This is a genomic window from Sphingorhabdus sp. (assembly GCF_044239665.1).
Taxonomy (GTDB): Bacteria; Pseudomonadota; Alphaproteobacteria; order Sphingomonadales; family Sphingomonadaceae; genus Sphingorhabdus_B.
This window is the reverse complement of record NZ_JBIIBA010000011.1, coordinates 1-56,240: the sequence shown is the minus strand read 5'-3', so window position 1 is coordinate 56,240 and position 56,240 is coordinate 1. Positions and strand designations below refer to the sequence as shown.

58 protein-coding genes and 2 tRNA genes (1 of these 60 running past the window's edge) are annotated in these 56,240 nt (G+C 54.9%); 33 read left to right on the top strand and 27 right to left on the bottom strand.

Annotated features, from left to right (window positions below):
- Together ACILP3_RS05385 and ACILP3_RS05380 are read left to right on the top strand one after the other, a co-directional pair.
- Positions 1-316, top strand: partial view of a class II aldolase/adducin family protein gene (locus ACILP3_RS05385; RefSeq protein WP_395615630.1) — the 3' end only. 449 nt of this gene lie to the left of the window's left edge; the window shows 316 of its 765 coding nt (coding positions 450-765); its start codon lies off the left edge, out of view; it ends in the stop codon at positions 314-316.
- A gap of 111 nt (positions 317-427) precedes the next feature.
- Positions 428-967, top strand: a complete 540-nt coding sequence (locus ACILP3_RS05380; RefSeq protein WP_395615629.1) for a (2Fe-2S)-binding protein — start codon at positions 428-430, stop codon at positions 965-967.
- Positions 968-971: 4 nt separating this feature from the next.
- Here the strand turns inward: ACILP3_RS05380 and ACILP3_RS05375 are convergent, their stop codons facing one another.
- Positions 972-1,556 (bottom strand): HNH endonuclease, encoded by a 585-nt coding sequence (locus ACILP3_RS05375; RefSeq protein ID WP_395615628.1) that lies wholly within the window; start codon positions 1,554-1,556, stop codon positions 972-974.
- Positions 1,557-1,727: 171 nt separating this feature from the next.
- On the opposite strand from ACILP3_RS05375, the gene gluQRS reads away from it, so the two are divergent.
- From gluQRS to ACILP3_RS05360, 3 genes are read left to right on the top strand one after another with little or no spacing between them, the layout of a single operon-like run.
- Positions 1,728-2,600: a tRNA glutamyl-Q(34) synthetase GluQRS gene (gluQRS, locus tag ACILP3_RS05370; RefSeq protein WP_395615640.1), complete on the top strand. Its 873-nt coding sequence runs from the start codon at positions 1,728-1,730 to the stop codon at positions 2,598-2,600.
- 43 nt (positions 2,601-2,643) lie between these two features.
- Complete coding sequence (locus ACILP3_RS05365) at positions 2,644-2,871, top strand: hypothetical protein (RefSeq protein WP_395615627.1); 228 nt, start codon at positions 2,644-2,646, stop codon at positions 2,869-2,871.
- An 11-nt stretch (positions 2,872-2,882) separates the two neighbouring features.
- Positions 2,883-3,464 (top strand): cob(I)yrinic acid a,c-diamide adenosyltransferase, encoded by a 582-nt coding sequence (locus ACILP3_RS05360; RefSeq protein WP_395615626.1) that lies wholly within the window; start codon positions 2,883-2,885, stop codon positions 3,462-3,464.
- Between the two features lie 66 nt (positions 3,465-3,530).
- Here the strand turns inward: ACILP3_RS05360 and ACILP3_RS05355 are convergent, their stop codons facing one another.
- Positions 3,531-4,352, bottom strand: coding sequence for a hypothetical protein (locus ACILP3_RS05355; protein WP_395615625.1), 822 nt, complete (start codon positions 4,350-4,352; stop codon positions 3,531-3,533).
- A 286-nt stretch (positions 4,353-4,638) separates the two neighbouring features.
- On the opposite strand from ACILP3_RS05355, the gene ACILP3_RS05350 reads away from it, so the two are divergent.
- The 4 genes from ACILP3_RS05350 (at position 4,639) to ACILP3_RS05335 (ending at position 7,244) form a co-directional block, all read left to right on the top strand.
- Positions 4,639-5,292, top strand: coding sequence for an energy transducer TonB (locus ACILP3_RS05350; RefSeq protein WP_395615624.1), 654 nt, complete (start codon positions 4,639-4,641; stop codon positions 5,290-5,292).
- A 79-nt stretch (positions 5,293-5,371) separates the two neighbouring features.
- The gene (locus ACILP3_RS05345; protein ID WP_395615623.1) at positions 5,372-6,130 is read left to right on the top strand and encodes a MotA/TolQ/ExbB proton channel family protein; all 759 of its coding nucleotides are present in this window, start codon (positions 5,372-5,374) and stop codon (positions 6,128-6,130) included.
- Positions 6,131-6,224: 94 nt separating this feature from the next.
- Entirely contained in the window at positions 6,225-6,767 is a 543-nt protein-coding gene (locus ACILP3_RS05340) for an ExbD/TolR family protein (protein ID WP_395615622.1), read from the top strand.
- A gap of 21 nt (positions 6,768-6,788) precedes the next feature.
- The gene (locus ACILP3_RS05335; protein ID WP_395615621.1) at positions 6,789-7,244 is read left to right on the top strand and encodes an ExbD/TolR family protein; all 456 of its coding nucleotides are present in this window, start codon (positions 6,789-6,791) and stop codon (positions 7,242-7,244) included.
- Positions 7,245-7,723: 479 nt separating this feature from the next.
- Here ACILP3_RS05335 and ACILP3_RS05330 read toward each other — a convergent pair whose 3' ends face one another.
- The 3 genes from ACILP3_RS05330 to ACILP3_RS05320 form a co-directional block, all read right to left on the bottom strand.
- Positions 7,724-9,034: a M20/M25/M40 family metallo-hydrolase gene (locus ACILP3_RS05330; RefSeq protein WP_395615620.1), complete on the bottom strand. Its 1,311-nt coding sequence runs from the start codon at positions 9,032-9,034 to the stop codon at positions 7,724-7,726.
- 75 nt (positions 9,035-9,109) lie between these two features.
- Complete coding sequence (locus ACILP3_RS05325) at positions 9,110-9,970, bottom strand: Brp/Blh family beta-carotene 15,15'-dioxygenase (protein ID WP_395615619.1); 861 nt, start codon at positions 9,968-9,970, stop codon at positions 9,110-9,112.
- An 87-nt stretch (positions 9,971-10,057) separates the two neighbouring features.
- Complete coding sequence (locus ACILP3_RS05320; RefSeq protein ID WP_395615618.1) at positions 10,058-10,819, bottom strand: bacteriorhodopsin-like; 762 nt, start codon at positions 10,817-10,819, stop codon at positions 10,058-10,060.
- 338 nt (positions 10,820-11,157) lie between these two features.
- On the opposite strand from ACILP3_RS05320, the gene ACILP3_RS05315 reads away from it, so the two are divergent.
- A complete protein-coding gene (locus ACILP3_RS05315) occupies positions 11,158-12,198 on the top strand; it encodes a glycine zipper 2TM domain-containing protein (RefSeq protein WP_395615617.1) in 1,041 nt (346 codons plus the stop codon).
- A 65-nt stretch (positions 12,199-12,263) separates the two neighbouring features.
- Here ACILP3_RS05315 and glnA read toward each other — a convergent pair whose 3' ends face one another.
- From glnA to ACILP3_RS05285, 6 genes are all read right to left on the bottom strand, one after another.
- Positions 12,264-13,676 carry a type I glutamate--ammonia ligase gene (gene glnA, locus ACILP3_RS05310; protein WP_395615616.1) on the bottom strand — a complete coding sequence of 471 codons (1,413 nt, stop codon included), beginning with the start codon at positions 13,674-13,676 and terminating at the stop codon, positions 12,264-12,266.
- A gap of 47 nt (positions 13,677-13,723) precedes the next feature.
- The gene (locus ACILP3_RS05305) at positions 13,724-14,062 is read right to left on the bottom strand and encodes a P-II family nitrogen regulator (RefSeq protein ID WP_125231011.1); all 339 of its coding nucleotides are present in this window, start codon (positions 14,060-14,062) and stop codon (positions 13,724-13,726) included.
- Between the two features lie 173 nt (positions 14,063-14,235).
- A complete protein-coding gene (locus ACILP3_RS05300) occupies positions 14,236-16,428 on the bottom strand; it encodes a PQQ-dependent dehydrogenase, methanol/ethanol family (RefSeq protein WP_395615615.1) in 2,193 nt (730 codons plus the stop codon).
- Between the two features lie 71 nt (positions 16,429-16,499).
- Complete coding sequence (locus ACILP3_RS05295; protein WP_395615614.1) at positions 16,500-17,165, bottom strand: DJ-1/PfpI family protein; 666 nt, start codon at positions 17,163-17,165, stop codon at positions 16,500-16,502.
- Between the two features lie 21 nt (positions 17,166-17,186).
- A complete protein-coding gene (locus ACILP3_RS05290; protein ID WP_395615613.1) occupies positions 17,187-18,374 on the bottom strand; it encodes an acetyl-CoA C-acyltransferase in 1,188 nt (395 codons plus the stop codon).
- A gap of 82 nt (positions 18,375-18,456) precedes the next feature.
- The gene (locus ACILP3_RS05285) at positions 18,457-20,193 is read right to left on the bottom strand and encodes a class I adenylate-forming enzyme family protein (RefSeq protein ID WP_395615639.1); all 1,737 of its coding nucleotides are present in this window, start codon (positions 20,191-20,193) and stop codon (positions 18,457-18,459) included.
- A 130-nt stretch (positions 20,194-20,323) separates the two neighbouring features.
- Here ACILP3_RS05285 and ACILP3_RS05280 point away from each other — a divergent pair, with 130 nt between their 5' ends.
- Both ACILP3_RS05280 and ACILP3_RS05275 read left to right on the top strand, forming a co-directional pair.
- Entirely contained in the window at positions 20,324-21,733 is a 1,410-nt protein-coding gene (locus tag ACILP3_RS05280) for a coniferyl aldehyde dehydrogenase (protein ID WP_395615638.1), read from the top strand.
- Positions 21,734-21,823: 90 nt separating this feature from the next.
- Positions 21,824-21,907, top strand: a tRNA-Leu gene (locus ACILP3_RS05275).
- Between the two features lie 72 nt (positions 21,908-21,979).
- On the opposite strand, the gene ACILP3_RS05270 is transcribed toward ACILP3_RS05275, so the two are convergent.
- Both ACILP3_RS05270 and ACILP3_RS05265 read right to left on the bottom strand, forming a co-directional pair.
- The gene (locus ACILP3_RS05270) at positions 21,980-22,702 is read right to left on the bottom strand and encodes an SDR family oxidoreductase (RefSeq protein ID WP_395615612.1); all 723 of its coding nucleotides are present in this window, start codon (positions 22,700-22,702) and stop codon (positions 21,980-21,982) included.
- A 37-nt stretch (positions 22,703-22,739) separates the two neighbouring features.
- A complete protein-coding gene (locus tag ACILP3_RS05265; protein ID WP_395615611.1) occupies positions 22,740-24,035 on the bottom strand; it encodes an MFS transporter in 1,296 nt (431 codons plus the stop codon).
- Between the two features lie 130 nt (positions 24,036-24,165).
- On the opposite strand from ACILP3_RS05265, the gene pgsA reads away from it, so the two are divergent.
- The 3 genes from pgsA to ACILP3_RS05250 are packed head-to-tail and all read left to right on the top strand — an operon-like array spanning position 24,166 to position 25,431.
- Entirely contained in the window at positions 24,166-24,738 is a 573-nt protein-coding gene (pgsA, locus tag ACILP3_RS05260; protein WP_395615610.1) for a CDP-diacylglycerol--glycerol-3-phosphate 3-phosphatidyltransferase, read from the top strand.
- A gap of 4 nt (positions 24,739-24,742) precedes the next feature.
- Positions 24,743-24,994, top strand: a complete 252-nt coding sequence (gene moaD / locus ACILP3_RS05255; protein WP_395615609.1) for a molybdopterin converting factor subunit 1 — start codon at positions 24,743-24,745, stop codon at positions 24,992-24,994.
- The gene (locus tag ACILP3_RS05250; protein WP_395615608.1) at positions 24,991-25,431 is read left to right on the top strand and encodes a molybdenum cofactor biosynthesis protein MoaE; all 441 of its coding nucleotides are present in this window, start codon (positions 24,991-24,993) and stop codon (positions 25,429-25,431) included. The genes moaD and ACILP3_RS05250 overlap by 4 nt, the downstream gene beginning before the upstream one ends.
- On the opposite strand, the gene ACILP3_RS05245 is transcribed toward ACILP3_RS05250, so the two are convergent.
- Positions 25,432-26,337 (bottom strand): hydrogen peroxide-inducible genes activator, encoded by a 906-nt coding sequence (locus tag ACILP3_RS05245; protein ID WP_395615607.1) that lies wholly within the window; start codon positions 26,335-26,337, stop codon positions 25,432-25,434.
- Positions 26,338-26,493: 156 nt separating this feature from the next.
- On the opposite strand from ACILP3_RS05245, the gene epsC reads away from it, so the two are divergent.
- On the top strand, positions 26,494-27,216 hold the full coding sequence (gene epsC / locus ACILP3_RS05240) for a serine O-acetyltransferase EpsC (protein ID WP_395615606.1): 723 nt from the start codon (positions 26,494-26,496) through the stop codon (positions 27,214-27,216).
- On the top strand, positions 27,213-27,557 hold the full coding sequence (locus tag ACILP3_RS05235; RefSeq protein ID WP_295491551.1) for a DUF2794 domain-containing protein: 345 nt from the start codon (positions 27,213-27,215) through the stop codon (positions 27,555-27,557). Before epsC ends, ACILP3_RS05235 begins: the two co-directional genes overlap by 4 nt.
- Before the next feature lie 48 nt (positions 27,558-27,605).
- Here ACILP3_RS05235 and ACILP3_RS05230 read toward each other — a convergent pair whose 3' ends face one another.
- Entirely contained in the window at positions 27,606-28,508 is a 903-nt protein-coding gene (locus tag ACILP3_RS05230; protein ID WP_395615605.1) for an SDR family NAD(P)-dependent oxidoreductase, read from the bottom strand.
- A gap of 181 nt (positions 28,509-28,689) precedes the next feature.
- Between ACILP3_RS05230 and ACILP3_RS05225 the strand changes: the two genes are divergently transcribed.
- Positions 28,690-30,201, top strand: coding sequence for a porin (locus ACILP3_RS05225; protein ID WP_395615604.1), 1,512 nt, complete (start codon positions 28,690-28,692; stop codon positions 30,199-30,201).
- Here ACILP3_RS05225 and phoB read toward each other — a convergent pair.
- From phoB to ACILP3_RS05185, 8 genes are all read right to left on the bottom strand, one after another.
- Positions 30,198-30,893 carry a phosphate regulon transcriptional regulator PhoB gene (gene phoB, locus ACILP3_RS05220; RefSeq protein ID WP_295491557.1) on the bottom strand — a complete coding sequence of 232 codons (696 nt, stop codon included), beginning with the start codon at positions 30,891-30,893 and terminating at the stop codon, positions 30,198-30,200. The two genes, ACILP3_RS05225 and phoB, sit on opposite strands and share 4 nt — an antisense overlap.
- A gap of 13 nt (positions 30,894-30,906) precedes the next feature.
- Positions 30,907-31,578, bottom strand: coding sequence for a phosphate signaling complex protein PhoU (phoU, locus tag ACILP3_RS05215; RefSeq protein WP_395615603.1), 672 nt, complete (start codon positions 31,576-31,578; stop codon positions 30,907-30,909).
- A 12-nt stretch (positions 31,579-31,590) separates the two neighbouring features.
- A complete protein-coding gene (pstB, locus tag ACILP3_RS05210; protein ID WP_395615602.1) occupies positions 31,591-32,385 on the bottom strand; it encodes a phosphate ABC transporter ATP-binding protein PstB in 795 nt (264 codons plus the stop codon).
- A 3-nt stretch (positions 32,386-32,388) separates the two neighbouring features.
- Positions 32,389-33,654, bottom strand: a complete 1,266-nt coding sequence (gene pstA, locus ACILP3_RS05205; RefSeq protein WP_395615601.1) for a phosphate ABC transporter permease PstA — start codon at positions 33,652-33,654, stop codon at positions 32,389-32,391.
- The gene (pstC, locus tag ACILP3_RS05200) at positions 33,647-35,035 is read right to left on the bottom strand and encodes a phosphate ABC transporter permease subunit PstC (protein ID WP_395615637.1); all 1,389 of its coding nucleotides are present in this window, start codon (positions 35,033-35,035) and stop codon (positions 33,647-33,649) included. Before pstC ends, pstA begins: the two co-directional genes overlap by 8 nt.
- A gap of 126 nt (positions 35,036-35,161) precedes the next feature.
- A complete protein-coding gene (locus ACILP3_RS05195; protein WP_395615600.1) occupies positions 35,162-36,214 on the bottom strand; it encodes a substrate-binding domain-containing protein in 1,053 nt (350 codons plus the stop codon).
- Positions 36,215-36,312: 98 nt separating this feature from the next.
- Positions 36,313-37,560 carry an ATP-binding protein gene (locus tag ACILP3_RS05190; protein WP_395615599.1) on the bottom strand — a complete coding sequence of 416 codons (1,248 nt, stop codon included), beginning with the start codon at positions 37,558-37,560 and terminating at the stop codon, positions 36,313-36,315.
- A gap of 100 nt (positions 37,561-37,660) precedes the next feature.
- Complete coding sequence (locus tag ACILP3_RS05185) at positions 37,661-38,335, bottom strand: HAD hydrolase-like protein (RefSeq protein WP_395615598.1); 675 nt, start codon at positions 38,333-38,335, stop codon at positions 37,661-37,663.
- 153 nt (positions 38,336-38,488) lie between these two features.
- On the opposite strand from ACILP3_RS05185, the gene glmU reads away from it, so the two are divergent.
- The 10 genes from glmU to ACILP3_RS05135 all read left to right on the top strand — a co-directional run bounded on the left by glmU (position 38,489) and on the right by ACILP3_RS05135 (position 46,861).
- Positions 38,489-39,832 carry a bifunctional UDP-N-acetylglucosamine diphosphorylase/glucosamine-1-phosphate N-acetyltransferase GlmU gene (gene glmU / locus ACILP3_RS05180; RefSeq protein WP_395615597.1) on the top strand — a complete coding sequence of 448 codons (1,344 nt, stop codon included), beginning with the start codon at positions 38,489-38,491 and terminating at the stop codon, positions 39,830-39,832.
- Positions 39,833-39,835: 3 nt separating this feature from the next.
- Positions 39,836-40,459 carry a transferase gene (locus tag ACILP3_RS05175; RefSeq protein ID WP_395615596.1) on the top strand — a complete coding sequence of 208 codons (624 nt, stop codon included), beginning with the start codon at positions 39,836-39,838 and terminating at the stop codon, positions 40,457-40,459.
- A 38-nt stretch (positions 40,460-40,497) separates the two neighbouring features.
- Positions 40,498-40,770 carry a ribbon-helix-helix protein, CopG family gene (locus ACILP3_RS05170; protein WP_395615595.1) on the top strand — a complete coding sequence of 91 codons (273 nt, stop codon included), beginning with the start codon at positions 40,498-40,500 and terminating at the stop codon, positions 40,768-40,770.
- Positions 40,767-41,150, top strand: a complete 384-nt coding sequence (locus tag ACILP3_RS05165) for a type II toxin-antitoxin system VapC family toxin (protein WP_395615594.1) — start codon at positions 40,767-40,769, stop codon at positions 41,148-41,150. Before ACILP3_RS05170 ends, ACILP3_RS05165 begins: the two co-directional genes overlap by 4 nt.
- Positions 41,151-42,974: a glutamine--fructose-6-phosphate transaminase (isomerizing) gene (gene glmS, locus ACILP3_RS05160; RefSeq protein WP_395615593.1), complete on the top strand. Its 1,824-nt coding sequence runs from the start codon at positions 41,151-41,153 to the stop codon at positions 42,972-42,974. It abuts the gene before it with no gap.
- Between the two features lie 78 nt (positions 42,975-43,052).
- Positions 43,053-43,178: a hypothetical protein gene (locus ACILP3_RS05155; RefSeq protein WP_395615592.1), complete on the top strand. Its 126-nt coding sequence runs from the start codon at positions 43,053-43,055 to the stop codon at positions 43,176-43,178.
- Positions 43,179-43,291: 113 nt separating this feature from the next.
- Complete coding sequence (locus ACILP3_RS05150) at positions 43,292-44,479, top strand: aspartate aminotransferase family protein (RefSeq protein ID WP_395615591.1); 1,188 nt, start codon at positions 43,292-43,294, stop codon at positions 44,477-44,479.
- Positions 44,476-45,402, top strand: a complete 927-nt coding sequence (argF, locus tag ACILP3_RS05145; protein ID WP_395615590.1) for an ornithine carbamoyltransferase — start codon at positions 44,476-44,478, stop codon at positions 45,400-45,402. The genes ACILP3_RS05150 and argF overlap by 4 nt, the downstream gene beginning before the upstream one ends.
- On the top strand, positions 45,402-46,322 hold the full coding sequence (locus tag ACILP3_RS05140; RefSeq protein WP_395615636.1) for an Hsp33 family molecular chaperone HslO: 921 nt from the start codon (positions 45,402-45,404) through the stop codon (positions 46,320-46,322). The genes argF and ACILP3_RS05140 overlap by 1 nt, the downstream gene beginning before the upstream one ends.
- Positions 46,323-46,459: 137 nt before the next feature.
- The gene (locus ACILP3_RS05135; RefSeq protein ID WP_395615589.1) at positions 46,460-46,861 is read left to right on the top strand and encodes a DUF3617 domain-containing protein; all 402 of its coding nucleotides are present in this window, start codon (positions 46,460-46,462) and stop codon (positions 46,859-46,861) included.
- Positions 46,862-46,870: 9 nt separating this feature from the next.
- On the opposite strand, the gene ACILP3_RS05130 is transcribed toward ACILP3_RS05135, so the two are convergent.
- Positions 46,871-48,055, bottom strand: a complete 1,185-nt coding sequence (locus tag ACILP3_RS05130; protein ID WP_395615635.1) for an acyl-CoA dehydrogenase — start codon at positions 48,053-48,055, stop codon at positions 46,871-46,873.
- A 145-nt stretch (positions 48,056-48,200) separates the two neighbouring features.
- Between ACILP3_RS05130 and ACILP3_RS05125 the strand changes: the two genes are divergently transcribed.
- Together ACILP3_RS05125 and ACILP3_RS05120 are read left to right on the top strand one after the other, a co-directional pair.
- Complete coding sequence (locus tag ACILP3_RS05125) at positions 48,201-49,694, top strand: aldehyde dehydrogenase family protein (RefSeq protein WP_395615588.1); 1,494 nt, start codon at positions 48,201-48,203, stop codon at positions 49,692-49,694.
- Between the two features lie 99 nt (positions 49,695-49,793).
- A complete protein-coding gene (locus tag ACILP3_RS05120; RefSeq protein ID WP_395615587.1) occupies positions 49,794-51,248 on the top strand; it encodes a carotenoid oxygenase family protein in 1,455 nt (484 codons plus the stop codon).
- Between the two features lie 45 nt (positions 51,249-51,293).
- Here ACILP3_RS05120 and ACILP3_RS05115 read toward each other — a convergent pair.
- Positions 51,294-51,370: transfer RNA gene (locus tag ACILP3_RS05115), tRNA-Arg, on the bottom strand.
- A 58-nt stretch (positions 51,371-51,428) separates the two neighbouring features.
- On the opposite strand from ACILP3_RS05115, the gene ACILP3_RS05110 reads away from it, so the two are divergent.
- Together ACILP3_RS05110 and ACILP3_RS05105 are read left to right on the top strand one after the other, a co-directional pair.
- Positions 51,429-52,160, top strand: coding sequence for a queuosine precursor transporter (locus ACILP3_RS05110; protein WP_395615586.1), 732 nt, complete (start codon positions 51,429-51,431; stop codon positions 52,158-52,160).
- Positions 52,161-52,166: 6 nt separating this feature from the next.
- Entirely contained in the window at positions 52,167-52,544 is a 378-nt protein-coding gene (locus tag ACILP3_RS05105; RefSeq protein ID WP_395615585.1) for a hypothetical protein, read from the top strand.
- On the opposite strand, the gene purQ is transcribed toward ACILP3_RS05105, so the two are convergent.
- Positions 52,524-53,189 (bottom strand): phosphoribosylformylglycinamidine synthase subunit PurQ, encoded by a 666-nt coding sequence (gene purQ, locus ACILP3_RS05100; RefSeq protein ID WP_395615584.1) that lies wholly within the window; start codon positions 53,187-53,189, stop codon positions 52,524-52,526. The two genes, ACILP3_RS05105 and purQ, sit on opposite strands and share 21 nt — an antisense overlap.
- The gene (purS, locus tag ACILP3_RS05095) at positions 53,189-53,419 is read right to left on the bottom strand and encodes a phosphoribosylformylglycinamidine synthase subunit PurS (RefSeq protein ID WP_295498199.1); all 231 of its coding nucleotides are present in this window, start codon (positions 53,417-53,419) and stop codon (positions 53,189-53,191) included. Before purS ends, purQ begins: the two co-directional genes overlap by 1 nt.
- Before the next feature lie 237 nt (positions 53,420-53,656).
- Between purS and ACILP3_RS05090 the strand changes: the two genes are divergently transcribed.
- On the top strand, positions 53,657-56,164 hold the full coding sequence (locus tag ACILP3_RS05090) for an FAD-dependent oxidoreductase (protein WP_395615583.1): 2,508 nt from the start codon (positions 53,657-53,659) through the stop codon (positions 56,162-56,164).
- Positions 56,165-56,240: the final 76 nt, after the last annotated feature.

Below are 56,240 nucleotides of genomic sequence, written 5' to 3'. Positions count from 1 at the left end.
TGTACGGGAGGAAGAGGGGACGCGGTTGGTCGAACATCTCGGCGACAAGCGGATATTGATGCTGCGTAACCATGGCCCTGTCGTCATGGGCAAGACGCTCACTGATGCCTTTATCAAATATTGGGCGCTGCAGCGCGCGTGCGAGCATCAGATGGCGACGCTACAAATGGGTAAGCCAATTACGGTGTCGCCAGAGGTGATCGCCGTACACCAGCGCGATTTATACATGGCATCGCCCCCGGGCGGATCGGGCCGCGTTGAATTTGACGCGATGGTGCGCAAGGTGGACCAAATCGACAAAAGCTGGCGCGATTAAGATTGTGGGCATCCCCCTCCCGCTTGCGGGAGGGGTTAGGGGAGGGTAGAACCATAAAATGATACCGCGACACGCCCTCCCCCGTCCCCTCCCGCAAGCGGGAGGGGAGTGATGACCAAATTCACCGTCAACGACCGCCCCATCCAATATAAGATGGACCCGCAAACGCCCTTATTATGGGCGCTGCGCGATGCGTCGAACTTGACGGGCACCAAATATGGCTGCGGCATTGGCGATTGCGGTGCATGCATGGTCGAAATTGATGGTGAGGCTATCCGTTCCTGCCTTGTGACCATAGCCGAGGCGGAGGGGCGCTTTGTCACGACGATTGAGGGCTTGAGCCGTGACCGGAGCCATCCGTTGCAACAGGCGTTTGTGGCCAGCAATGTCCCGCAATGTGGCTTTTGCATTTCCGGCGTCATCATGGCAGCGTCAGTGTTACTGAAGAAAAACAGCAACCCGACCGATGCTGAAATTGACGCTGCGATCACCAACCTGTGCCGTTGCGGTATTTACCCACGGTTGCGCGGCGCGATCAAGCGTGCGGGCCGTGTCATGCGCGGCGAAGAACGTATCGCCGCCGCCCCGCCGCCGGGTATCACCCCTGAAGACGCAGCGCGCACAGTGCCCGCGTTGACGGTTCCGAAATAAGGGCTCAGCCCTCTAGTTCGATATCCCAGTATAACCAGTCGTGCCATGTTTCATGTAGATGGTTCGGTGGAAATGCGCGGCCTCGGTCTTGTAATTGCCAGCTTGTCGGTCGGATCGCCGCCATGTTGAGCTGCATATGCGCCTGCTTAGGCGTGCGGCCGCCTTTTTTAAGGTTGCAGTGCAAACAGGCGGTGGTGACATTTTCCCAACTGGTAATACCGCCCATACGACGCGGAACGATATGGTCAAAGGTCAGATTGTCGCCCGACCCGCAATATTGGCATTCGAACTTGTCGCGCAGGAACAGGTTGAACCGCGTGAATGCCGGATATTCCGACGGCTTCACATATTGACGCAGCGCAATCACCGACGGAATTTTCATGTCCAGACTTGGACTATGCACATGTCGGTCATAGTTGGAGACAATGTCGACCTTGTCGAGGAAGACCGCCTTAATCGCGGTCTGCCAAGGCCAGAGGCTTAGCGGATAATAGCTTAATGGCGTGTAATCCGCGTTCAGCACAAGCGCAGGGCAATTTTCCGGGTGCCTTGCCCGCCCCGCTGCCTCGAAAGTTCCGGTATGCAACATAAGTCGAACCTACTCCCCTGTTATCATACATGCTTTAAGCCTATTAGCGTTACAGCAATCTGACAGTTGCCAACCTATTTACACATATGGTGACGTCAATAGGGTAAAGCCACTGAATGTGGTATAATTGGGGATAATTTTTTGACGGCATTTGACTTCATTTATGCCTATCTGGGCCAGATCGTAGAACCAAGGGGTCCGGTGGTCACCAGATTTGCCCCGAGTCCCAATGGACAATTGCATTTGGGGCACGCCTTTTCGGCGCTGTGTGCGCATGAATTTGCGCGCGCTTTTGGTGGTCAGTTTCGCCTTCGGATCGAGGACATTGACGGGACACGCAGTCGGCCCGAGCATATCGAAACGATCCTTGCCGATATGCAGTGGCTTGGGCTCGCGCAAGACGGCGATGTGCAGTTCCAATCGCAACATACCACCCGTTATGTGGCCGCGCTCGACCGGCTGAATTCCGCTGGTCTGTTATATCGCTGTGGTTGCACCAGAGGCGACATAGCCGAAGCGTTAAAGCATAAGCCTGTGCCCCATGGCCCGGACGGTCCGCATTATCCGGGCACCTGCCGAGATCGGCCCTTTGTGGGAGATGCTCCATATAGCTGGCGCCTCGACATAAAAAAGGCCGTGGACTTGGCAGGCCCGCTGTTGTGGATGGATTTGGCGGCGGGGCAGCAGTTTGCAGACCCGACGGCCTTTGGCGATGTTATATTGTGGCGCAAGGACGCCCCGGCATCTTATCATCTCGCCGCGACCGTTGACGATGCCGCCGATGGCATAACATATGTGGTGCGGGGCAAGGATCTGTTCGCTTACACCGCTATTCATCGGCTGTTGCAGAAATTGCTCGACTTACCGGTGCCAGAATATTGGCATCACCCGCTCTTGCTGGACAGCGCGGCCGAAAAGCTGGCCAAGAGCAAATCCTCACCTGCTTTGTCCGCCCGCCGTCTAGCAGGCGAAAGCGGAACGGAACTTATGGATAATTTGCGTCACCGAACGCTTCCGCTTGGAATTTCCTTATCTGATGCTTAGATAGGGGCAACGGGGTATTGGCCCTGAACAAGGACTTCTCCCGATGACTATATTGTTGGTTCTTCTCATCATTGGCGCCGTTGGTGCCGTTGCCTTCGCGTTAATCCGCGGACTGCATGCTTTTGCCAATTTGCGTCCGGCAGATGTGGATGAAGCCGGTCTGCCCAAATCACTCGCGGTGCAAAACAAGATGATGTTTGCGCGCGTGAAGTGGCAGGCGATCACGATCGTGTTGCTTGCTGTTTTGGTACTTGTGGCCGGATCGCAATAAGTAAATCGCTGATGGTTAAGCTCAACAAAATATATACGCGTACGGGTGACGATGGCACAACGGGCCTTGTCGACGGCTCACGTGTTTCGAAAACGGCTTCACGGTTGCATGCAATTGGTGAAGTCGATGAAACCAATAGCGCGCTGGGCGTTGCGATCCAGTCGCTTGCGGCGGATGAAGGCGATACGCCTTTGGTGCAGGAACTGCGCCGAATTCAAAATGACCTGTTCGATTTGGGCGCAGATATTGCCACGCCTGGCGAAAATTTCGAACCTTCGCCGATGGAATTGCGAATTGTTGCATCACAGGTTGAATGGCTTGAAGGGGCGATTGATAATGCGAATGCCCAACTTCCGCCGCTGACCAGCTTCATCCTGCCGGGCGGTAGCTTGCCAGCGGCACAGATGCATATGGCGCGAGTAACAGCGCGTCGCGCCGAGCGCGCTCTTGTTGCGGCATCGCTGGATGTCGCGGTCAACCCGCAGGCGCTGCATTACCTTAACCGCCTGTCGGACTATCTCTTCACTTTGTGCCGTTTAATCAACGCAACACGGGGCGGCGATATCCTGTGGGTGCCAGGCGCATCACGCTGAGGGACGCGAGGACCGCGAATGCGGCAATGGCAAAAGGCATGGATTGTTCGGCCCTTTATGTCTTGGCTACCGGTTACGCCCGCACGGCCCTAGCGATTCAATAACAAAGCTATAGTCGGCCTGCGCACGGGCGGTATCTGCCTTCGACGCGCCTTCAACACGGTCAGCAGGCAGAGCGCGCGGAAGACCGCATGCCAAGCGATACCATAATAAGGTAAAGCGCTGCGGTGCGGTTGCAGATGCGTCAATGACTTCGGCTGTTGAGACGGCCCATATTTTTTGCTGGCCTGGGCGGCTCAATATTGTGAGCGAAAGCGGCTGGTCATTGTCCGTTTTCACGAAAATCTGCGTTTCGCCTTCCCCCAATACGGTCCCGGCGCTGTGAAAGGCGCTGCTTACGCTGGCAATGCGTCGCGCAGCGTTAACTTGGACTGCCTCTTTCGTGATGGCCCGGACGAGCGCATCGTTATTGGCGCTAAATAAAGCCAACGCATTTGGCCGTGCCAGCTGGACTTCGCCGGGACGACCGGCCACTTGACGGCCAAACAGATACATGCGCTGTTTTTCAATTTTGGGAATTTTCCCTTTCGCGTTTTTGGGTATATCGAGCAGGAAACGCACGCGCGGCGTGATGCCCCCTTCGCCACGAATCAATGCCATGACGTCGGCCTCCACCAAAACGCGTTCGAGCGAAGTTGGGACACCTGCCGCTTGTTCGGTAGGCAATTTTCGGACCTTTCGAACGGTCACATCGACAATGAGAGGCGAAATTACCACCAAATCGGCAATATCTGCATAGCTCGCCTTATCGGCTTCGATGACAAAGGAGGATGGCAGGTCAAGAGGCGCTTGCGCCAATGTTGCGGTGCTGAAACCTAATAAAATCAAGCATAAACCTGTTTTCGCATGACCGAATCGCATTCATTAAACCTTTCTTTGCCCGTCTGAGGCCGTCGTTTCTGCCTCTATCATATTGTGGGATATTACCTACCCATCGATGAATTGCGTCTTAATAGCAGAATCCGGATTGCTTGGCCCGTAAGGGTTGGCTAATGCGTCGTTGAATCGAGCAAAAAAAAATAGATTTCGATATCGCTGGGGTACATCAGGGGCGTGTTTAAGCATGCTGCCATCATGTACTGTTTTGTTTTGAAGGTAGGAGAGTTTTTTCCGCATGGCATATGCTGATCAAGATGGGATGAGCACAAACCGTTTGGTTTCTGTCATCATTGTTATCCTACTTCACGCTTTCCTCGGTTATGCCTTGGTCACGGGTCTTGCGTATGACGCGGTCACGGTCATCAAGGAAAAAATGACCGTTGTAGACGTGAAGGAAGAAGAGCCACCCGAAGAAGAAGAGCCACCACCCGAGCCCGAAAAGCAGATCGAGCCACCTGTTGTCTCGCCTCCGCCATTGGTTCAGACGGTAACGCCGCCGCCAACGATACGTACCGTTGCAACGCCGCCACCCTCTGCGCCGATCGTGCCCACGGCTGCTCCGCCAGCACCACCCCCACCGGCCGCTCCGGCGGGACCAACTTCTGAAGCAAAGCCGCGTGGCAACCCAGGCAACTGGGCAAACACGAACGACTATCCGTCGCGCGCGTTGCAGCAGGAGCGTGAAGGAACGACTGGTTTCCGCGTAACGATTGGCGTGGACGGACGTGTTGTTGACTGCGTCGTTACTCAGTCCAGCGGCCATGACGATTTGGATGCGGCAACATGCAGCAACGTAAAGCGTCGTGCGCGTTTTGAGCCTGCCGTTCGTAACGGCGAAAAGGTTCAAGGTTCTTATTCGAACCGCGTACGGTGGCAGATACCGAAATAATTTCACGGCCCGGCAAAGGGGGAGCCTTCGCGTCGGGTCTTTTTTGCTAGATAGTTCTATTTTTTGAGAGGTAGTTAAAATGTCGATTTTGTTTCTGACTGCGGCCGGTGCCGCAAACCCAGATGTGGCCGCACAATTCGGTCTTATCCCTGCGCTTAACGAAGGTGGCCCAATTTCATGGTCGATCTTCATCGTCATGGTCATCATGTCGATCTTTTCGTTCTACATCATGTTCACCAAGCTGTTCGAACAGCAGAAGGTGCTGAACCAGTATAAAGAAGTCCGTGCGCAATTCTGGCGTGCTGCAACGCTTGAAGAAGGCGCCGCAAAGCTCGAAAAGAACAGTGCATATCGTCAAGTTGTCGACGACGGCATCGCAGCACAAAAGCAGCACAGCCTTTTGACCGACCCAATCGAAGCACATGATTGGTTGCACGGCGCGATGGCCCGGTCGGAAGATTCGATCAACAACAAGCTCGCGAGCGGTCTTCCGTTCCTTGCAACGGTTGGCGCAACTGCTCCGTTCGTTGGTCTGCTAGGTACGGTTATCGGGATCTACTCGGCACTGATCAAAATCGGTATCGCGGGTCAGGCCGACATCGGCAAGATCGCTGGTCCAGTTGGTGAAGCTCTAATCATGACCGCTATTGGTCTGTTCGTTGCTGTTCCTGCCGTTCTTGCCTACAACTGGCTGCAGGCACGTAACAAGACGATCGCACGTAGCTTGGCTACTTTCTCGAACGATGTGCTCGGTTACATCTCTTCGGGTGGTCGCCTGAAGCCTGCCGTTACTGCAGCAGTAGCAGGCAAGCCAGCGCCAGCAGCGGTTAAGAAGTAAGATTGGGTGAGGGCTGCGTTTTGCGCGCAGCCCATCCGCCAGCATCTGCTGGCGCTCGATTTTTGACCCAATTTAGTTAGAAGAGGATTGGCCAATGGCAATCAGTTCAGGAGGCGGCGGCAATGATGCGCCAATGTCTGACATCAACACGACGCCGCTCGTCGACGTCATGCTGGTGCTCCTCATCGTGTTCCTCATCGCAATTCCAGTCGCCATTCAAACGGTGAAACTAGACATTCCGATCATCAAGTTTGAGCCAACGAAAGCAAAGCGTGAAAATGTTTTGTTGTCAGTGACAACAACTGATGTCGGCGGACGTGATCCAGGCGACCCCGCGTATCAGGGTGCGAACCCCGGCGGCGAGTGTCGCATTTACTGGAACGTTACCCCGGTTGATTCGACCGAATTGGTCGATCGTGCTGCAAAGCATTTGAAGGCCGAATTTGAAAAGCTGGGTGGCCCAGAAGCCGCCGCTGCTGGACAAATCTTGCCTGAAATGTTGCCTGAGGCGCATATCCGTGGTGACATTAACACGCCCTATCGTTGCATCGGTGGTGCAATTTACACCATGCAAATGGCTGGTTTCGCGCGCGTCGGGTTCATTTCGTCGCCATTCGAAAACGCGAATGTCCAGTAAGCAATTTAAGGAGCAATCATCATGGCAATGAGTGGCGGTAACGATGATGGCCAGCCGATGATGGAAATGAACACGACGCCGTTAATCGACGTCATGCTCGTTCTCCTCATCATGCTGATGATCACCATCCCCCCGGTTTCGCACGCCGTTAATATCGACCTTCCAGTCAACGACCCTAATGCACCGCCGCCGGTGGATCCTATTGATCCTGTTATCAACAAGATCATCATTCTGCCGGACAGCACTATTCAATGGAATGGCACGCCCGTTACATTGCAGCAGATGGAGCAATATCTGGTCCGGACACGGTCGATGACACCGGAGCCGGAGCTTCAGTTCCAGCCAGCCCCAACGGCGCCTTATGACACCGTGGACAAGGCACTGGTTTCTGTAAAGCGCAGCGGCATCACCAAGTTCGGCTTTGTCGGCAACGAACAATATCGCGTCTTCGGCAAGGCGTCGCGTGAGGGACGTTAGTCTAAGGCCTTAGAACTAATCGACATGGAAAGGGGCGGTGCAGAAATGCGCCGCCTTTTTTTTTGGCGATGAGAGGTGGTGAGGGCCCTATCCATAGCGCCAGCCTCAACACCCCAAACGTTTCACGACGAAACCCTTGCCGTTACCGACCCACGCCGCGTCGCTCCAGCGGAGGCTGGAGCCTATCCCGCCTCTCGTTCTCGACCGACAGACGTGATGGGCCCCAGCCTGCGCTGGGGCGACGGTAGTTTTGGGGCCGGTACGCTAGTTTGGCTGCAGGGCGGTGTGGGCGGGGCTACTCGGGCGCGGTTTGCGCAAAACGCATAATCAACCCGCCCCGTCGCTCCAGCGCAGGCTGGAGGCTATCGCGCCTTGCCGGCTAGGCCGACAGACGCGATGGGTGCTAGCCCATGCTGGGGCTAGGGTATATGCGTGCGAATACCGCGTTTAAATGTGCTTTGCCATGCCTTGCGGCAAAGTTACTTCCCGTAGGAAAGCCGCGTCATCAATATGGCTGCTCGCTTCGCTTGACGCTTGATGCTCGCCAGATCGACGGTTTCGCCGGGAGCATGGTCGCCCTTGCTGTAAACGCCGAGGCCTACAAGTCCGTCCACGTCATTTGCAACGAAACTTATATCGCCAGCACCACGTTTCAACGGGTCAAGTACGGCCTGTTCGGCAAGACCAAGGTCGCGGTTGACGACATTAAGACCAGCCAGAAGGGCCTTGTTGCCCTCCGTTGGTGCCATTGCCGGATAGCTTCCCGGGTCAAAGCTGATAGTTGCTTTGGTCTTCGGTGCCGATGCGGCAACGATATCAAGCATTTTTGCACGGACACGCGCGCTTTGTTGTTCGGATAAAGTCCGGAAATCGCCGCGCGCAATAGCTAAGCCTGGGATAATATTGGTTTTGCCCTTCGCACTTACGCGGACGCCATCTGTGTCAAAGTTCACTTCCTGCCCAGCTGCGACCAAGCCGACGTTGAATGTCAGGTTCTGCTCAGGCAGTTCCGTCCGGAACCGGTGCAAGATGCGGGCAAGTTCAAAAGCGGCGCCATCACCATAAACATTATCGAATATCAGGGAACTGTGTCCCGTGACGCCGGACACTTCCAATTTCCAACTATTGGACGACCGCCGGGCTATGACACCCATATCCTTGCCATTTTCAATCGAAAGCCCCTCAAAATCGAGCGCTACGTCGGCTGTCTTGCCGGCTGCGATCAACGGCGCACGTGTGATGTTGATGGGGTCGCCAGCGTCCTCCTCATCCCCCGTCATATGGATTTCTATGCTGGCGTCCTTCAACGTGCCCGCCGCTTGCATTGCGCGTAAGGCTGACACGATGACGACCATGCCGCCCTTGTCATCGCCTGCGCCCGGGCCAATCGCTTGCTCACCATTGCGGACGAAGGTCTGGAACGGGCTATCTGCCTCAAACACCGTGTCGAGATGGGCAATGAGCAACAGTTTCTTCGCGCCCTTCTTACCCGCCTTGGTCGCGACGAGATGCCCCGAACGACCCGCTTTCGCCATATCGATCCATTCAACCTTGAAGCCGAGTGGCTCCAACTCGGCCCGCATCATATCGCCGACGATCTTTACGCCGGAAAAGTTCATAGTGCCCGAATTCTGGTTCACCAGCTTTTCAAGTAGGGTGATGGATCGTTCATATTCCGCATCAACGGTCGCGACCATTTTGGCTTCGGATGGCGACAATTTGGCATGCGCCATGGGTGAAAGGACGACGAAGGCAAGGCTGCTGCACAGCATCAAGGCGCGGAATTTCATGATACACTCCCGATTAAGACCTGCATGATGTGCCGCGCTTTGTCGATTGAGGCAAGGGCGTTGAACCGGCCAATTTTATGCAGGTTTTTTGTCCGACAGAATATGTTCCAGAATGAAATGCGGGACAGTCAGCGTGGATATCAAAATGAAAGCTGTCCGGATGATGCCCATGTCAGCGGGAACGTCGCCCTGATACAGGAACATCAATACACCCAGGCCCAATGACAAAGAGAATACCGCGCAAATAATGGCGGTCTTCTTCATCGGTGACAGGTCCCCTGTCTCACGTAACGCGTCGGCCATATGCCGCGGTGAATGGAGCCCGCAAAAGAATATCGCAAATGCCACAAGTGGCGGCAGGAACAAGGCGGCGGCGATGCAGGCAAGCACCTCCAGCGCGCTTTGCTTGTCATCGTGACGAAATGCCCAATAGGCAAAAACCAGACTGCCCAAGACTGCTGGGACCGACGCTGCGCCAAGTAACGCGGCAATCACTGCGCCGTTGTCGCTGCCGGTCAGCGCGGCGAATATCATGGCAACATCGTCAGGGCTGGCAAGCGCCGGCAATGCCACCAAAGCCCAGCCGACCATCATCGCTAGGAACGGGTCAACGCCGCCGCGCCAATCGCGACTGAAATGAACGATAGAAATGATGAGAAACGAAATGAGCGCTAGCTCAGGCAGTTGGAGCCATAAAATGATCATGGCACCTGCACAGCCAAGATAGCCGCCAATGATTTTAGCTTTACCGGCAAATCCCTTTTGCCCGAAATGGGCCGCGGCGATTTCAACGTCCAGCGTTCCGTGCGGGACGCCTGCGAGGACGATTGCGACAGCAGCCAGCATATTGACATGGGTGCCGTCCATAACACCCCAAAAGCGATCTATGACAATTAACAACAGAGTAGCCGCTGGTAACGCAAACAGGCGCAACATTTTTGGAAATGTTGCGCCTGCAGAATGCGAGTATGAAATTGTAGTCATATAGGAATGTACGCCACCGACGCGGCGTACGTCCTTATTTTAGCCATGGGCCTTGTCGCCATATTCGGCTTGCGATTTGCGTACTGCGATCATGTAGATCAAGACGCCGACGCCTGCCTTTGCGATCAAGTCAGCAATTGTATAGCCGACCTGTACGCCCACGGTTACGTCCGAACCGCTCAAGTTGGTGTACGGAATCATGTATACGATCGGGTAGAAACCCCATGATGCGAAGGTCAACAAACGCGCCTTCTTCACCAATTCGCGAACATTTTCTGGTTGATTTTCGATCGACGCACCGAGACCAGCAAACAATTGCCACATGATGTAGACAAATGGGATCGCCGACAATGTGCCCCACAATACGCGGGTTGGAATGTCTGTTGCGATTTCACCTGGGTAGCCCAAAATGATCATCAGAGCTGCAGCGCCGCCGAGCTTAATCGACTTTGAAACGGTTTCTTCCTGAGACAAGCGCATCACGAGGATCAGCTCGATCAACAACAATGGCACGGTCAACAACCAATCGACATAACGATAGGCATCGTTAAATGCGTAACCACTTGCGGCTACTACGCCGCCTTCAACGGTATATGCACCTTCCCAGCTCTGGAAAATGCGGAAATAGTGATAAGCGGCGATGGCAGTAACCAAGCCGGAAATCGTAAGCGCGGTCTTGTAGGCGGGGCCTACTTGCGAGCGACCGAGCCACAAAAACAGCGTTGCCGCTGCCATGGTGGCAAATGTAAATGAGAACGCATTATAGACCAATGAATACTGGCCAAAACTAAGATTTTCCATGTTTTTCTCCCCCCTTTTAATGACACCACTAAGGGTGTCGGGAGCGTGAATGTTAACCTAAGCATTTGATGTGTCAACCCATCCTTTATACCGGCTTTTCCCCTATATTGCTCTAAACAATTCGCTAATTGCCCCCACTGGCGCGTTGGGAGGCGCAGCAATTTATCTGTTGTTGATTATAAAATCCCGCGGCTGGACGCCCAACTCTCGAACTGGAAGCTGCACACTGAAAAGGGACTTTTGTCCGCAAAGTACAGCTTGCGAAGGTTGCGAAATGGAACATACCTGCTTGGAACCGATTACGCTTTCACAAAACAATTACGTGAAAAGAGAATCTCATGAAAAGTCCGATATTATTCGCAGGCCTTGCGCTTGCTGTTCTCACCCCTTCTATCGCCTCTGCGCAGGATGACGGTTGCCGGCGCGACGGCAATGGCCGGATTATTGGCACTGTTATTGGCGCAGGCGCAGGCGGCGTGCTGGGCAATGTAATCGCCGGACGGGGCGACAAGACCGAAGGCTCCATAATCGGCGCTGTCGTTGGCGCGGTCATTGGCAATCAGGTGTCCAGATCGAACCGTGGGGATTGCCGCACAGCTTACGGCTATTTTGACGAGCAAGGTCGCTGGCATTCCACTGGGGTCAGCGCGTCCGATGCACGTGGTTATTATGACCGCAACGGCGCTTGGGTTGATGGTCAGCCAAACGGATATTATGACAATGGCCAATGGATCATGGCGAACGGTGAGCGCGACGGCGCAGGCTATGTTGACCGTGACGGCTATTGGGTTCCGGCATCATCCGTCGGCTATTATGATCGCAACAATCGCTGGGTAGGCGGGACCGCAACGGGCTATTACGACTCCAACGGTCGTTGGGTCGCTGGCTCCACACGCGGACGTTACGATGCGCGTGGCCGCTGGATTGCAGGAGATACGGGTTATGCCAATGAAAACACCGCCAATTGGAACGCGGTGGAACAGCCAGGATATTATGACTCCAACGGCCGCTGGGTCGCTGGCCAAGCTTATGGCTATTATGACCCGCAGGGACGCTGGGTCTCAACACGTCAGGGTAGTTACCAGAATAGCCAATATCGACCGGGCACGGGTTCATATGGACTGAATCAAATGCCGATGGATGTTTTAAGCCGGATTAGCTGGATGCGGGAATATGTTCAGAGATCGGTGCAATCACGGCAAATGAACCGAGCAAGCGCGCAATATGCGCGTCGTGAGCTGACCGCGATTGAAACGCAGAACCGGCAGTTCAACCGGGACGGTCGACTTACATCACGTGAAGAGCAGACGATACAGCGACGTCTGGACCGGCTGACAAAACGCTTTCAACAAAGCGAACGTCAAGCGCGCAATTATTAAAGCCAAAAAAAGGCCCGGCAGTCCCTCAACTGCCGGGCCTTTGCTACGGATCCGATGCGTTAGGATCAGTAGCTATAATACATGTCGAACTCGACTGGGCTTGGCGTCATTTCCCAGCGGGCGACATCTTCCATCTTTAGTTCGATATAGCTTTCGATCTGGTCCTTGGAGAACACGTCACCCTTCAACAAGAAGTCGTGATTAGCGGCCAGTGCATCGAGCGCTTCGCGCAGTGAGCCGGCAACAGTCGGAACCTGCGCGAGTTCTGCCGGTGGCAGGTCATACAGATTTTTATCCATGGCTTCGCCTGGGTGGATCTTGTTCTGAATACCATCGAGGCCTGCCATGAACAGCGCGGCATAGCACAGATATGGGTTGGCCATTGCATCTGGGAAGCGGACTTCGACGCGTTTTGCCTTGGCACCTGCGCCATATGGAATGCGGCATGACGCCGAACGGTTACGCGCCGAATAGGCAAGCAAGACGGGCGCTTCATAGCCGGGAACCAAACGCTTGTAGCTGTTGGTAGTCGGGTTGGAGAATGCGTTAATCGCCTTGGCGTGCTTGATGATGCCGCCAATGAAAAAGAGGCACATTTCCGACAGGCCAGCATAGCCATCGCCCGCGAAGAGCGGCGTCTTGCCTTCCCAGATCGACAAATGGGTGTGCATGCCTGAACCATTATCTTCTTTGATTGGCTTTGGCATGAACGTTGCGGTCTTGCCATAAGCATGCGCCACCTGATGCACGACATATTTGTAGATCTGCATACGGTCGGCGGTTTGCGTCAGCGTGCCGAAAGTCAGGCCAAGCTCATGCTGCGCTGCGGCAACTTCATGGTGATGCTTGTCGCATGGCAAGCCCATCTCCAGCATGGTGGAAACCATCTCGCCACGGATATCCACAGCGCTGTCGACGGGGGCGACGGGGAAATAACCGCCCTTGGCACGTGGGCGGTGGCCCATATTGCCGCTCTCATATTTGGTACCGCTGTTCGTGGGCAGTTCAATATCGTCAATCTTGTAATATGACGTGTTGTAGCTGTTTTCAAAACGCACATCATCAAACATGAAGAATTCGGCTTCTGGACCGACATAGACGGTGTCGCCAATGCCCGTGGTCTTCAGATAGGCTTCGGCGCGCTTGGCGGTCGAACGCGGATCGCGGCTATAGAGTTCGCCGGTCGATGGCTCAACAATGTCGCAGAAGATAATCATCATCGGCGTGGCCGAGAATGGATCAACATATACTGCGTCCAGATCAGGCTTCAGGATCATGTCGGATTCGTTGATTGCTTTCCAACCCTCAATCGACGAGCCGTCGAACATCAGGCCGTCTTCCAACTCATCTTCGCCAATGACGCCCGCGCACATTGTCAGATGCTGCCATTTACCCTTGGGATCAGTGAAGCGTACATCGACCCATTCGATTTCCTCATCCTTGATGCGCTTGATGATGTCTTTGGCTGAAGTGCCCATAATGCGTTCCTTCTTTCGCTTGTCTTTCTTAAGTGATTTGGATTTTTTTAAACGGCATCATTATCGCGTTCGCCGGTGCGGATACGCAACGCGGTCTCAACAGGGATAACGAAAATCTTGCCATCGCCGATGCGGCCTGTTTGCGCGGCGGCAGCGATTGCTTCAACAACGCGGTCGGCAAGGCCATCTTCAACCACAACCTCAAGCTTTACCTTGGGTAGGAAGTCGACAACATATTCGGCGCCGCGATATAATTCAGTATGGCCCTTTTGGCGGCCAAAGCCCTTAGCTTCGGTCACAGTGATGCCCGATACGCCAACTTCGTGCAGCGCTTCTTTCACTTCGTCCAGCTTGAACGGCTTGATGATCGCTTCGATCTTTTTCATGGCATTTCCTTCTCTGGCGCGTGAAGCATAGGCTCCGCGCGCGCGGATGATAAAAGAAGCTTATCAAGTATCGTGCCAAATCGGGAGGCGCACAAACGGCGGCTTTTTAAGCGATTGTGGCAATGGCATCTGCCTAAATTTTAGGCAGATGCCAGATTCATGGGCAGCAGATTTTACTTCGCTGCCTTTTTTGCACCACCGCTCAAGGCTGCGTCATTTGCCTTTGCATAATGCGCGCGGCTGACGACATAAGCGCGCACTTGCTCTGCCTCTTTTGGGCTGAGCACGCTGCCAAAGCTGACCATGCCGTTGCTTTTCAAGATGCCGTCGATCACCACCGATTTCCAAGTGGCCGCATCGGCAATCGTGCCCGATTTGCGTAAGTCAGGCAGCACGCCGTTGCCAACCGCCCCGGGGCCGTGGCAGACGAGGCAATAACGTTGATAGTTGGAACCGCCCGCTGCGATATCGGCTGGCGTCCCGAACTGCTTGGTCGGTTTCCATACATAAGGCGGGGTTTCTGGCAAGGCGGGCAAAGCGATTTTGCCGCCCAGTTTCAGCACGATCAAACGCGGCAGGTTTGGCACCGCAGCACTGGTCGCCCCGGCATAGCCGGCAACCAACGGAAACGCCCCACCTTTGCTGGTCAGGAACGCCACATATTGTTCACCATCGACGGTGTAAGTGGACGCGCCGGATAAGACCCCCGATTGCACGTTCAAATTATATAATTGCTTGCCCGTATCCGCGGCATAAGCGCGGAATTCGCCCATCGCCGTGCCTTGGAACACCAAATTTCCGGCAGTGGTCATTGTCCCGCCATTCCACGATGCGGGATGGTCAACAGTCCATTTGGCCTTGCCAGTTTTGGGGTCGAACGCCACCAATTTGCCAGTCGTGGCAGCCTTCACCGCTTTGACGAAATTGGTATCATCGGGCAAATCCGCCGTCGCCATCGCGCCGCCAGTATTAAAGCCAAGTTTCTTACGCTCCATCTCATTAGGCGCAATCGGCGGGAGATAAGCGCCGCCGATATACATAGCAGGAATATAGACAAGGCCGGTGGCGGGATTAAAGCTCATCGGGTGCCAATTATGCGCGCCAAGCGCGGACGGGTTCGCCATAAATAGCTTGCCGGTTTTCTCATAGCGCGCTTCTGGGTTTTCAATCGGACGCCCTGTTTTCAAGTCATACCCGCTCGCCCAGGTTATGCCGTCAATGAAAGGATCGGCTGAAAGCAATTTGCCATTCAGCCGGTCTATGGTGAAGAAAAATCCATTTTTGGGTGCGTGGTAGAGAACTTTGCGTTCTTTGCCGCCACGCGTTTCAGTCGCCAAGATGATTGGCTGCGTCGCGGTATAGTCCCAGCTTTCGGCCGGTGTTTCCTGATAATGCCAGACATATTCACCAGTATCGGGTTTTAGCGCGACGATGGAGGACAGGAACAAATTGTCGCCTTCACCATTGGAACGAATACCATGGTTCCAAGGGTTGCCATTGCCGACACCGAGATAAAGCTGATCCAGTTCCGCATCATAGACAATCGCGTCCCACACGGTCCCGCCGCCACCGCTTTCACGCCAGTCACCCTTTTTGGGCTTTGCGCTCCACGTTTTGGTCGCTGCGGTTTTTAGGATTTTGTCGCTGGCCGCGTTGTCGGGTTCGCCCTTGGGATTGGGCGTGGTGTAGAAACGCCACGCCTTTTTACCGGTCGCCGCATCATACGCCGTGACATAACCGCGTGCACCAAATTCAGCGCCGCCAAAGCCAATGACAACCTTGTCCTTTACCACGCGCGGGACGCCCGTGATGGTGCCGTTCGATTCCAGATCAAGCGTCTGCGCGCTCCAATTCTGCTTTCCAGTACTGGCATCAAGCGAGATCAAGCGGCCGTCGATGGTGCCTACGAAAACGCTCCCTTTCCAAAACGCGACACCGCGATTAACTACGTCGCAGCAGGCTTTCACGCCGCGCGCTTTGTCGACTTTGGGGTCAAAGCTCCATAATGGCTTGCCGGTTTTGGCGTCATAGGCAAAAACCTTGGACCATGCGGTGGAGATAAACATTTTGCCATCGACCACCACTGGCGTTGCTTCTTGGCCGCGTGCATCGGGCAGGTCGGCAAACCACGCGATTCCTAAATTTTGTACATTGCTGTCATTGATCATCTTCAACGGGCTGTGCCGTTGTTCATCATAATTGAAGCCGGTCATCGCCCAGTTGGAGCCATCGCCACCGGTTTTCAGATAATCACCATCAATGGCGGCAAAGGCTGGATTGTCCGAGTCTAACGCCGATTTTTGGCAGGAACCCAGCACCAATGCAGCGCTTAATACTGCAGCTGCGGCCAAAAGCTTATATGTCATTTCATCTCTCCCCCGAACCCAGAGGCTATGCCGATGCCGTGCTTACGTCCAGTATGAATTTAATCGGCGAATTAAATTATCTGTTGAATAGCAATTTTCATTTCGGCAGCGGCCTTGTCGTAAACGCGCGCACGCAGATTACGGACTGTATCATCTGAGGAACTTGCGAGCGAACCGCCGCCAAAGGGAGGTGCGGGATCATATTCGAGCGCCAATTGGATGGTCCTTGCGACATCCTCGCCAGAGATTGCCGCAATGAGTTCAAGCGCAAAATCAATGCCGGAGGTGACGCCGCCTGCGGTGATTAAATTTCCGTCACGCACAACGCGCGCTGGCGCGTGCGTTGCGCCGAACAGGGGCAGCAACTGCGTATAGGCCCAATGGCATGTTGCCTTTTTGCTGTGAAGTAACCCTGCCGCGCCAAGGATGAAGGCGCCGGTACACACGCTGGTGATATAATCGGCACCCTTGGCTTGCCGGCGCACAAAATCGACAATGGCGGTATCGGCAATCGCGTCGCGGACGCCATGGCCGCCGGGCACGCATAAAATGTCGGCTTGCGGACAATCGGCAAAGCCGGCGCTCGGCAGGATCGAGAAACCGCAGTCGGTCGTGACCGCTGCGCCGTCTTTGCTAACGACGTGCACCACTGCGCCGGGCAGGCGAGACAGAAACTGCACTGGCCCGGTGAAATCGAGCTGGGTGACATTGTCGAACAAGACGAAAACGATATGCATATTGCGGCGCGTAATAACCGTTTAGACTATCTCAATCGCGAGCGCCGTCGCTTCACCGCCGCCAATGCACAAGGACGCGATGCCGCGGCTCTTGCCATGACGTTGCAGCGCAGCGACCAAGGTTGTGATGATCCGTGCGCCCGATGCCCCAATAGGGTGGCCCAGCGCGGTAGCGCCGCCATGCACGTTCATCTTGTCATGCGATATGCCTAGATCGTGCATCGCGAACATGGCGACGCAGGCAAATGCCTCATTGACTTCGAACAGATCCACATCATCGATGGTCCAACCCGCCTTTTCCAGGCATTTGTTGATCGCGCCGACAGGTGCAGTGGTGAAGGCCGATGGTTCCTGCGCGTGCGCGGCATGGGCGACAATGCGGGCAATGGCTGTTTGTCCGTTGGCATCGGCGACCGACTGACGCGTGAGGACAAGCGCCGCTGCGCCATCGGAGATGGATGAGCTGGTGGCCGCGGTAATCGTACCATCCTTGGCAAAGGCCGCTTTCAATGTCGGAATTTTGTCGGGCATGCCCTTGCCGGGTTGTTCGTCGGTATCGACAATGACATCGCCCTTGCGGGTGGGAACGGTCACGGCGACGATTTCCTGCTTGAACGCGCCATCGGTAATCGCTTTTTGTGCGCGGCGTAGCGACTCAATCGCATATCCATCCTGCGCCTCACGTGTCAGTTGGTAATCATTGGCGGTGTCTTGCGCGAATGTGCCCATGGCGCGGCCAGCCTCATAGGCGTCTTCCAAGCCATCAAGGAACATATGGTCATAGGCCGTATCATGCCCGATGCGGGCGCCGCTGCGGTGCTTTTTCAACAAATAGGGCGCGTTGGTCATGCTTTCCATGCCGCCCGCGATGACATAATCGACCGACCCTGCGGCCAGCGCCTCGCTGCCCATGATCACGGTCTGCATGCCCGAACCGCATACTTTGTTGACGGTCGTTGCTTGTACCGATTTGGGCAAGCCAGCCTTGATAGCCGCCTGACGGGCAGGGGCCTGACCCAAGCCTGCGGGCAAGACGCAGCCCATATAGATGCGTTCAATCATCGCGCCATCGACGCCGGAGCGCTCTACTGCGGCCCTTACCGCCGTTGCGCCAAGGTCAGTTGCGGAAATATCGGCCAATGCCCCTTGCATCCCGCCCATGGGCGTACGGGCATAAGACAGGATTACGACGGGATCGGCGTGGTGCATGGGAGATACCTTTAGTTTCGATTTGGCGTGTTATAGGCCGCCGTACCATCAAAAACAAATGTGAATCGTCCCTATTGCCGCCTTAGAATAGGGCCTTCAAATCGCGTTTCAGGATCTTGCCATTGGCGTTGCGCGGCAAAGTATCTTGGGTGAAGATGATTTTTACGGGCACCTTGAACTTCGCCAGACGTTCGCTGACATAAAATCGAAGCTCTTCCTCTGTGGCCGTCATGCCGGGTGCCAAATGCACAACGGCTGCGGGTTCTTCGCCTAAGGTCTGATGCGGTATGCCCACCAAAGCGGCATCGGTAACAGCGGGATGTTCATAGAGGATATTTTCAACTTCCGACGAATAGATATTCTCGCCGCCGCGAATGATCATGTCCTTTGCGCGGTCAACGATGAAGCAGAAACCTTCGTCATCTAAGCGCGCAAGGTCGCCGGTACGGACCCAGCCATCGACAAATGTTTCGGCGGTGGCGTCAGGGCGGTTCCAATATCCTTTGACGATTTGCGGGCCGCGTGCCCATAATTCGCCCACTGCTCCAACGGGTAACTCCGTCGTGCCGTCCTCGGACATGATTTTTAGGTCGGACACAGCAACCGCTGGCCCGCAGCTATCCGGCCGGTTGAGATAATCTTCGGCTACGTGCGAAGTTACGGTCGCCATGGTTTCGGTCATGCCCCAGCCATTGCCCGGAAATGCACCGAAGATTTCGTAAATCTTGCTCACCAATTCAGGGGCAGATGGCGCACCGCCATAGCTGATCGCATCGATGGAGCTGAGATCATATTTTTCGCGGTCAGGATGCTCGATCAACTGCCAAGCGATAAACGGCACGCCGCCTGTGGCATTGATCTTCTCGCGCTCAATAATCTCGAACGCCTTCACTGTGTCCCATTTGTGCAGGAATATGATTTTGTGGCCAGCTTGAATCGTAGGAATCATCGATGCAGAACAGGCGGTGACGTGGAACATCGGGATCACCAGCAAGGAAGCCCGAATGCTTGGTTCAGGCAAAGCATCGCCACGGCGCAGCACGGTCGCGGCGCCCGAATACGCGCTGGAAAGGCCATTGGTGAGTAAATTGCGATGTGATCCTAATGCGCCTTTGGGTTTGCCGGTTGTACCGCTGGTGTAGAAAATAGTGACGGCATCGTCTGGCGCTATTGCGACATCGGGCAACGCAAGGTCCGGCAAATCAGAATAATCTTTTGGTCCGCCAATCACACTTTCGAGCGCAATAGCGGGTTCGGCCATCGCAGCGTCACCGCCACGCGTAACCATGACATTCTGAAGCGCGGGCATCTCTGCTTTGTGGGGTGCGATGCGTTCCCAGCGTTCTGGATCGCAGATCAAAACGGCAGCGCCCGAATCGGCCATACCAAAGGCCAGTTCTTCGCCCGTCCACCATGCGTTCAACGGCACGACAATCGCGCCAGTTACCGCAGCGGCGAAAAAGGCGACTGGCCATTCGGGCAGGTTGCGCATAGCAAGGCCAACGCGGTCACCCCTTTTAACGCCGCATTCTATGAGTGCCTGCGCCAATGACGCAACGGCCCGGTGCCACGCATCATATGTGACGCGCTCATCCTCAAACACCACAAATTCACGGTCACCGAATGACGCTTTGGCATGTCCGGCCAGCACCGCCAGATTGGGTAACGCATTTTTCCAGACGCGCGTTGGCACGCCTTCAATGACAGCGGTCTCCATTTCAAAGGGCATGCCCGGCGCGCACAGGCTGGCCTTTACCTGATCACGGCTGATTACTGGCCAACCCGCAGGTGGCGTCCATTTTTTGCCTGCCTCGATCATATTCTCTCCATTCGATAGCCACGCTTTGCGCGTGTTCGCACCGTCGATACGCCAAAATGGTTTCAATGTGCAACGCTTCGCGCTAGCAATTCATCAACGGATTAAAGGGAGAGAGAAATTGACCGTAAAAATGCAGACTGTGCTGGAAAAACAGCGCGCGGCGTTTACCGCCGCGATGCCCGAGGCCATGTCGGTACGCCGTGACCGCATCGACCGCGCCATTGCGTTGCTGATCGACCATGCCGAAGATTTTGCAAAGGCCGTCTCGGCAGATTTCGGCCACCGCAGCCGTGAACAGACTTTGCTGACCGACATCATGCCATCTGTTAGCGCGATGAAGCATGCCAAGAAGCATTTTGAAAGCTGGGCTAAGGGCGAGAAGCGCAAACCCACTTTTCCGTTGGGCCTGATCGGTGCCAAGGCTGAGGTCGTGTTCCAGCCCAAGGGTGTCGTCGGCGTCGTTGCGCCTTGGAACTTTCCTGTTGGTATGGTGATGGTGCCAATGGCGGGCATCCTTGCCGCGGGTAACCGCGCCATGGTCAAGCCATCTGAATTTACAGAGCGGGTGTCGGCCTTGTTTGAAGAACTTGTGCCCAAATATTTCGCGGAAGAAGAAATGGCTGTTTTTACAGGCGGCGCTGATGTTGGCATGGCATTTTCCAAGCTGGCCTTTGACCATATGATCTTCACAGGCGCGACGAGCGTTGGCAAACATATCATGCGCGCCGCCGCCGACAATCTGGTACCGGTCACCTTGGAACTTGGCGGCAAGTCGCCGACTATCGTGGGCCGCAGCGCGGATAAGAAAAAAGCGGGCGAGCGAATTGCGTTGGGCAAGATGATGAACGCAGGCCAAATCTGCCTCGCGCCCGACTATCTATTGGTGCCAAGCGATCAGGAGCATGATGTGATTGAAGCCGTTAAGGCCGGCGTCACCGCGCAATATCCTACATTGCTGCGCAATGACGATTACACATCCGTCGTGAATGGCCGCAATTATGAACGGTTGCAAAGCTATCTTGACGATGCGCGGGAAAAGGGTGCGGAGTTGATTGAGATTAACCCAGCCAATGAGGAATTTGCCACGTCGAACGGCAACAAAATGCCGTTGACCATCGTGCGCAATGTGACCGACGATATGAAGGTAATGCAAGAGGAGATATTTGGTCCTATCCTGCCTGTGATGACATATTCATCGGTGGATGAAGCCATTGACTATGTGAACGCGCACGACCGGCCACTTGGCCTATATTATTTCGGATCGGACAAGGCCGAGGAGGAACGCGTGCTGACGCGGACTGTTTCTGGCGGTGTTACGGTGAACGATGTGGTCTTCCACAATGCGATGGAAGACCTGCCCTTTGGCGGCGTTGGGCCATCGGGCATGGGCAATTATCATGGTGCCGACGGGTTCAAGACGTTCAGCCATATGCGCGCGGTTTACCGCCAGACCGGCGTCGATGTTGCTGGCATGGGCGGGTTCAAGGCCCCTTATGGCAAGGCTACGCTCAAGACATTGGCAAAAGAGCTGAAAAAATAGGGGAACCGAAGAGATAAGGATGCACTTGCATCATGGCGGAGGCTCGGTTAGAGGGGCCTCCGCTTTATCGGGTTCGCTCGGCAAAGAAGTGCCCCAGTGGTGGAATGGTAGACGCGCTGGATTCAAAATCCTGTTCCGAAAGGAGTGCCCGTTCGAGTCGGGCCTGGGGCACCACTTACTTTTCATGAAATTGCAGATTGCGGTTTTCCCAAATGGGAAGCCAACGTCATTGGTCTTGGCTGACCCTTAGAATTTAATCATAATCCGCCGCACAAGCGCAGGCGATATGGAATAAATCATCCGCAGAATCTTAACCATGCCGACATTGGCCTCCGGGGCATTGGTCGCAATGGCATCAACGATTTGCGCCGCACATTGCTTGGCCGACATTTTATTGCCGTTGATCCGGCCACGCGTCATCGCGGTGTCTACAACCGGCGGCAGCGCCTCAATCACAACGACGTTGGTGTCGCGTAAGTTATGACGCAGCGATTGCGTGAAACTGCGCAATCCCGCCTTAGTGGCGCAATAAACAGGGCCGCCAGCGCGTGGTGCAATGGCAAGGCCCGAGGTCACATTGACGATCACCGCCTCTTGCCGCTGCAATAAACCCGGCAGGAAATGACCGATCAGATGCAATGGTGCGTTGAGGTTCAGGAAAACGGCCTGATCCGTCAGCGCAAGGTCAAGCGGCTCGCCGGGACCGAAATTCCCGCTCATTCCGGCATTATTGATCAGCATATCGAGGGGTCTGTCCGCCAAAGCAGCGGCAAGGGCCGCGCAGCCAGCGGCGGTGGAAAGGTCCGCTTGAATGGCCTCAAAACCTTCCATATGCGCAGATGCCAGCGCGTCTTCGCGGCGGCCGCAGACAATGACGCTTGCGCCTTTTGCCATCAACTGGCGCGCGATTTCCAAACCAATGCCGTCACTGCCGCCCGTCACCAACGCGGTCTTGCCTGTGATTTTCATACTAAGGTTTTACACCCTTTCGCTGTGAACATCTGTCTTAGGTCGTGACCTGCAGTGCGGCAACATCACATGCTTTGTGTAGCCGCCAAGCGATCCAAGCGGAAATCAAGCAGGCGGCTGCAATCATGAACAAAGTGTCGGCAATGCTGACGCCAACGCTCACGAGCAGGCCGTAGATAAGGGCGCCAATGACCATCGCGCCGGAATTGATGATATTGTTGGCAGCAATGGTCCGTGCGGTTTGCGACTTTGCAACGGTGGTGGTCAAAAACGCATAAAGTGGAACCACGAACATGCCGCCGGCAATGGAGATGCCGAGCAAGTCAACAATCATCCGATCGCCCTTACCAAGCATCAAGAAACTTTTCCAATTCATCAACTCTGGTCCGACTGGGCCCCAATGGCTGACGCTCCACCAGAGGTCGAGGACGAACAGCCCCATCACAATCACCGACGCTGGTGCATATTTTGCCGAGACCGTGCCCTTAAGCAGGCGGTTGATAGCAATCGAACCAATGGCGATGCCCACCGAGAAAAACGCGGTGAACAAGGTTGCGACGGTGTTGTCGCCGCCGATGGCGTTCTTAACCATGGGTGGGAAAATCGATCCCAATACAGCGCCAATGCCCCAGAAAAAGCTGATCGCCATAATCGCCATGAACAGATGGGGGATGTGCATTGTGTCGCGCACGAGTTGCCAGCTGCTGCGGAAAATGTTCCAGTCCATTTTGGCTGTGGGCGCGTCACTTTCGGGCGGGGCCTCTGGAACAGACTGGGCGGTTATCCGTCCGATGACGGCAACGATGATGATGCAGACGCCAGCAACTTCGCCGGGGATGATGCCGCCTGCGATTGTGCCGCCCAATATGGCCAAATAGGTTCCAGCCTCCACAAGGCCAGTGCCGCCCAGCACCTCATCTTTTTCCAGATGTTGCGGCAGGATCGCATATTTGATTGGGCCAAAAAATGTAGAATGCACCCCCATCGCGAACAAAGCGGCGAGCATCAGCGGAATATTCTGCGAATAGATTCCCGCTGCACCAAATAGCATGATGAATATCTCGGCCGTTTTGACCATGCGGATGACTTTGGTTTTTTCAATCGTGTCCGCCAACTGCCCCGCAAGCGCGGAAAACAGGAAAAACGGCAAGATGAACAGCGCGCCTGCAATGGCGTTGAAATTGGCTTCCTGCGTCGGGTCGGAATAAATCTCATAGGTGACCAAGATCACCATCGCCATTTTGTAGAAATTATCGTTGAAAGCGTTGAGAAACTGGGTGACGAAAAGCGGCAGAAAGCGGCGCTTGTTCATCAAAGACATTGTCGTGGCCATAAATTTACCGGTTTCCCATGCGGAGGATGCCCCATGCCTTAGCTTGCGGTGGGAAGCATGGCAAAGCGGATTTCGGTTCGCGGTTAAATAGTCAGGTGATTTTACCTACGCAGCACGCTATCGGTGCATCATGCTCAGCCTGCCCAATCTTCTAACTCTGTCGCGAATCTTCGCTGTACCCATTTTGGTGTTCCTGTTGTGGCCGGGGACCAAGCCCATAAGCGTGCAACCGATGCCGCTCGATTATGCCTTAGCATTTGTGTTGTATTGCCTGATGGGCATCACCGATTATTTCGACGGTTATCTGGCGCGCGCGCAAGGGACAGTGTCAAAATTGGGCGTTTTTCTTGATCCCATTGCGGACAAAATCATGATTGCGGCTGTCATCCTAATGCTGGTGTTCACCCGCGATGTGGAGGGGTGGCATGTGATTGCCGCGCTCATCATCTTGCTGCGTGAAATGATTGTGTCGGGCTTGCGCGAATTTCTTGCTGGGCTTCAGATTTCGGTGCCCGTGTCCAAACTTGCCAAATGGAAAACGACATTTCAATTGGTGTCGCTTGGCGGAGTCATTTTGGCGGGTGCGTTGCCGGATTGGATTTTGCTGAAGCAACTGGCGTTGCTGTTGTTATGGATTGCTGCAGTGCTGACGATGATTACCGGCTGGGATTATCTGCGTGTCGGCATAAAGCATATGGATTGACGCCATGAAATTGGTGTATTTTGCGCGTGTGCGCGAAGCGATTGGACTGTCATCCGAAGAATGCGATGTGCCGCCGGATGCCCGCAGTGTTGGCGATCTTGTGGCTTGGATTTCCGCGCGTTCCGATGAACATGCCCGCGCATTACATGACCTTTCACGCCTGCGTTTCGCATTGGACCAAGAAATGGTTGCAGACGATGCTCTGCTGGGTGCGGCAAAGGAACTGGCGATCTTTCCTCCGGTCACCGGCGGATGAAAATAGCGCGGATTAGCCACGCGGCGATTCAGCCCGATGAGGGCTTGGCTGCCCTGGCGGGTCTTGGCGGTGGTGCGGTGTCGAGTTTCACGGGTATCGCGCGCGATGATGGCGGGGTAACCGCGATTGAATTGGAGCATTATCCCGGCATGACCGAGGCAAGTCTCCATCGCCTCATAGAAGCCGCTACAGCGCGATGGTCGTTGCTGGGCGCCATCATCACCCACCGCGTCGGAATTGTGCCTGTGGGCGCGCCTGTGGTCGTTGTCGGGGCCGCTTCGCTGCACAGGGCAGAGGCATTGGCGGCAACTGCGTTCCTCATTGACCGGTTGAAGACCGAAGCGCCATTTTGGAAGCGCGAGCATTATGCCGATGGCACTGCAAAATGGGTCGACGCCAAAGTGAGCGATGACGCCCGCGCCGAACGCTGGGCATAATTATGCGGCGTGCAAGCCGCGCAGTGCGTCCGCCAGCAGTTCAAACTCCTCACGCCGCGGGCTGTTTGTGCGCCAAACAAGCGCAATCTCGCGGGACGCATATTCTGCGTTTAACGGGCGGGCTTGCACATCGGTGCCGTTTAACAATCCCGCGTTAACGGCCATTTCGGGGATGATCGTAATGCCAAGGCCATTATCGACCATTTGCACCAAAGTATGCAGCGACGTCCCCAGCATCGTGGCAAAGGCGCGCATTTCGGGGCGGTTGCAGGCCGCAAGAGCATGGTCTTTCAGGCAATGGCCATCGACCAGCAAAAGCAGGCGGCTTTCATCGATGAGTTCGGGCTTGATGCTTTCGGGCGGGTCGCGCGGGTCATCCTTGGGAAACGCCACAAACAAGCGGTCATTAAACAAAGTCGCTTTTTCAATATCGCCAGCGGCAAAGGGCAGCGCCAGCAATACACAATCGACCTGTCCATGATGCAAGGCGTCAATTGCGGCGGCGCTGGCTTCTTCGCGCAAATATAATTTCAGGTCGGGATATTGCTTGCGCAATGCGGGCAATAATTTGGGCAGCAAAAACGGCGCGATTGTCGGAATGACACTCATCCGCAGGTCGTCTGCCAACGGCGTGCCCGCCGAACGGGCCATTTCGGCGAGTTCCTCGGCTTCGCGCAATATGCGGTGGGCCTTGGCCACCATCTTGTTGCCCAGCGGCGTGAAGCGTACAACGCGGCGCGTGCGTTCGACCAACATAAGGCCAAGCAGCGATTCCAGTTCGCGAATCCCCGCTGAGAGCGTCGATTGCGTGACGAAAGTGGCCTCTGCGGCCTTTCCAAAATGGCCATGCTCTTGCAATGCAACCAGATATTGCAGCTGTTTTAGCGTAGGAAGATATGTGCTCATAAATCGGCCCTATTAATCAATAGGGCACTTATAATCGTTTTTACCAATTTTTATATACATAAATATCGGCAAACTGCATCCTTTGCTGGAAAAACTCACCCGAACGTCTTAGCTTAGATACAATTAACGGGTCCGGCAAAGGCCAGAAGTGTCATTATGTTTATTTCTAATCTCATCGATTATCTCGACTCGATCAAAGAACGCGACCCGGCGCCGCGCTCACGGTGGGAGATATTATTATATCCCGGCGTATGGGCCGTGGGCTATCACCGCATCGCGCATTGGTTGTTTTTGGGTCAGATGTTTTTTCTGGCGCGGCTGGTCAATCATTTTGCGCGTTTCCTGACGGGTATAGATATTCACCCTGGCGCGAAAATTGGCAGCAATTTTTTCCTCGACCATGGCTTTAGCGTGATTGGCGAAACGGCGGAGATCGGTGACAATGTCACCATGTATCAGAATGTCACGCTTGGCGGCACCAATCCGACGACGGGAATTGGCGGCAAGCGGCATCCGACCATATTGGATAATGTCATCATCGGTTCGGGCGCGCAGATATTGGGGCCGATTACGATTGGTGAACGTGCGCGCATTGGGGCGGCTGCGGTTGTGACCGACGATGTGCCCGCCGGCGCGACCATGGTTGGCCAAAAAGCGCGTTCGACTTTGGTAAAGGCCGAAACCTATGCGCGGGATTTCATGCCATATGGTACGCCCTGCCGCGAACTGTTCGATCCTGCGACCCAAAGCCTTGAGATCATGCAATGTGAGATTGAAAGCTTGCGCAAGAAAGTGGCCGAGTTGATGGCACAGCGCGATGCAGCCTCCAATGTGACGCCTGCCAAGCCGCGTTCAACCAAGGGGCGCAAGGTCAGTTGAGCGCCGTCATCACGCCCTTTCCTGGGGTTAGCCGCCATAATCAGGTAGGCTTTGAAAAAAATGAGCTGACGCAGATACTGAACCTTTATGGCCGGATGGTCGCGGCGGGAAACTGGCGAGATTATGCCATTGATTTGGGCCGCGACGCTGCCGTGTTCAGCATGTTCCGCCGCGCGACCGAGCGCCCTGAATATCGCATTGAAAAACGCCCCGCCTTGCGCAACCGCCAAGGCATGTGGGCCTTGGTCGGCGAAGGCGGCGCGATTCTGAAACGCGGCCATGACTTGGGACCGGTGCTGGCACCTGTCGAACGCAAGTTGATGAAACTGGTCGACGCATAAAAAAGCCCGGCCAAAGACCGGGCTTTTTTAAAATAGCATTGGGATAACTTAGCCGAGGGCTTGCAACGCCTTCATGACGGCGACGGATTGTTCGCCACCCGATTGCGGCACAGTCTCGCCAGTGCGGTCAATAATCTTGTCCCATGCTGCGGCGAAACCTTCGACATTGCGGTCTTCCTGACGCAATGCAACGCCGGGGGTCATGGTAACATAAGCGGCGTGATAGCCACCGCCGCCAGCGCCGATGATCATGTTGGTCGGCGCATCTTCGCTGACCAGATAGAGAGCGGCTGGAACGACATTTTCCGGTGTGAATTGTTCAAACAGACCTTCTGGGAAAATGTCTTCGGTCATGCGCGTGCCAGCGACGGGCGCGAGCGAGTTGACGCGGACATTATATTTCGCGCCTTCCAAATGCAGGGTCTTAGTAAAGCCAGCAAGGCCAAGCTTTGCCGCGCCATAATTTGCCTGACCGAAATTGCCGTACAGACCAGTCGACGAGGTGGTCATCAAGATACGGCCATAAGCTTGATCACGCATCGTATCCCACACCGCCTTGGTGCAGTTGGCCGAACCCATGACATGGACCTGAAGCACCAAGTTAAAATCGGGCATGTCCATCTTGGCAAAGCTTTTGTCACGCAAGATACCAGCATTGTTGATCAATATGTGTACGCCGCCAAACGCCTCTTTCGCCTTAGCGACCATTTCGACCATTTGGTCATATTCGGTAACGCTGCCGCCATTTGCCATCGCTTCGCCGCCAGCGGCTTTGATTTGCTCAACAACTTGCGCTGCTGCATCAGAAGTACCCGTACCGTCGCGCGCGCCGCCCAGATCATTGACCACCACTTTGGCACCGCGCTTGGCGAGTTCAAGGGCATAAGCCTTGCCCAAACCGCCGCCTGCACCCGTCACAATTGCAACCTTGTCTTTAAAACTGATGGTCATAGTCTATCTCCAATATGCACAACGGACAAAGCCGCCAAATCGCCCTAAGCCTTGGCATGACAGCCCGGTTGACGCAAGCGTAAAGCAATAGATTTCGACTGTCATAAAACGGCAATGTAAGCGTCACGGTGCCGACATATATTTGTTGTTTAGGCGTCATCAAACAATATAGGATTGAACAGTGACCGCGAAAAAATGGCTTTACGGAACAGCTTTGTTCACAATAACAACCGCCGCTTTGCCTGCTTATGCGCAGGAAAACGGCTCGGAGGTGGATGCCCTTCGCGCTGAAGTCGCCACCTTGAAGGAACAGCTCGCCGCCATTTCGGCAAAGATAAATGCCGTCGAAAAAAAGACCACGACTGAGGTGAAATGGAAGGGTGCGCCAGAGTTCAACGGTGCGGATGGCTGGAGCTTTAAGCCGCGGGGACGGATTCATTATGACGCCGGCTATGTAAGCATTCCAGGCGACTATGCCGCCAATCGCAATCTCGGTTTCAACAGCAGAGTGCGCCGCGTGCGCCTCGGGGCCGAAGGGACCATGCCGGGCGGCTTTGGCTATAAGGTCGAAGGTGATTTCGCGAACGGCAATGTGGGCTTTGGCGACGCCTTTTTAAGTTATAATCCCAAAAACGCCCCAATTAACGTTCGGATTGGGAATTTTGAAACTCTGAACGGGCTGGAGCAAATCGCAAGCTCCAACAATAACAGCTTTACCGAACGCGCCGCATTTAACGATGCCTTTTTGAACAGCCGTAGGCTGGGCGGTGCGATCGGGTGGTATAATGAAGATAATGCCATTCGTGCGGAGGTAGGATTGTTTGCCGCACACAGCATTGACAGTTCATTCGACAATGAAGGTTGGATTGGTGCTGGACGGCTTGTCTATGCGCCCAAAGCTCTTGGTGGGCAGTTGCATTTTGGTGCAACGGTCCAACAACGCGAATTTGCATCCAACAATAACGCGACGACTTCGGTTTCCGTCAACGCCCCATCGACAAACCAGCTGGCGCGCTATCGCGCACGTCCAAATACACAGTTAACCGACGTCCGTTTTGTTGACACGGGCAGTTTTGCCGCCAAGAGCGACCGCATCGTCGGGCTTGAACTGGCGGCTATATTCCCCGGTTTCTATTTCGCCGGCGAAGGTCAGTGGACGAAAGTAAACGCCTATCGTGCGGGTGACATCGCAACCGGCTTGGACAGTTTCTCCGGTGGGAATAATGCTGTTACGCCAGCGGGCGATCCAAGCTTTTTCGGGATGTACGCCGAAGCAGGATATTTCCTGACAGGCGAGACCCGTGGATATAAGGATGGTGCGTGGAGCCGGACGAGGGTTCTTAAACCTATCGACAAAAAAGGTTTGGGCGCTTTTCAAATCGCCGGACGCTTCGAATATCTTGACCTCGACAGCGATGCGCTAAAAAATGGTGCGACGAATAATTTTGCGACCGGAACCAGCAGCCTGGTTTCGCTCAACACACGGCTCGGGCGCGGGGGCAGACAGTCCAGCTATTTATTCGGCGTGAACTGGTATCCTATCGACTATGTTCGTTTCATGCTCAATTATGGACGTGTGCAGGTCAAAGGCGGTCCAATGGCAGCCATCGTCGATCCGCTCTCGACAGTGCCGGTGGATAAGCGCGGTTATTCGGTCGATGTTGTGGCAGCCCGGATGCAGTTGGACTTTTAAACCGCGTCTTGATCGAGCGAATAGCCTGCTGAACGCACGGTCCGGATGATGTCGCTGTCAAAGCCTTCGTTCAAGGCCTTGCGCAGACGGCGGATATGCACGTCAACCGTTCGGATTTCGATGTCGCTGTCATGACCCCATACGCTGTCGAGCAAGCGTTCACGGGAAAACACATGGCCTGGATATTCGAGGAAATGTTTCAGCAACCGATATTCGGTCGGTCCCAAAGGCACCTGTTTCCCGCCGCGTTTCACCTTATGCGCAACCGTGTCCATTTCAACATCGCCAAAGCGCAAAGCTTCGCCAGCCAAGGCTGGACGGACGCGACGCAACACTGCCTTGGCGCGGGCAACGAGCTCGCGTGGTGAAAACGGCTTGGTGACATAATCATCAGCACCGATTTCCAGCCCGCGGATACGGTCATCTTCTTCACCGCGCGCGGTTAGCATGATGATGGGCACATTGGCGGTGTTGTCCGACTTGCGCAATTGGCGGCATACTTCGATGCCGGACAAATTCTCCAGCATCCAATCGAGCAATACCAGATCAGGCGTGCGCTCCTTGGCCATCAACAGCGCCTCTTCACCGTCGCCGGTGTGTTGGACGTCGAATTCCTCACGCTCAAAATGCCAGCGGACCAGTTCGGCAAGCGCACTGTCGTCTTCAACCAATAGCAATTGCGCCTTGGGCATATGTCTCTCCGCTTTAAGCGTCAGGCAGGTTTTCACCCGTTTCAGTGAAGTAAATCATTTGGGCGACAGTTGTTGTGTGATCGCCAATACGTTCGAGATTCTTGGCCGTGAAAAGCAAATGCGCAACCTCCGTCGCGTTCTGCGGATTTTTCGCCACATAAGCGACGAAGTCTACGAACAAATCCTTGTTAAGCTGATCCACCACATCGTCACGCACGGTAACCGCCCGGGCCAGATCAACGTCGCGCTTTGCATAGGCATCCATGGCGGTGCGGATCATTTCCACGACAATGGCGCCCATACGGCCCAATTGTTCTTTCGCGGATGCGTGTATCCGGCCTTCCATCTTCGGCACGCGCTTGGCGATATTTTTGGCATAATCGCCAATACGTTCGATCACGGCCGACATTTTAAGTGCCGCAATCAGTTCGCGCAAATCGTCCGCCATCGGGGCGCGTAAGGCGATCGTGCGAACAACTAGCCGCTCTACTTCGGTTTCCAGGCTATCAATGATTTTGTCGTCGGCGCGGATGGTGGCAGCGGCTTCGACGTCATGCTCTTGCAGCGCCCTCATCGCTCCGACAACAGCGGTTTCCGCCCGCGCGCCCATTTCCGCAATGAGCCCACGGATCTCGTCCATATCGTCGTCAAACGCCGTGATAGTGTGCCTTGTGCCAGTGCTCATGTCGCAATCTTCCTAACCGTAACGGCCTGTAATATAATCTTTGGTGCGGTCTTCGCGTGGATTGGTAAATATGTCCGATGTTTCGCCAAATTCAATCAAATGGCCCAAATGGAAAAAGGCAGTGCGCTGCGAAACGCGCGCGGCCTGCTGCATATTGTGGGTCACGATGATGATAGCATATTTGCCACGCAGGTCGTGAATTAACTCCTCAATCCGTGCCGTGGCGATGGGGTCAAGCGCGGAGCAAGGTTCATCCATCAATATGACTTCAGGGTCCACCGCAATGGCGCGGGCAATGCACAGACGTTGCTGCTGACCACCGGAAAGCGCCGTTCCGCTCTCGCTCAGGCGGTCCTTGACCTCCGCCCATAATCCAGCGCGGGTGAGTGACGTCTCGACGATCTGATCCAACTCGGCCTTGCCGCTGGCGAGACCGTGGATGCGTGGGCCATAAGCAACATTGTCGTAAATCGATTTCGGGAATGGATTTGGCTTTTGAAACACCATTCCGACGCGCGCGCGCAATTGTACGACATCCATGCCAGATGCATAAATGTCTTCCCCGTCGAGCAGTATCTGGCCTTCCACGCGGGCCCCTGCGACGGTGTCGTTCATACGGTTTAATGACCGCAGGAATGTGGACTTGCCGCAACCCGACGGACCGATAAATGCCGTCACATTCTCCCGATCAACGTCGATCGAAACGTCGTTAATGGCTTGCTTGTCGCCATAATATACATTCACATTGCGTGTGGATATTTTGGCTATTCCCGGGGTTACGCCCACATTGAAGTCCTTTGTTTTCATAGGTCACCAACGCGTTTCAAAACGGTTGCGAAGATAGATGGCAAGGGCATTCATGCCCAATAAGAATATCAGTAGCACAATGATTGCGGCACTGGTTTTTTCAACAAAGCCCTGATTGACCTCGTCCGACCAAAGATAGATTTGCACGGGCAAGGCGGTCGTCGCGTCGGTGAAACCTTCGGGCGCAGCGGGGATGAAGGCACGCATACCAATCATCAGCAACGGCGCAGTTTCACCCAAGGCGCGGGCCATGCCGATAATAGTACCGGTGAGTATGCCCGGAAGCGCAAGCGGGAGCACATGATGGAACACGACTTGCACAGGCGAGGCCCCAATGCCCAACGCCGCTTCACGGATGGACGGCGGCACGGATTTGACCGCATTGCGGCCCGCAATAACAATGACCGGCATCGTCATCAAAGCAAGCGTCAAGCCGCCGACCAACGCAGACGACCGGGGCATACCGAACAGGGTCAGGAAAACCGCCAGACCCAACAGACCAAAGATGATGGAGGGCACGGCCGCCAAATTGTTGATCGACACTTCAATCATGTCGGTTAGTTTGTTCTTGGTCGCATATTCCTCAAGATATAACGCGGCCAGCACGCCGACTGGGAAAGCGAGCATCAGAGTAATCGCCATGGTCATCAGCGATCCCTTGAACGCGGCCCAGATGCCAACCGCCGAGGGATCCGTGGCGTCTGCACCTGTCAGGAATGTCCAGTTGAAACCAGTGCGCAAAGCGTCCTTTTGCGCCAGGCTGGCCACGGTCTTTTCCGCCATAGGTTCGCCACTGCGTTTGAATGCCACGTCCAATCGCGAGTCCACGGGCAACCAAAGTTGCTGCTTGCCCGTGACCAAAGCGGGATTATCAATCAGCATCTGCCGCACATTGCCCGCAGCGCCAGTGGTCAAAAGACCTTCGCTGATCTCGCCATATTGCTGACTGATGGCAAGTTCAACGATGCCGGGAATATCCATAGAATTGAGCGCGGCATCTGCATCAGGGCCACTGATTGCAGCAGCGGTTGTGCCGGACGTTAACGCCGGAAAATCAAAATCGACCGCAATTTCGGTGCGCTGAAAACCACGCAAACCTTGGCCCAGCATGGTGAAAAGCAAAAAGGCGAGGAACAAAGTCGACAAGGCAACGGCCAGAAAGCCCATTGCCTTAAAACGACGCTCAGCCGCATAGCGCCGCGCAATGCGCTTTTGCATGATTTGGCCGTTCCAGTCGGTGGGCGTCGGATCCATGATGGCGTTACTCATATGCTTCCCGATATTTTTTCACGACGCGCAAAGCGACATAATTGAGGAAGAATGTCGTCACAAACAACGCTAGCCCCAAGGCGAACGCCGCTAATGTGTGCGGGCTTCCAAAATCCTGGTCACCGGTCAAAAGCGCGACAATTTGAACGGTCACGGTGGTGATGGTTGCAAACGGGTTGGCGGTGAGGTTGGCCGTATAACCCGCCGCCATCACCACGATCATGGTTTCGCCAATCGCGCGGCTAACGGCAAGCAAGATGCCGCCGACAACGCCGGGCAGGGCAGCAGGTAACAATACCTGTTTGATGGTTTCGCTCTTGGTGGCGCCCATAGCAAGGCTGCCGTCGCGCATGGCACTGGGTACCGCGGCGATGCTGTCATCAGACATGGACGACACCAAAGGAATAATCATGACGCCCATAACGATGCCAGCGGCCAAGGCATTGTCGGAGGCCGGGTTGCTGACGCCAATCATGACGGCAAAGTCACGCACCGCAGGGGCCACCGTTAATGCGGCAAAATAGCCATATACCACAGTTGGCACACCGGCGAGAATTTCGAGGATAGGCTTCATCCATTTACGCACATTAGCGGACGCATATTGCGTCAAGAAAATCGCACTCATCAAACCCAATGGAATGGCGACAATCATCGCAATGATCGCGCCGATGAAAATCGTGCCCCAGAATAACGGAATCGCGCCATAACCATTGTCTGCCCCGGGCGTCACAACCGATTTTGGGTTCCATTCCGTACCAAACAGAAATTCAAAGGGCGACACCATCGAGAAGAAACGCCATGATTCAAAAATCAACGAGGCAAAAATTCCCAGCGTCGTAAGAATTGCAATCAATGATGCGACCAGCAACCCGAACATGACAACGCGTTCGACCTTGCTGCGGGCGCGAAAATCGGGCTTTATGCGGGTGAATGCATATGCGCCGCCGGCGAAGAGCAGCAACAATGTCGCGGCAACGCCGATCCATTTATAATAAGACAATGCGCTTTTGTATAAAGGGACGAGCTTTTCACTCCCACCCTGAAACGCAGCGGTTTGGAAACCTTGTGCAATCGCCCGCGCTTCCGACAAGATCGCGGCGCGCGCAAATCCTTCTTGTGGCAGGTCAGCCGCCGCCGGGGCCGACAGCACCATATTGGTGACTAATGACGGGGAAATCGACTGCCAGATGAACATGAAAACAAGTGCAGGCGCAATCGCGCAGATCGCGACAAACCAGCCGTGATAATAAGGCAGGCTGTTTACGGTGCCCCGCGGACCATTTTTTGCACTGCGCACAAACGCAGCGGCCCGTGCACGTCCAGCGATCCAACCAACGAGGCCGAGACCAAGGACAAGGAAGAGCAATGCCGTTCCAGTCATAAACTTAACCATGCTCCCTTGGACCAGATGATCCGAAACCCGTTATATATAGCGCCCAGAAATAGCATAGGCTTGGATCAAACAAAGATTCGATCGAAGCCCATAGACGCTAACTTTGTTGCACTTTTATTTCAAATCAGCACCCGTCATTGCGGTCAGGCCGTTCGTCACGTCGCTGGCTGTCTTATAGTCAGCTTCGCTTGACGCAATCATGCCCAATTTTGTGAGATAACCGCCGACGACACCGCCCTTTAGGAATTCGAGGACGAAATCTTTAATGCCGGGAATTTTATCGACATGCGCTTTCTTTACATAAATAAACATCTTGCGCGCGCCGGGGTAGCTGCCATCTGAAATCGTGGCGATGGTTGGGTTCACGCCGTTCATGGTGATGCCATGCACCTTCGATGCATTTTCTTCCATATAGCTATAGCCGAAGATACCGACCATGTTCGGGTTGGAGCTAAGCTTCTGGACGATCAGATTGTCGTTTTCACCCTGTTCCTTGAACGCGCCATCAGTACGCACTTCGGTGCATATTGCCTTGTATTTGTCTTCGTCGCTGTCTTTCAACGCCTTGGTCGCAGCATCTGTTTTGCAGCCTGTCTCCATGATGAGTTCATGGAATGAATCACGCGTGCCAGAGGTCGTTGGCGGGCCATAGACCGAAATAGGCAATTTGGGCAGCGACGGGTTTACGTCGGACCAAAGCTTGGCGGTCTGTGGCTTGCCAAATGGGTTGGCAGCAAGGGCCTTGTAAACATCGGCGGTGGACAAGGCGAACTTCACGCCCTTGTTCGACTGCGCAAGCGCCAGCCCGTCAATGCCAACCTGAACTTCGATAATGTCCTTCACGCCATTTTTCTGGCAGTTGTCGAACTCGCTTTTTTTCATGCGACGCGAAGCATTCACGATATCGGGGGTATCTGCGCCGACACCCTTGCAGAACTGCTCAATTCCGCCGCCGGTACCGGTCGATTCAAGAACGGGCGATTTGCGCGATGGGTCTGCCTTTGCAAATGCCTCTGATGCGGCCTTTGCAAATGGGAATACGGTCGATGAACCCACAATCCGGATTTCCTGACGCGATCCGCCCGCAGCGCCCCCGGTGCTGGCTTGGTCATTACAGGCCGAAAGCGCGAGAGCACTGATGGCGATGAGCGAAACTTTTTTCAACATATTGGCTGTCCCCATATTGGATTTGGCGCAGTTCGAACCGCACTCAAAATCTTCCTAGACGATCGAGATGGCTGATAGATGACTCTTGTGTTACATTATTATGACGGTCCGGTAGGTGCCACGGGTAGCAATACCGACACCGTCGTGCCCTTACCGACGGAGCTGCGAATTTCCAGATGGCCGCGATGCCGATCAACAATATGTTTGACGAGGCTTAAGCCTAAGCCAGTTCCGCCGACTAAGCGGCTTCTCCCCGAATCTACACGATAAAAACGTTCAGTCAGGCGCGGCAAATGTTCAGGGGCAATGCCGTCTCCTACGTCTACCACGGTGAAGTTAATCATTGCGCCAGATCGCGAACGCAACAGTGAGACGGTTACGGGCGTGCCAGCGCGGCCATATTTTAGCGCATTGTTCAAAATGTTGCTCGCCAACTGCCGCAATTGTCCGGCGTCTCCCATAACAGGTGGCATATCTGTCGTGACATCAACCATGATATCTGTGCCACGGTCCTTTTGGCTGTTACGCAACTGATCAACGGTTTCCATGACGATGTCGGAAAAATCGACTGGCGTTTGCGGGGGGTCGTATTTTTCGGCCTCAATCCGGCTCAGCGACATCAGGTCGCGGACAAGCGCCTGCATCCGGTCGGTTTCCGTTGCCATGATGCCCAAAAACCGGCTGCGCGTGACGGCGTCATCCCCGGCGGCGGGATCATCGAGTGTTTCGATGAAACCTTTGATCGCGGCCAGCGGTGTCAACAATTCGTGGCTGGCATTGGCGACAAAATCGACCCGCATTTTTTCCGCGGCCTGTGTTCCGCTGCGATCGGCCAGATGCACGATTTTCTGCGACGGCCCCATGGTTTGGATCCGCATGTCCCATAATTGATTTTTCTGGCCAATGCCTGCGAGCCGAATCGGGTTTCCGCTGTGCTGCGCATCTGGGTCTGTCAGCCGTTCAATGGCGCCGGCGTGCCGGAACGCCATGCGCACATTTTGGCCAATAATATTTGCGCCAAGCAAACGTAGCGCGACTTGGTTGGCGGCGATTACGCGGGCATTTTCTACCATCAATATGGCATCGGCGGACGAATCGATAAATGCCTGCAACTGTGGATGCGAACTGATCGCCAAGACTTCTGTGTCCGGCGGCGTCGGCTTAACGGTCTCTTGTGGAGCATCTTCGCGATCATGCGGATCAGCGGCAATGAACAATGCGACCAACAGGGATACGAAAATGACAAGCACGCGCTCGGCGGAGCCCGGCATTTGGCCGGCGAATATGGCCCCGACAAATGCCAAGGCAAATGCAAATATGATGCGGGGAGACAACCAACTGTTCACTTTTTACCCTGCTGCCATGCCTGTAAGATCGCCACACATATAGACGCAGCGATTTGGTGCAAGCAACGGCGAAGAGAACATCGCCTCGACGTCCTTTGCGCTAATGTGACGCCATGCCTCTGAGGCAATCGAGCAGTTCGCCAAAATGGTCAATGATTGCGTCTGCGCCCATATCTTCGACCGGCCCATGCAAAAATCCGAAACTGACGGCCACACTCGGGACGTTGGCATTCTTCGCCGCCATCACATCGTAAGTGGAATCGCCGATATAAGCCGCCCGCCCGCCGCCGCAGCGTTTGATCATTTCAAAGATGGGTGCGCCCGAAGGTTTGGCATTTTCCTTACCTAAAGTATCGGCGCCCAAGATGCACCCCATGCGGTGCGCCAAGTTCAGGTCGGTCAGCAATTTGAGGGCGAGGCTCTCAAATTTGTTGGTCACGACTGCGTAACGCACACCCATATCGTCAAGCGCATCCAGCAGCGCCAACGCGCCATCAAAAGGTCGGCTGTGCACGCAGACATTGGCTTCATAATAAGCAAGCATTTGGCGATAGAGCGGTTTGAAATCATTGTCGGGAATACCGCCTGTTGCCTCAAGCCCTTGTTGCAGCATGAGCTTTGCGCCGCCGCCGATATATTGCTTGACCGTTTCTGGCGAGAGCAGCGGCCTGCCTACGCTGTCCAACACATGATTGACCGCAGCCGTCAGATCGCCGCTGGTGTCCACCAAAGTGCCGTCAAGGTCAAAGCCAATGATGTCGAATGGAAATTTCAAGCTAAGCTCCCCAATTCTGTGTTTGTATTGAGCGTCGTCGATGCGCGTTGTTCGTATTGGCGTCTCGACTGCGCTCGACACAAACGGAAAATTTCATATGTCCTTGGCTGCAAGTTCTGGAAACTGCAACAATTTGCTGGCATGACAATATGTATGACTGAATTAGCCGCCATCATTCTCGCCGCGGGCAAGGGCACGCGCATGAAATCCGACCTGCACAAGGTGCTGCACCCGATTGCCGCTCGGCCAATGCTGATGCATTTAATGGCATCGGTCGATGCCTTAAACCCGACCAAGAAGGTTGTGGTGGTCGGCAGCGGCAAGGAACAATTGGAGGCCGCTCTGGCGGGCTCGGCACAGCTTGCGGTGCAAGAACCCCAATTTGGCACTGGCCATGCCGTGCAGCAGGCGCAAGGCGCTCTGGCGGGGTTTGATGGTGATGTCCTCATTCTTTATGGCGACGTGCCCTTTGTGCCGACCGCTACGATGCAAGCCATGGTTGAACGGCTCAACGCACCTGATGCGCCGGCGGTGGTCGTGTTGGCGTTCGCGCCAGAGGATCCAACCGGCTATGGCCGCGTAATCGTCGAAGATGGCCGCATCATCAAAATGGTCGAGCAAAAGGACGCAACCGACGCGGAAAAAGCGGTGAAGCTGTCCAATTCTGGCCTGATGGCGGTGAAGGCGCGCGACCTGTTCCCGCTGCTGAATCGCGTCACCGACGACAATGCGCAAAAGGAATTTTATCTCACCGATATCGTCAACATCGCGCACGAAGATGGGCGGATTTGCGTGGCTGTCACAACCGAACCCTACAACGTCGCGGGTATCAACAGCCGCGCACAATTGGCCGAGATGGAACAAGCATGGCAGCAGCGCCGCCGGGTGCAAGCCATGGATGATGGCGCAACTTTAATTGCACCGGAAACCGTCTGGTTTGCGTGGGATACGCAGCTTGGCCGCGACGTCCTGATTGAACCCAATGTCTTTTTTGGCCCCGGTGTCAGCATAGCCGACAATGTAAAGATCCGCGCAAACAGCCATATTGAGGGCGCTATTATCGGTGAGGGTTGTGAAATAGGTCCCTTCGCAAGGCTCCGGCCCGGCACGGTGTTGGAAGAAAAAGCCAAGATCGGCAATTTCGTCGAAACCAAAAAGGCGCATCTGGGCAAGGGTGCTAAAGCCAACCATCTAACCTATCTGGGCGACGCGACGATTGGCGCAGGCGCGAACATCGGCGCTGGAACCATCACCTGCAATTATGACGGCTATTTCAAATATCAAACCGTGATCGGCGAAGGCGCCTTTATTGGCAGCAACAGCGCCCTCATCGCGCCTGTCAAAATCGGCCGCGATGCGATTGTGGCCGCGGGCAGCGCGGTATCCCGCGATGTAGCCGACGGCGAACTCCGCATGGTCCGCGCCGAACAATTGGTGAAACCCGGCTGGGCCGATCGTTTTCACGATGCGATGCGGAAGAAGAAAGAGGGGAAGTGAAAGGTGCTTGATGTCAAAGGCCTAACACCCTCTTTGATTGAGCCTTGGCGCACCTCCAGCTTTGCAAATATCCATCAGGCCCCGTGGCACTTAGTCGGCAATATTGAGGCTTTGCTTAAGCAGCAAATTGCTGGTCTTGATCCGTCATATACCTGCGTCGAAGATGTTGCAGTCCATTACTCTGCGATTATCGAGGCGGGGGCTGTTGTCAAAGGGCCTGCGATCATTGGGCCCAATTGCTTTATCGCTGCTGGCGCTTATCTGCGAGGCGGCGTGTATCTCGAACGAGATTGCATAATCGGGCCGTCGTCTGAACTGAAAACCACAGCTATGTTCGCAGGTTCGAAGCTGGCGCATTTGAACTTTGTGGGCGACTCAATTATCGGTGCCGATGTTAATATTGAAGCCGGTGCGATTATCGCAAATTACCGGAATGAATTGGAAAATCGCAATATTAGGATTGCCTACCGTGGACAGGTAATTGAGACGGGCGTGGACAAATTTGGAGCGTTGGTTGGAGACAGAAGTCGGATTGGAGCTAACGCTGTTGTTGCGCCGGGTGCGTTATTGGCACGAGGTTCGATCGTTGGGCGACTTCAACTGATCGATCAAAAGCCAGAAGATTAAATTGACATGATATCATGATATGATATCACTATATCATCATGGGTAGATTCCTCGTAGATGTTCCGGCGGACGACGTTCGCAAGCTGGATGAAATCGCCAAGCGCGAGGGGAAGTCGCGCGCCGCTGTGTTGCGTGAGGCAGTGTCCAGTTATCTCGAAGAAAGTCGTAAAGAAGGCTTTGAGAAATATTTCGGTCTTTGGGAGCGGCACGGCTCGACGGTCGATGGCCTCGCATATGAACGGCAGTTGCGCGACGAGTGGCCGGACATCAGCAACGTTGCGCCGCCCAAAAAGAAACGCAGTGCTGCGTGAGCGAGCGTTTTTTCGACACTAATATTGTTATCGACATGCTGCACAATCGGCCGGCGGCATGGGCAGAGGTGCGCAACGTCGCCCGTGCCTGGATCAGTCGGATGACTTGGATTGAGGTGATGTCCGGTGTTCCTGACGATGCGGCAACCGAGACTGAAGAATTTCTGCGTCTTTTCGCAATGAGCGAGATCGACGAGGAAATTGCGCGACGTGCGGCGGCGCTTAGGCACCAGCGAAAGTCGTTGAAATCTCCTGATGCCGTTATCCTCGCTTCGGCGCAGGTGACAGGGCGCATACTCGTTACACGAAATACCAAGGATTTTCCGGCAGAGATGCCGGGCATCAGAGTCCCCTATAAAGCAGATTGGGAAACAAAATAAATGTGCGGCATTATCGGAATTGTTGGCAAATCGCCTGTCTCGGATCGGCTCGTCGATGGGCTGAAGCGGATGGAATATCGGGGCTATGACAGCGCCGGTGTCTGCACGGTGTTTGACGGTCAACTCATCCGCCGCCGCGCCGAGGGCAAGCTGGCCAATCTCGTCAACGTGCTCAAGACCGACGATGCGGCTGGAAATATTGGCATAGCGCACACCCGTTGGGCCACACATGGCGCGCCGACGACGAGCAATGCGCATCCGCACGCAACGGGCGAAGTGGCTTTGGTCCACAATGGTATCATCGAAAATTTCAAACAATTGCGTGACGAACTCACTGCGCGCGGGCGGACGTTTGAAAGCGAGACCGATACGGAGGTTGTGGCGCATCTGGTGTCCGAGCAGGTCGAGGCTGGGCATTTGCCCGCAGATGCGGTGAAGGCTGTGCTGCCGCGTCTGCGCGGTGCGTTTGCCCTTGCGATTGCGTTCCGGCAATTTCCTGATTTCTTGATCGGTGCGCGGCTCGGCAGCCCGCTGGTCGTCGGCTATGGCGATGGCGAGACTTATTTGGGTTCGGATGCACTTGCCCTTGCGCCACTGACGCAAAAAATCGCCTATCTGGAAGAAGGCGACTGGGTGATTGTGATGCGCGAAGGCGCGCAGATTTTCGATAAGGACAATAATCCGGTGGAGCGCGAAATCACCACCTCCGGCGTGTCTGCGGCGCAGATCGAAAAGGGCAATTACCGCCATTATATGCAGAAAGAGATTTTTGAGCAGCCGACCGTGGTTGCGCAAACACTCTCCAGCTACATTCGCCCGTTGGAGCAGACCGTTGCCCTGCCGCAGATGGATTTTGACCTGGCGGGCGTCAAACGCATTACCATCGTCGCCTGCGGAACATCTTATTACGCTGGCATGGTTGCCAAATATTGGTTCGAAACCTTCGCCCGTGTGCCCGTCGACATCGATGTCGCGTCCGAGTTTCGATATCGCGACCCCGTGTTGGAGGAAGGCGGCTTGGCGCTGTTCATTTCCCAATCGGGTGAGACAGCTGACACGCTGGCGGCCTTGCGCCATTGCAAGGAAAATGGGCAGACAATCGCAGTGGTCGTCAACGTGCCGACATCCAGCATGGCGCGTGAGGCGGACCTATTGCTGCCCACACATGCTGGCCCCGAAATTGGTGTTGCCTCGACTAAGGCATTTACCTGCCAGCTTGCGGTGTTGGCTGCTCTGGCCGCGCATTTGGCATTGGTGAAAGGTAAGTTGAGCGCCGAGGAAGAACGCGAAATCGTCCGGCATTTGATCGAAGCGCCCGCTGCGTTGAACGCCGCTTTGGCCCATGATGATGACATTGCCGCGATGGCGCATTTAATCGCGCCTGCGCGCGACGTGCTCTACCTTGGCCGTGGCCCGGATTATCCATTGGCGATGGAAGGCGCGCTGAAGCTGAAAGAGATCAGCTATATTCATGCAGAGGGCTATGCCTCAGGCGAGATGAAGCATGGGCCAATCGCGTTAATCGACGAAGCCGTGCCCGTCATCGTCCTTGCGCCATCAGGCCCGCTATTCGAGAAAACCGTCAGCAACATGCAAGAGGTCCGCGCGCGCGGCGGCAAGGTCGTGCTGATTTCTGATGCGGCGGGCATAGCCGAAGCCGGAGAAGGCTGCCTTGCCACCATCGAAATGCCGACCGTCCACCCGTTGATCGCGCCGTTGGTCTATGCGGTGCCCGTGCAATTGCTGGCTTACCATGTCGCCTGCGCCAAAGGCACGGATGTGGACCAGCCGCGCAATTTAGCAAAGTCTGTTACAGTGGAGTGATCTTGCGCAAAAATCGCGCCGCAGACTTTTGCTGAGTAACAGGGTTGTTCATGGCTCCCGCGGCGTTATGAATGGGCTATGAGTATGCCCGCCAAAATGATCGTGATATTTATCCTTTTGTGGGTGGCGGTACATTTGTTGCTCTATGGATATCTGCGGCGCCGGATCGCCGCTGCCAAGCGTGACAAGGATCCGGAGGCATAGCTTGATTTGCCATTTTCGCATGCCTATAGCGGGAGGGTAAAAACAAGCGGTCCCGTGGGGCCGCTTTTTGGCTTTTGGAATATGCTAAATACTTGGTCGGAAGGAAGAAAACCATGTCGATTACGCCTTTGATGCCCGTCTATCCGCGCTGTGGTTTTCGGCCGGTGCGTGGTGAGGGCGCTTGGTTGATTTCTGAAGACGGCAGCCGCGCGCTCGATTTCGCTGCGGGTATTGCGGTAAATTTGCTTGGCCATGGCCATCCGCATCTGACCAAGGCCATTCAGGATCAGGCTGCAACGCTGATCCACGTATCGAACCTTTACGGCAGCCCGCAAGGCGAAGCCTTTGCCCAAAGGCTGGTCGATACGACCTTTGCCGACACGGTGTTCTTTACCAATTCTGGCGCGGAGGCTGTTGAGTGCGCGATCAAGACTGCGCGCGCATATCATCAAAGCCAAGGCAGTGATCGTTTTGAGATCATCACCTTCAAAAACGCTTTTCACGGCCGGACGATGGCGACGATTTCGGCTAGCAATCAGGAGAAGATGCACAAGGGCTTCATGCCATTGCTTGAAGGCTTTAAATATGTCGACTTTGACGATTTGGAAGGCGCAAAGGCGGCAATCGGACCAAAAACCGCCGCGTTTCTGGTTGAACCCATTCAGGGCGAGGGCGGCGTTCGGCCTGCCTCAGATGCGTTCATACAAGGCCTGCGAGCGTTGGCGGATGAACATGATATCATGCTGATCCTAGATGAAGTGCAATGCGGTGTGGCGCGTTCAGGCACGCTGTACGCTTATGAACAATATGGCATTATTCCCGACATCATGGCGACGGCCAAGGGCCTTGGCGGCGGTTTTCCGGTCGGCGCCTGTCTTGCCACCGAAGCGGCCGCGCGCGGCATGGTCGTTGGCACACATGGGTCGACTTATGGCGGCAATCCGTTTGCGATGGCCGCGTGTCAGGCGGTTTGGGATGTCGTCGCGAATGAGGAGTTTCTGGCGCAAGTGCGTTCAACAGGAGACAAATTACGTTCAACGCTTGAGCAGTTTATCGGCAATTATCCAGATTTGTTTACTGGGGTACGCGGCAAGGGATTGATGCTTGGCGTGATGATGACCCATGAAACGCGCGCCTTTGTGGCCCACTTGCGCGATAATCACGGGCTGTTGCTGGTGGCGGCGGGTGACAATACCTTCCGCGTGCTGCCGCCGCTGAACATCGGTGATGCCGAGATTCAGACTTTCATGGAAAAGCTGTCGGCGGGTGCCGCCAGCTATAAGATGCCACAAGCGGCATGACGCGCCATTTCCTAAACTTGAGCGACGCCGGCGGCGATGCAGTTGCAGCGATGCTGAACGACGCCATAAGTAGAAAAAATGCGCGGATCGGATGGCCAAAGGGCAAATCAGACGTCGACGCGCCACTTGCTGGGCACACGCTGGCGATGGTGTTTGAGAAAAATTCCACCCGCACGCGCACATCGTTTGAAATGGCGATGAAGCAATTGGGGGGGGATAGCATCTTCATGGCATCGGGCCAGATGCAGCTTGGCCGTGGCGAGACCATTGCCGACACCGCGCGCGTATTGTCGCGCTATGTCGACGCCATCATGATCCGGACCGATGATCATGCAAAGGTCGAGGAGCTGGCCCATCATGCGAGCGTGCCCGTCATCAACGGCCTGACGGACCTGTCGCATCCTTGCCAGATCGTTGCTGACCTGTTGACGGTTATGGAGCATGGAAAGGCGTTGCCCGGCCTTGAAATTGCATGGCTTGGCGATGGCAATAATGTGCTGAATTCGGTGGTTGAGGCAGCTGGGCTTTTCAAGTTTAATGTGCGTATTGCGGTCCCGGAAGGCTATGAAAGCGACAGCAATTTTATGGATGTTGCAAGGGCTGCTGGAGCCAACATCACGCTCACCCGCCATGCTGGCGAAGCGGTAGCGGGCGCCGATGTTGTTGTAACCGACACATGGGTATCCATGGGACAAGAGCATGCGCATAACAAGATAGCGGCGATGATGCCCTATCAGGTGAACGAACGTCTGATGACTTTGGCCAAGGCAGATGCCAAATTCTTACATTGCCTGCCAGCGCATCGCGGTGAGGAAGTAACCGATGCCGTGATTGATGGGCCGCAGTCTGTCATCTGGGATGAAGCGGAAAACAGGCTGCATGCGCAAAAGTCGATTTTATTGTGGTGCCTTGGAAAATCATGATGGCCGAGCAATCGGAAACATTGTCCAATCAGCCATTGCGTTTTTCCATACCGACGCGGGATGCGCGCGGACGGCTGGTGCGTCTGGACGATGTGCTGGGTGAGATTTTGGCGGCCCATGCTTACCCTCCGGTAATCGAGCGGACCTTGGCTGAAGCATTAGTGCTGACCGCGTTATTAGGAGCTTCGTTAAAGGAGCCGGGCAGCCAGCTCACGCTGCAAACGCAAACGGAAAAAGGCGCAATTCGGCTATTGGCCTGCGATTATAAGGATGGCGCATTGCGCGGCTATGCCCAGTTTGATGCCGCGACTGCCGCCACCCTGCCGCAGGATTCGACGCTATTTGGCATCTTCGGACAGGGCTATCTCGCAATCACCTTCGACCGCATGAAACCGGCGAGCGAAGGCGGTGGCCGTTATCAGGGCATCGTGCCACTTGAAGGCGAGACGCTCGCCGATGCGGCGCAGAATTATTTCGTGCAATCCGAACAAATCCCAACCTTCATTCGCGTTGCTGTGGACCATGTCGATGGCCGCTGTGTGGCGGGCGGTTTGCTGGTGCAGCACTTGCCCGAGGGGGAGGAAGGGCGCGAGCGGTTGCATGTGCGGCTCGACCATCCTGAGTGGGAGCATATCGAAGTCATGTCTTCGACCATCGCTGACGCCGAGCTTGCCGACCCGGCGCTTCCGCTTGAGGAAATCGTCTGGCGATTGTTCCATGAAGAAAAAGAAGTACGCATTGAGCAAGGCGATTGTCTGTCAAAGGGTTGCCGCTGTGACCCCGTGCACATCCGCGATGTCATTGCCAAATTTCCTGCCGTTGACCGCGCCGAAATGGCAGATGATGCCGGAGACATCGTCGTGGACTGCGAATTTTGCTCGCGCCGCTTTCCGATAAGCCTTGCCAGTTTTAATAATTGAGTCGCGGATCAACGACGGCAGCGTCGTTGATGGTTCATGAATTACATATCATGGTGCCAAAATTCACAAATGATGTTAAATAGTTGCTGAAAATTAGGTCGATTCGCTGTATGGGACTGGTTGGCGGATAGAAGCTTATGAACAATATTTTCCGTCTTTACGCTCTGCCCGGTGCGCTTTTGCTTTCGCTGCCGGCGGCGGCCGCAAAACCAGATGGCGATATGGCTCTGCTTGATTCACTCGATCGGGGATTGTGGCAATTACGACCAACGGGCGGGAGTGCGCCGACTGCCAAAATCTGCCTCGGTAAATCGGCAAGCCTGGCCCAAATCCAACATAGTGGCTTAGCCTGCGCCCAATATGTCGTGCGTGCCAGCGCCAATTCCCTAACGATCAGTTACACCTGCGAAGGGCATGGTCAGGGGTTGACGATCATCCGTAAGGAAACAAACCGGATCATCCATATCCAATCGCAAGGCATTCGCAATAATGCGCCATTTTCGTTTTCAGCCGAGGGCCGCAAAATTGGTCCGTGCTGAAGGGTGATTTCAGAACGCAGCTATGCCGGTAATGGCGCGACCCAATATAAGCGCGTGCACGTCATGCGCGCCTTCATAGGTGTTGACTGTCTCTAGGTTCGCCATGTGGCGCATAACCTGATATTCCTCGCTAATGCCGTTGCCGCCATGCATGTCGCGCGCAGCACGGGCGATATCGAGCGCTTTACCGACATTGTTGCGCTTCACGATGGAAATCATATCGGGCGCAAGCTGGCCTTCGTCCATCAAGCGGCCAACGCGCAAGGATGCCTGCAGCCCCAAGGCAATATCCGTCATCATGTCGGCCAGCTTCTTTTGATATAATTGCGTGGCGGCGAGCGGTTTGCCAAATTGATGACGATCAAGGCCATATTGCCGCGCCGCGTGCATGCAGAATTCTGCTGCACCCAATGCGCCCCAACTGATGCCGTAGCGGGCGCGGTTGAGGCAGCCGAACGGGCCTTTTAATCCTTGCACATCGGGCAGCAGTGCGTCCTCGCCCACTTCGACATTGTCCATCATGATCATGCCGGTCGTCGATGCGCGTAACGACAGCTTGCCCTGAATTTTCGGCGCAGTGAGGCCCTTCATTCCCTTTTCAAGAACAAAGCCGCGAATGCCGCCGCCATGTGCTTCGGATTTTGCCCAGACGACAAAGACATCGGCAAAAGGTGCGTTGGAAATCCACGTTTTCGATCCGTTGATGACATAGCCGCCATCTACCTTCTTAGCGAAGGTGCGCATGCCCGCAGGGTCCGATCCTGCGTCAGGCTCGGTCAAGCCGAAGCAGCCAATCAGCGTGCCCGCAGCCAGCCCCGGTAGATATTTGCGCCTTTGTTCTTCCGATCCAAAAGCATAGATGGGGTGCATAACGAGCGACGACTGCACCGACGCCATTGAACGATAGCCTGAATCGACGCGCTCAATCTCGCGCGCGATTAGCCCGTAAGCGACATAAGACGCGCCAGCGCCGCCATATTCGGCTGGGATGGTCGCGCCCAGCAGGCCGGTTTGCCCCATTAACGGGAACAGTTCAGGCGCATCACATTCCGTCCGATAGGCATCGATCACGCGCGGCTGCAATTCGCTTTGCGCAAAAGCGTGCGCACTATCGCGGATCATGCGTTCGTCTTCGGTCAGCTGGTCCTCCAGACGAAAAGGGTCAGACCAATCGAATGCTGCCAACTCGGCCATTTTTATCTCCATCGGGAAGGCCAACTGAATAGCGACCTGTGTCCTGTTTGCCTTTATAAGCGTGCGGTCAAGACAGCAACCCTTGCCATCAACTCTGCGTCTTGCCATGCGCTGTGGGAATGCAGAACAAAGACTGGGGATGATAATGGCATTAGCAGCCGAAACGAAAACGCTTCTCGAAACGCTGGGCTGCATTGTTGATGGCGGTGATCTTGCGGTGCACAGCCCCATTGACGGCAGTCGCATCGGGGCCGTGGTTGCCGCGACGGTCGACGACATCGATGCGGTTGTCGAAAAATCAAACGCTGCCTTTCTGAAGTGGCGCAGCGTTCCCGCGCCGCGCCGCGGGGAGCTTGTCCGGTTGTTTGGCAATGCTTTGCGCGAACAGAAATATGACCTTGCCCGCCTTGTCACGATTGATTGCGGAAAGCCGCTATCCGAGGGACTTGGCGAAGTGCAGGAGATGATCGATATTTGCGATTTCGCTGTGGGTCTTTCGCGGCAATTGCATGGCCTGACCATCGCGAGCGAACGGCCCGGTCACCGGATGATGGAGCAATGGCATCCCATTGGTCCAGTTCTCATCATTTCCGCATTTAACTTTCCCGTCGCTGTCTGGGCTTGGAACGCCGCTTTGGCCTTGGTGTGTGGCAACAGCGTTATCTGGAAGCCATCGGAAAAAACGCCGCTGACGGCGGCTGCGGTCCAAGTCATTTTTGAAAAGGCGGTTGTTGCTTTCGGCGATGCACCTGCGCATCTGTCGCAAGTCGTTCAGGGCGGGCGCGATATAGGGGCAGCGTTGGTTGCCGATCCACATATTGCCTTAATATCCGCCACAGGCAGCACGGAAATGGGTCGGAAGGTCGGACAAGTGGCTGCGGCCCGTTTTGCCAAGACTATTCTTGAACTTGGCGGGAACAATGCCGCGATTATCAGCGACAAGGCGGACGTTGCGCTGGCACTTCGCGGCGTGTTGTTCTCGGCATTTGGCACAAGTGGTCAAAGATGCACCAGTCTACGCCGTCTTTTTGTGCATGACGCGATTTATGACAGCTTCGTTGAGGCGCTTAAGTCGGCCAGCGGGTCGATGGCGGTCGGTGACCCGCTTGACGTCGGTAATCTTGCAGGACCGTTGATTGACGAGCAGGCTTTTGCTGGCATGCGCGCAGCGCTTGATGAGGCTAGCAAACTTGGCGGAAATGTAACCGGCGGCGAACGTCTCGCAATGGATGGCGTTTATGTCCGCCCTGCGCTTGTCGAGATGGCAGCACATGATGGCCCTGCGTTAAGGGAGACGTTCGCGCCGATCCTCTACATCTTTCGCTATCATGATTTGGCCAAAGCCATTGCCCTGCAAAACAGCGTCGGTGCAGGATTGTCGTCCTCCATATTTTCGACCGACATCCGCGAATGCGAATATTTTCTATCCGCCGAAGGAAGTGATTGCGGCATTGCCAATGTAAACATCGGCACATCCGGCGCGGAAATTGGCGGTGCCTTTGGCGGGGAAAAGGAAACCGGCGGCGGTCGGGAGTCGGGCTCGGACGCGTGGAAAGCCTATATGCGTCGGGCGACAAACACGATAAATTACTCGAATAATCTGCCACTTGCGCAAGGGGTGACATTCGACATAGTTTAGTGACTAGATCGTCATCCTGGACTTGTTTCAGGATAACGAGCGGCGGTTTATCATCCTGAAGAAAGTTCAGGATGACGCAAGATAGGAAAGAAAACACGCATGCGCGTTGATACATTGCCGCCGGTGAAAGCAACGCTACAACCGAGCAACCATCCCTATCTCAACGGGGCGTGGACGCCGCAGCATGAGGAAGTCACCGCGACTGACCTTGATGTCATAGAGGGCCGCATTCCCGACGACATTGACGGCATCTATTTGCGCAATACAGAAAACCAGTTGCATCAACCCCTGGGCCGCTACCATCCGTTTGACGGCGATGGCATGATCCACCAGATTAATTTTTCCGGCGGCAAGGCCAGCTATCGCAATCGCTTCGTCCGCACCCGCTGTTTTCAGGCGGAGCAGGATGCGGGCGGTTCCTTATGGGGCGGGCTAATGGATAAAGCGGGCGTGTCGAAACGCCCCGGCTTTGGCGCACATGGCAGCCTCAAAGATTCGTCCAGCACGGACATCATCGTGCATAACGGCAAAGCAGTGTCTACTTTCTACCAATGCGGAGAGGGCTATGTTCTTGACCCCGAAACATTGGAGCAAGAAGGTGTGGCGCCTTGGGTGCCGCTTGATGGTATTTCTGCGCACCCCAAGGTGGATGCGCGCACCGGTGAATTATTGTTCTTCAACTATTCGAAACACGCGCCTTATATGCATTACGGGGTCGTTAATCGCGCCGGCAAGCTGGCGCATTATGTGCCGATAGCGTTGCCGGGGCCACGCTTGCCGCATGACATGATGTTTACGCAAAACTGGTCAATATTGTGCGACTTCCCACTTTTCTGGGACGAAGAATTGCTGAAGCGCAATGTCCATGTGACCCGGCTGCACGAGGGACTGCCATCGCGGTTCGCGCTCATCCCGCGTTATGGTCAGCCAGAAGATATCCGCTGGTTTGAGGCGGATCCCACTTTTGTCCTGCACTTCATTAACGCCTATGAAGACGGCGACGAAGTCATACTCGATGGTTATTTCGAAGAAGACCCTTATCCGCCGCCACTCGAAAATGCCGATGGCTATGGACATATGATGGCTTATGTCGACGAGCATAGCTTCAAACCAAAGCTGCACCGTTGGCGGTTCAACTTGGCTGATGGTACAACCCGCGAAGAGCGGCTCGACGACCGCATCCTCGAATTCGGGATGATGAACCAACGTTATCTGGGGCAACCTTATCGTTATGCCTATAGCACAACGTCCAAGCCCGGCTGGTTCCTGTTTAACGGTTTTGTGAAGCATGACATGGTCACGGGCGAGTCATGGTCCCTAGAGCTTGCTGAGGGGCGCTATGGCAGTGAAGCACCCTTTGCTCCGCGCGTCGGTGCGGTGGACGAAGATGATGGCTATCTTGTCAGCTTTGTAACTGACGAAAATTGCGGGACATCGGAATGCATATTGATCGACTGCAAGCGCTTTGCAGAAGGGCCGGTGTGCCGCATTGCGCTGCCACATAAGATCAGCAGCGGGACCCATGCGCATTGGGTAGATCGCTTAGCCTTGTAACGCAAAACGATTGCCATCCTTTCGGCAGGCATCTCAGTTCGCAATTGGCGCGCCCTACAGGAGTCGAACCTGTGGCCTCAAGATTAGAAGTCTCGCGCTCTATCCAGCTGAGCTAAGGGCGCGCGCTGGTTCGCGCAATAACGGCTTTGCGCGCGAACGCAAAGCTGCTTATGTCAATTTATGCAAGACGCATCAATTATCCCCCAAAGCGCAAGTGACGTTACTGGCCGCCAGTTTCGCTATTATGATTTTGTTATGGCGGCCTTTGTCGCCATTTTGTTGCTATCAAATGTTATTGGCGCAGCCAAGCCTGCGGCGCTGACCATATCGGGCGAGCAATGGATTTTTGGCGCTGGGATATTGTTCTTCCCCTTAGGCTACGTGATTGGTGACGTCCTGACGGAGGTCTATGGCTATGCGCGTGCACGCCGTGTCATCTGGGTTGGCTTTGCGGCGCTGTTGTTCATGGCGTTTATGAGTTGGGTTGTTGTTGCTCTGCCGCCTGCACCCGGTTGGGAGGGGCAGGCGGCGTATGAAAGCGTGTTTGGGCAAGTCTGGCGGATCGTTATTGCATCTATCACCGCGTTTTGGGCGGGTGAGTTCGTAAACAGCTATGTCATGGCACGCATGAAAGTTTGGACGGCTGGAAAGCATTTATGGTCGCGTACCATTGGTTCAACGATTGTCGGTCAGGGCATTGATAGCCTCATTTTTTATCCGCTCGCCTTTTGGGGGGTGTGGAGCAACGAGCAGGTTATCAGTGTGATGATTACCAACTGGTTGTTGAAAGTGGGCTGGGAAGTTGTGTTGACGCCTGTTACTTATAGCGTTGTTGGTTGGCTGAAGCGCAAAGAGGGTGTCGAAATCTTTGACCAGGATACAAATTTTTCGCCATTTAAAACAAAAATATAGGCCGTCATGCAGGACCGTTTACAGATTCTGGCCGAGCATTGGGTCAGCTATAAAATCTGGCTGATTGAAACAGTTGGCCTGACCAATGATGCGATGCATATTCATGGATCGCTTTTGATCTTATGCCTGTCGGCTTTGGTGTTGCGGCGGCGGCCGGATAGCCCGTGGTGCTGGCTAATTGTCTTGATCGCTGAGTTATTTAACGAATATGCCGATTTGCGGGGTCCGGCACCCGGCGAGGCGACAATGGACGCAGCCCTGCATGACATTTACAACACCATGTTCTGGCCAACGGTGATCTTGATATTAGGGCGTTTGTTATTCCCGCGAAAGAAAGCGGATCTCATCATGCCCGCCGCGCCGTCAAGCGATTTGCCGCAATAGCCCCTCGAACAAGCGACGTCCGTCTGACCCACCATGCACGGCTTCGGTCATGCGTTCGGGGTGTGGCATCATGCCCAGCACATTGCCAGTGGCGTTTAGCACACCCGCGATGTTGCGGGCCGAACCGTTGACGTTTTCCGTGTAGCGGAAAGCAACACGGCCTTCGCCTTCAAGCCTGTCCAACGTATCGCTATCAGCGAAATAATTGCCGTCATGATGCGCCACGGGAATTTGGATATGTTCACCGACTGAATAGCCGTTGGTGAAAACAGAGCGATCATTTGCAACCGTCAGGCCAACTGTGCGGCACACAAAGCGGATCCCTGCATTGCGCATAAGAGCGCCGGGCAACAGGCCTGCTTCTGTTAAAATTTGAAAGCCATTGCACACGCCCAGAACGGGGACCCCACGTTCTGCGGCCTTAATGACCGCCTGCATAACCGGCGAGCGCGCAGCCATGGCACCGGAGCGCAGATAGTCGCCATAAGAGAAACCGCCGGGAATAGCGATAAGATCAAGTCCATCGGGCAGTTCGCCCGCGCGGTGCCAAACCAAAGTTGTTTCAGCGCCTGTAATATCACGAATGGCCACGGCCATGTCACGGTCACAATTGGAGCCCGGAAATTGGATAACCGCGGCGCGCATCAGGCCTGCTCAATCTCAAAATTCTCAATAACCATATTGGCCAGTAACTTGGTGCACATCGTTTCCAGGTCAGCCTTTGAAACGCCCGGTTCATGTTCGATTTCGATAAGGCGTCCGGCCCGAACGTCATGAACGCCAGAAAAACCTAAGCCTTCTATGGCGTGATGGATGGCTTTTCCCTGCGGGTCGAGCACACCGTTCTTTAATGTTACAAAAATGCGCGTTTTCATGAGGACCCGTCCACTTGTCAGTTTCCGTTTCTATAGAAGCCGCCACGTGCGATTCAAGCGTAAGCTGACCACAATCGTATTTTAACGCGGCTTGGAGAGCTTGGCGTTTGGAAATTATGTCACAAGCTAATATTTAACATTAGAAAAAACTATATATGACTAATTGGGGCGCAATCCAATTGCGGCACCGCCATGTCATCTGACATAGCCAAGTCTTAATAAAGTTGAGTGGATAAGATGAAAAAAACGGCACGGGCGGTAGTGATTGGTGGCGGCGTTGTAGGCGTGAGCACTTTGTATCATCTTGCCAAAATGGGGTGGAGCGATGTTGTCTTGCTGGAGCGCAAGGAACTGACTTCGGGGTCAACATGGCATGCAGCCGGTCTTCTGCCGCTGTTTAATCTCAGCTATTCCGTCGGCAAGTTGCATCAATATTCAGTGGCTTTATATCCCACTTTGGAGGCCGAAACAGGGCTGCATGCCGGATTGTCGCAGGTCACCAATATCCGACTGGCGACAACCAAGGACCGGATGGATGAATATCATTATTACGCAGGCGTTGCCCGCACCATTGGTGTTGATGTCAACTTCCTAACGCCAGACCAAGTCAAGGATATCTGGCCGCTTGCCAATATGGACGGTGTCATTGGCGCGATTCAGCATCCCGATGACGGCTATATCCAGCCTGCCGACCTTACGCAGGCGCTGGCAAAAGGTGCGCGGCAACGCGGGGCGACGATTTATCGCAACACAACGGTTACCGGCATTACGCAGCAACCCAATGGCGAGTGGCTGGTCTCCACGGATCAGGGGGACATCACTTGCGAGCACGTCATATCCTGTTCGGGTAACTTTGCGCGGCAAACAGGGGCGATGGTTGGGTTGGATATTCCTGTCATCCCAGTCGAGCACCAATATCTGGTGACTGAACAACATCCTGCAATCATGGAGCGCAAAAAGGCTGGCCTGCCGGAAATGGGAGTGCTGCGCGAATCTGACGCGAGCTATTATATGCGTGAGGAAGCTGGCGGGCTGTTGCTTGGGCCATATGAAGTCGGCGCGCCCGCTTGCTATGTTGATGGCCCTGCTGCCAACAGCGAATATGAATTATTTCCCGATGCACTCGAACGGCTTGAGCCTTATATCGTTGCGGCAATGAATCGCGTCCCTGCCTTTGGCGAAGTGGGCATTAAGAAAGTCTATAACGGCGCGATTGCCTACACACCCGACGGATCGCCGATTATCGGACCGGCATGGGGCCTGAAAAACTTCTGGTTGAACGAAGGGCACAGCTTTGGGATCACGGCCGCAGGCGGCGCGGGTTGGCAGTTGGCGCACTGGATTGTGGACGGGGAGCCTACTATCGATATGATGGGCGTCGATCCGCGCCGCTTTGGCGAATATGCTGGTCGGGGCTTTCTGGTCGAAAAAAATGAGGAGGCCTATGCCAAGGTCTTCACGGTGCATTATCCCGATGAAGAACGCGAGGCGGGACGGGCCTTACGGCGCACGCCATGTTATGACCGGATGAAGGCACTTGGCGCGGTGTTTGGCAGTGTATTTGGCTGGGAACGCCCCAATTGGTTTGCGCCGGCTGGCTATACATTAAGCGAAGCGGATCTCGACAAGCCTGATGTGTTGTTGAATGACAATCATCCCGTCGTGCCCGGCGAACCCGTCCGTGAAAAATGGTCGTTCCGCCGTTCCAATTATTTCGAGCATGTTGGTAATGAATGCCTGCACGTGACGAAGCATGTCGGCATTCAGGATATGAGCGCTTTTGCCAAATGCGAGATATCGGGACCGGGTGCGGAGAGCTGGCTGGACCAATTGCTGACCAATGCAATACCCAAAAAGGTCGGACGCGTCACTTTGTCCTATTTGCTCACACACAAAGGCGGCGTCCGCAGTGAATTCACCGTGTATAAGGCCGCGCCGCAGCGTTATTATCTGGTGTCGGCAGGGGCATATGAACGGCACGACCATGACTATCTGAAAAAGGCCATGCCAAAAGATGGTTCCGTCAATTTCGAACGGCTGACAACGTCGATGGGCGTGCTGGTGCTCGCTGGCCCACGGTCGCGCGACGTGCTGGCAAAGCTGACCGACACGGATTTGTCAAACGAGGCCTTCCCATGGCTGACGGGCAAGAAAATGAGCATTGGCCTAGCGCAAGTCGACGCGTTGCGCGTGAACTTCATTGGTGAGCTGGGTTGGGAAATCCACCACCCGATTGAAATGCAGAATTATATTTTCGACAGATTGATGGAGGCCGGCGCTGCGTTCAACATTAAGCCATTCGGCATCCGCGCGATGACGTCCATGGCGCTGGAAAAAAGCTACAAGCTTATCCCGCGCGAATTGTCGGTGGAATATTCGGCCTTTGAAAGTGGCTTGGACCGGTTCATCAGCCTCAAAAAACCGTCGTTTTTCGGACGTGAAGCATTGCTGGCGTGGAAGGAAAGCGGCAGCGCGAACCAGTTGGTCACTATGGAAGTGCATGATGTTACCGATGCCGACGCACGTGGATCAGAACCGATTTATCAGGGAGATGATTTGGTTGGCCGGGTGACATCGGGGGGCTTTGGCTGGCGCGTCGGCAAGTCGCTTGCGCTTGCAATGGTTCGCCCGGATTTGGCAGTGCCGGGCGCGGAATTTGAAATCCTCATTCTAGGCGTTCGGCATAAAGCGACAATCATAACCGATTCACCCTTCGATCCTGACAACATGGCACTTAGGAGCTAAACCCGTGTCGCACTTCGCCCCGATCGCCAACTGGCTTGCCAATGACCGCAAAGGTCATACGTTGCCGCGTGGCTTG

Excerpts from the sequence above, each read along its gene's own strand:
- ACILP3_RS05155 (WP_395615592.1), top strand. The coding sequence starts at position 43,053 with ATGAGTATGCCCGCCAAAATGATCGTGATATTTATCCTTTTGTGGGTG.
- ACILP3_RS05110 (WP_395615586.1), top strand. The coding sequence starts at position 51,429 with ATGCAAGACGCATCAATTATCCCCCAAAGCGCAAGTGACGTTACTGGC.
- ACILP3_RS05325 (WP_395615619.1), bottom strand. The coding sequence starts at position 9,970 with ATGTTGCGCCTGTTTGCGTTACCAGCGGCTACTCTGTTGTTAATTGTC.
- argF (WP_395615590.1), top strand. The coding sequence starts at position 44,476 with ATGACGCGCCATTTCCTAAACTTGAGCGACGCCGGCGGCGATGCAGTT.
- pgsA (WP_395615610.1), top strand. The coding sequence starts at position 24,166 with ATGCTCAGCCTGCCCAATCTTCTAACTCTGTCGCGAATCTTCGCTGTA.
- ACILP3_RS05335 (WP_395615621.1), top strand. The coding sequence starts at position 6,789 with ATGGCAATGAGTGGCGGTAACGATGATGGCCAGCCGATGATGGAAATG.
- purQ (WP_395615584.1), bottom strand. The coding sequence starts at position 53,189 with ATGCGCGCCGCGGTTATCCAATTTCCGGGCTCCAATTGTGACCGTGAC.
- ACILP3_RS05340 (WP_395615622.1), top strand. The coding sequence starts at position 6,225 with ATGGCAATCAGTTCAGGAGGCGGCGGCAATGATGCGCCAATGTCTGAC.
- ACILP3_RS05375 (WP_395615628.1), bottom strand. The coding sequence starts at position 1,556 with ATGTTGCATACCGGAACTTTCGAGGCAGCGGGGCGGGCAAGGCACCCG.
- glmU (WP_395615597.1), top strand. The coding sequence starts at position 38,489 with ATGACTGAATTAGCCGCCATCATTCTCGCCGCGGGCAAGGGCACGCGC.
- ACILP3_RS05245 (WP_395615607.1), bottom strand. The coding sequence starts at position 26,337 with ATGAGCACATATCTTCCTACGCTAAAACAGCTGCAATATCTGGTTGCA.
- ACILP3_RS05360 (WP_395615626.1), top strand. The coding sequence starts at position 2,883 with ATGGTTAAGCTCAACAAAATATATACGCGTACGGGTGACGATGGCACA.
- ACILP3_RS05280 (WP_395615638.1), top strand. The coding sequence starts at position 20,324 with ATGCAGACTGTGCTGGAAAAACAGCGCGCGGCGTTTACCGCCGCGATG.
- moaD (WP_395615609.1), top strand. The coding sequence starts at position 24,743 with ATGAAATTGGTGTATTTTGCGCGTGTGCGCGAAGCGATTGGACTGTCA.
- ACILP3_RS05170 (WP_395615595.1), top strand. The coding sequence starts at position 40,498 with ATGGGTAGATTCCTCGTAGATGTTCCGGCGGACGACGTTCGCAAGCTG.
- ACILP3_RS05125 (WP_395615588.1), top strand. The coding sequence starts at position 48,201 with ATGGCATTAGCAGCCGAAACGAAAACGCTTCTCGAAACGCTGGGCTGC.
- ACILP3_RS05380 (WP_395615629.1), top strand. The coding sequence starts at position 428 with ATGACCAAATTCACCGTCAACGACCGCCCCATCCAATATAAGATGGAC.
- ACILP3_RS05140 (WP_395615636.1), top strand. The coding sequence starts at position 45,402 with ATGGCCGAGCAATCGGAAACATTGTCCAATCAGCCATTGCGTTTTTCC.
- ACILP3_RS05195 (WP_395615600.1), bottom strand. The coding sequence starts at position 36,214 with ATGTTGAAAAAAGTTTCGCTCATCGCCATCAGTGCTCTCGCGCTTTCG.
- glnA (WP_395615616.1), bottom strand. The coding sequence starts at position 13,676 with ATGGGCACTTCAGCCAAAGACATCATCAAGCGCATCAAGGATGAGGAA.
- glmS (WP_395615593.1), top strand. The coding sequence starts at position 41,151 with ATGTGCGGCATTATCGGAATTGTTGGCAAATCGCCTGTCTCGGATCGG.
- ACILP3_RS05105 (WP_395615585.1), top strand. The coding sequence starts at position 52,167 with ATGCAGGACCGTTTACAGATTCTGGCCGAGCATTGGGTCAGCTATAAA.
- ACILP3_RS05330 (WP_395615620.1), bottom strand. The coding sequence starts at position 9,034 with ATGAAATTCCGCGCCTTGATGCTGTGCAGCAGCCTTGCCTTCGTCGTC.
- epsC (WP_395615606.1), top strand. The coding sequence starts at position 26,494 with ATGTTTATTTCTAATCTCATCGATTATCTCGACTCGATCAAAGAACGC.
- ACILP3_RS05300 (WP_395615615.1), bottom strand. The coding sequence starts at position 16,428 with ATGACATATAAGCTTTTGGCCGCAGCTGCAGTATTAAGCGCTGCATTG.
- ACILP3_RS05250 (WP_395615608.1), top strand. The coding sequence starts at position 24,991 with ATGAAAATAGCGCGGATTAGCCACGCGGCGATTCAGCCCGATGAGGGC.
- ACILP3_RS05130 (WP_395615635.1), bottom strand. The coding sequence starts at position 48,055 with ATGGCCGAGTTGGCAGCATTCGATTGGTCTGACCCTTTTCGTCTGGAG.
- ACILP3_RS05350 (WP_395615624.1), top strand. The coding sequence starts at position 4,639 with ATGGCATATGCTGATCAAGATGGGATGAGCACAAACCGTTTGGTTTCT.
- ACILP3_RS05230 (WP_395615605.1), bottom strand. The coding sequence starts at position 28,508 with ATGACCATCAGTTTTAAAGACAAGGTTGCAATTGTGACGGGTGCAGGC.
- phoU (WP_395615603.1), bottom strand. The coding sequence starts at position 31,578 with ATGAGCACTGGCACAAGGCACACTATCACGGCGTTTGACGACGATATG.
- ACILP3_RS05120 (WP_395615587.1), top strand. The coding sequence starts at position 49,794 with ATGCGCGTTGATACATTGCCGCCGGTGAAAGCAACGCTACAACCGAGC.
- ACILP3_RS05135 (WP_395615589.1), top strand. The coding sequence starts at position 46,460 with ATGAACAATATTTTCCGTCTTTACGCTCTGCCCGGTGCGCTTTTGCTT.
- ACILP3_RS05285 (WP_395615639.1), bottom strand. The coding sequence starts at position 20,193 with ATGATCGAGGCAGGCAAAAAATGGACGCCACCTGCGGGTTGGCCAGTA.
- ACILP3_RS05295 (WP_395615614.1), bottom strand. The coding sequence starts at position 17,165 with ATGCATATCGTTTTCGTCTTGTTCGACAATGTCACCCAGCTCGATTTC.
- purS (WP_295498199.1), bottom strand. The coding sequence starts at position 53,419 with ATGAAAACGCGCATTTTTGTAACATTAAAGAACGGTGTGCTCGACCCG.
- ACILP3_RS05265 (WP_395615611.1), bottom strand. The coding sequence starts at position 24,035 with ATGGCCACGACAATGTCTTTGATGAACAAGCGCCGCTTTCTGCCGCTT.
- ACILP3_RS05320 (WP_395615618.1), bottom strand. The coding sequence starts at position 10,819 with ATGGAAAATCTTAGTTTTGGCCAGTATTCATTGGTCTATAATGCGTTC.
- ACILP3_RS05270 (WP_395615612.1), bottom strand. The coding sequence starts at position 22,702 with ATGAAAATCACAGGCAAGACCGCGTTGGTGACGGGCGGCAGTGACGGC.
- ACILP3_RS05290 (WP_395615613.1), bottom strand. The coding sequence starts at position 18,374 with ATGCACCACGCCGATCCCGTCGTAATCCTGTCTTATGCCCGTACGCCC.
- ACILP3_RS05345 (WP_395615623.1), top strand. The coding sequence starts at position 5,372 with ATGTCGATTTTGTTTCTGACTGCGGCCGGTGCCGCAAACCCAGATGTG.
- ACILP3_RS05150 (WP_395615591.1), top strand. The coding sequence starts at position 43,292 with ATGTCGATTACGCCTTTGATGCCCGTCTATCCGCGCTGTGGTTTTCGG.
- pstB (WP_395615602.1), bottom strand. The coding sequence starts at position 32,385 with ATGAAAACAAAGGACTTCAATGTGGGCGTAACCCCGGGAATAGCCAAA.
- ACILP3_RS05365 (WP_395615627.1), top strand. The coding sequence starts at position 2,644 with ATGACTATATTGTTGGTTCTTCTCATCATTGGCGCCGTTGGTGCCGTT.
- pstC (WP_395615637.1), bottom strand. The coding sequence starts at position 35,035 with ATGACTGGAACGGCATTGCTCTTCCTTGTCCTTGGTCTCGGCCTCGTT.
- phoB (WP_295491557.1), bottom strand. The coding sequence starts at position 30,893 with ATGCCCAAGGCGCAATTGCTATTGGTTGAAGACGACAGTGCGCTTGCC.
- ACILP3_RS05090 (WP_395615583.1), top strand. The coding sequence starts at position 53,657 with ATGAAAAAAACGGCACGGGCGGTAGTGATTGGTGGCGGCGTTGTAGGC.
- ACILP3_RS05315 (WP_395615617.1), top strand. The coding sequence starts at position 11,158 with ATGAAAAGTCCGATATTATTCGCAGGCCTTGCGCTTGCTGTTCTCACC.
- ACILP3_RS05305 (WP_125231011.1), bottom strand. The coding sequence starts at position 14,062 with ATGAAAAAGATCGAAGCGATCATCAAGCCGTTCAAGCTGGACGAAGTG.
- pstA (WP_395615601.1), bottom strand. The coding sequence starts at position 33,654 with ATGAGTAACGCCATCATGGATCCGACGCCCACCGACTGGAACGGCCAA.